This window comes from Marinobacter maritimus, from assembly GCF_007671675.1.
GTDB lineage: Bacteria > Pseudomonadota > Gammaproteobacteria > Pseudomonadales > Oleiphilaceae > Marinobacter > Marinobacter maritimus.
The window spans coordinates 57,464-113,222 of the sequence record NZ_VCGW01000003.1; the positions used below are offsets into that span (position 1 = coordinate 57,464).

General features: G+C 55.9%; 56 protein-coding genes (2 of these 56 cut by a window edge). 27 read left to right on the plus strand and 29 right to left on the minus strand.

What is annotated here, in order from left to right:
- Positions 1 to 660 carry the 3' portion of a TRAP transporter large permease gene (locus tag FFI90_RS12450; RefSeq protein WP_144778401.1) on the plus strand. It extends 660 nt beyond the left edge of the window, so 660 of the gene's 1,320 nt are visible here — the last part of the coding sequence; its start codon lies off the left edge, out of view; it ends in the stop codon at positions 658 to 660.
- Positions 661 to 741: 81 nt separating this feature from the next.
- Here the strand turns inward: FFI90_RS12450 and csiR are convergent, their stop codons facing one another.
- From csiR to FFI90_RS12485, 7 genes are all read right to left on the minus strand, one after another.
- Positions 742 to 1,452 carry a DNA-binding transcriptional regulator CsiR gene (gene csiR, locus FFI90_RS12455; protein ID WP_222120521.1) on the minus strand — a complete coding sequence of 237 codons (711 nt, stop codon included), beginning with the start codon at positions 1,450 to 1,452 and terminating at the stop codon, positions 742 to 744.
- Positions 1,453 to 1,617: 165 nt separating this feature from the next.
- Complete coding sequence (locus tag FFI90_RS12460) at positions 1,618 to 2,427, minus strand: ABC transporter permease subunit (protein WP_144778403.1); 810 nt, start codon at positions 2,425 to 2,427, stop codon at positions 1,618 to 1,620.
- Positions 2,424 to 3,356 carry an ABC transporter permease subunit gene (locus tag FFI90_RS12465; protein WP_144778404.1) on the minus strand — a complete coding sequence of 311 codons (933 nt, stop codon included), beginning with the start codon at positions 3,354 to 3,356 and terminating at the stop codon, positions 2,424 to 2,426. The genes FFI90_RS12460 and FFI90_RS12465 overlap by 4 nt, the downstream gene beginning before the upstream one ends.
- Entirely contained in the window at positions 3,353 to 4,492 is a 1,140-nt protein-coding gene (locus FFI90_RS12470; RefSeq protein WP_144778405.1) for an ABC transporter ATP-binding protein, read from the minus strand. The genes FFI90_RS12465 and FFI90_RS12470 overlap by 4 nt, the downstream gene beginning before the upstream one ends.
- Positions 4,493 to 4,569: 77 nt before the next feature.
- Entirely contained in the window at positions 4,570 to 5,652 is a 1,083-nt protein-coding gene (locus FFI90_RS12475) for a polyamine ABC transporter substrate-binding protein (RefSeq protein WP_144778406.1), read from the minus strand.
- Positions 5,653 to 5,683: 31 nt separating this feature from the next.
- The gene (locus FFI90_RS12480) at positions 5,684 to 6,994 is read right to left on the minus strand and encodes an NAD(P)/FAD-dependent oxidoreductase (protein ID WP_144778972.1); all 1,311 of its coding nucleotides are present in this window, start codon (positions 6,992 to 6,994) and stop codon (positions 5,684 to 5,686) included.
- A gap of 2 nt (positions 6,995 to 6,996) precedes the next feature.
- Positions 6,997 to 8,346 (minus strand): glutamine synthetase family protein, encoded by a 1,350-nt coding sequence (locus FFI90_RS12485; RefSeq protein ID WP_144778407.1) that lies wholly within the window; start codon positions 8,344 to 8,346, stop codon positions 6,997 to 6,999.
- 91 nt (positions 8,347 to 8,437) lie between these two features.
- On the opposite strand from FFI90_RS12485, the gene FFI90_RS12490 reads away from it, so the two are divergent.
- Positions 8,438 to 9,166: a GntR family transcriptional regulator gene (locus FFI90_RS12490; RefSeq protein WP_246123562.1), complete on the plus strand. Its 729-nt coding sequence runs from the start codon at positions 8,438 to 8,440 to the stop codon at positions 9,164 to 9,166.
- Positions 9,167 to 9,172: 6 nt separating this feature from the next.
- On the opposite strand, the gene FFI90_RS12495 is transcribed toward FFI90_RS12490, so the two are convergent.
- Complete coding sequence (locus tag FFI90_RS12495) at positions 9,173 to 10,246, minus strand: substrate-binding domain-containing protein (RefSeq protein ID WP_144778408.1); 1,074 nt, start codon at positions 10,244 to 10,246, stop codon at positions 9,173 to 9,175.
- A gap of 94 nt (positions 10,247 to 10,340) precedes the next feature.
- Between FFI90_RS12495 and FFI90_RS12500 the strand changes: the two genes are divergently transcribed.
- The 6 genes from FFI90_RS12500 (at position 10,341) to FFI90_RS12525 (ending at position 17,871) form a co-directional block, all read left to right on the plus strand.
- Complete coding sequence (locus tag FFI90_RS12500; RefSeq protein ID WP_144778409.1) at positions 10,341 to 10,865, plus strand: formate dehydrogenase subunit gamma; 525 nt, start codon at positions 10,341 to 10,343, stop codon at positions 10,863 to 10,865.
- Positions 10,866 to 10,882: 17 nt separating this feature from the next.
- Positions 10,883 to 12,442, plus strand: a complete 1,560-nt coding sequence (locus FFI90_RS12505) for a formate dehydrogenase beta subunit (RefSeq protein WP_144778410.1) — start codon at positions 10,883 to 10,885, stop codon at positions 12,440 to 12,442.
- Between the two features lies 1 nt (position 12,443).
- Entirely contained in the window at positions 12,444 to 15,365 is a 2,922-nt protein-coding gene (gene fdhF, locus FFI90_RS12510) for a formate dehydrogenase subunit alpha (RefSeq protein ID WP_144778411.1), read from the plus strand.
- Positions 15,346 to 16,218: a formate dehydrogenase accessory sulfurtransferase FdhD gene (gene fdhD, locus FFI90_RS12515; protein ID WP_144778412.1), complete on the plus strand. Its 873-nt coding sequence runs from the start codon at positions 15,346 to 15,348 to the stop codon at positions 16,216 to 16,218. The genes fdhF and fdhD overlap by 20 nt, the downstream gene beginning before the upstream one ends.
- Positions 16,215 to 16,433: a formate dehydrogenase subunit delta gene (locus tag FFI90_RS12520; protein ID WP_144778413.1), complete on the plus strand. Its 219-nt coding sequence runs from the start codon at positions 16,215 to 16,217 to the stop codon at positions 16,431 to 16,433. Before fdhD ends, FFI90_RS12520 begins: the two co-directional genes overlap by 4 nt.
- A 106-nt stretch (positions 16,434 to 16,539) precedes the next feature.
- Complete coding sequence (locus FFI90_RS12525) at positions 16,540 to 17,871, plus strand: cyclic di-GMP phosphodiesterase (protein ID WP_342779381.1); 1,332 nt, start codon at positions 16,540 to 16,542, stop codon at positions 17,869 to 17,871.
- Positions 17,872 to 18,161: 290 nt separating this feature from the next.
- On the opposite strand, the gene FFI90_RS12530 is transcribed toward FFI90_RS12525, so the two are convergent.
- Together FFI90_RS12530 and FFI90_RS12535 are read right to left on the minus strand one after the other, a co-directional pair.
- Complete coding sequence (locus FFI90_RS12530; RefSeq protein WP_144778414.1) at positions 18,162 to 18,926, minus strand: HNH endonuclease; 765 nt, start codon at positions 18,924 to 18,926, stop codon at positions 18,162 to 18,164.
- A gap of 36 nt (positions 18,927 to 18,962) precedes the next feature.
- Positions 18,963 to 20,273 (minus strand): NAD(P)/FAD-dependent oxidoreductase, encoded by a 1,311-nt coding sequence (locus FFI90_RS12535; RefSeq protein WP_144778415.1) that lies wholly within the window; start codon positions 20,271 to 20,273, stop codon positions 18,963 to 18,965.
- A 188-nt stretch (positions 20,274 to 20,461) separates the two neighbouring features.
- On the opposite strand from FFI90_RS12535, the gene FFI90_RS12540 reads away from it, so the two are divergent.
- Positions 20,462 to 21,022, plus strand: a complete 561-nt coding sequence (locus FFI90_RS12540; RefSeq protein ID WP_144778416.1) for an LOG family protein — start codon at positions 20,462 to 20,464, stop codon at positions 21,020 to 21,022.
- Positions 21,023 to 21,188: 166 nt separating this feature from the next.
- On the opposite strand, the gene FFI90_RS12545 is transcribed toward FFI90_RS12540, so the two are convergent.
- The 4 genes from FFI90_RS12545 to FFI90_RS12560 all read right to left on the minus strand — a co-directional run bounded on the left by FFI90_RS12545 (position 21,189) and on the right by FFI90_RS12560 (position 24,905).
- The gene (locus FFI90_RS12545) at positions 21,189 to 21,797 is read right to left on the minus strand and encodes a DUF2931 family protein (RefSeq protein WP_144778417.1); all 609 of its coding nucleotides are present in this window, start codon (positions 21,795 to 21,797) and stop codon (positions 21,189 to 21,191) included.
- Positions 21,794 to 23,656, minus strand: coding sequence for a phospholipase effector Tle1 domain-containing protein (locus FFI90_RS12550; RefSeq protein ID WP_144778418.1), 1,863 nt, complete (start codon positions 23,654 to 23,656; stop codon positions 21,794 to 21,796). Before FFI90_RS12550 ends, FFI90_RS12545 begins: the two co-directional genes overlap by 4 nt.
- 148 nt (positions 23,657 to 23,804) lie before the next feature.
- Positions 23,805 to 24,545, minus strand: coding sequence for a spermidine synthase (locus tag FFI90_RS12555; protein ID WP_144778419.1), 741 nt, complete (start codon positions 24,543 to 24,545; stop codon positions 23,805 to 23,807).
- Positions 24,546 to 24,572: 27 nt separating this feature from the next.
- Entirely contained in the window at positions 24,573 to 24,905 is a 333-nt protein-coding gene (locus FFI90_RS12560; RefSeq protein ID WP_144778420.1) for an ankyrin repeat domain-containing protein, read from the minus strand.
- 152 nt (positions 24,906 to 25,057) lie between these two features.
- On the opposite strand from FFI90_RS12560, the gene FFI90_RS12565 reads away from it, so the two are divergent.
- The 3 genes from FFI90_RS12565 to FFI90_RS12575 all read left to right on the plus strand — a co-directional run bounded on the left by FFI90_RS12565 (position 25,058) and on the right by FFI90_RS12575 (position 27,328).
- A complete protein-coding gene (locus tag FFI90_RS12565; protein WP_144778421.1) occupies positions 25,058 to 25,681 on the plus strand; it encodes a YbhB/YbcL family Raf kinase inhibitor-like protein in 624 nt (207 codons plus the stop codon).
- A gap of 17 nt (positions 25,682 to 25,698) precedes the next feature.
- Complete coding sequence (locus FFI90_RS12570) at positions 25,699 to 26,394, plus strand: TVP38/TMEM64 family protein (RefSeq protein WP_144778422.1); 696 nt, start codon at positions 25,699 to 25,701, stop codon at positions 26,392 to 26,394.
- Between the two features lie 88 nt (positions 26,395 to 26,482).
- A complete protein-coding gene (locus FFI90_RS12575; protein WP_144778423.1) occupies positions 26,483 to 27,328 on the plus strand; it encodes a DUF547 domain-containing protein in 846 nt (281 codons plus the stop codon).
- Between the two features lie 68 nt (positions 27,329 to 27,396).
- Here the strand turns inward: FFI90_RS12575 and FFI90_RS20140 are convergent, their stop codons facing one another.
- Positions 27,397 to 27,555, minus strand: coding sequence for a hypothetical protein (locus FFI90_RS20140; RefSeq protein ID WP_186317982.1), 159 nt, complete (start codon positions 27,553 to 27,555; stop codon positions 27,397 to 27,399).
- Positions 27,556 to 27,786: 231 nt separating this feature from the next.
- Here FFI90_RS20140 and FFI90_RS12580 point away from each other — a divergent pair, with 231 nt between their 5' ends.
- Genes FFI90_RS12580 through FFI90_RS12590 form a run of 3 tightly spaced genes read left to right on the plus strand, consistent with a single transcriptional unit; the run spans position 27,787 to position 30,191 of the window.
- Positions 27,787 to 28,743: a sulfurtransferase gene (locus FFI90_RS12580; protein WP_144778424.1), complete on the plus strand. Its 957-nt coding sequence runs from the start codon at positions 27,787 to 27,789 to the stop codon at positions 28,741 to 28,743.
- 24 nt (positions 28,744 to 28,767) lie between these two features.
- Positions 28,768 to 29,982 carry a YeeE/YedE family protein gene (locus FFI90_RS12585; protein ID WP_144778425.1) on the plus strand — a complete coding sequence of 405 codons (1,215 nt, stop codon included), beginning with the start codon at positions 28,768 to 28,770 and terminating at the stop codon, positions 29,980 to 29,982.
- 14 nt (positions 29,983 to 29,996) lie between these two features.
- Complete coding sequence (locus tag FFI90_RS12590) at positions 29,997 to 30,191, plus strand: hypothetical protein (RefSeq protein WP_144778426.1); 195 nt, start codon at positions 29,997 to 29,999, stop codon at positions 30,189 to 30,191.
- A gap of 30 nt (positions 30,192 to 30,221) precedes the next feature.
- Here FFI90_RS12590 and FFI90_RS12595 read toward each other — a convergent pair whose 3' ends face one another.
- The 8 genes from FFI90_RS12595 to FFI90_RS12630 form a co-directional block, all read right to left on the minus strand.
- On the minus strand, positions 30,222 to 30,968 hold the full coding sequence (locus FFI90_RS12595; protein WP_144778427.1) for an amino acid ABC transporter ATP-binding protein: 747 nt from the start codon (positions 30,966 to 30,968) through the stop codon (positions 30,222 to 30,224).
- Positions 30,965 to 31,639 (minus strand): amino acid ABC transporter permease, encoded by a 675-nt coding sequence (locus FFI90_RS12600; RefSeq protein ID WP_144778428.1) that lies wholly within the window; start codon positions 31,637 to 31,639, stop codon positions 30,965 to 30,967. The genes FFI90_RS12595 and FFI90_RS12600 overlap by 4 nt, the downstream gene beginning before the upstream one ends.
- 25 nt (positions 31,640 to 31,664) lie before the next feature.
- A complete protein-coding gene (locus tag FFI90_RS12605; protein WP_144778429.1) occupies positions 31,665 to 32,420 on the minus strand; it encodes an amino acid ABC transporter substrate-binding protein in 756 nt (251 codons plus the stop codon).
- 68 nt (positions 32,421 to 32,488) lie between these two features.
- Positions 32,489 to 33,664, minus strand: a complete 1,176-nt coding sequence (locus FFI90_RS12610; protein WP_144778430.1) for an ADP-ribosylglycohydrolase family protein — start codon at positions 33,662 to 33,664, stop codon at positions 32,489 to 32,491.
- A 22-nt stretch (positions 33,665 to 33,686) separates the two neighbouring features.
- Positions 33,687 to 34,169, minus strand: coding sequence for a YHS domain-containing (seleno)protein (locus tag FFI90_RS12615; RefSeq protein ID WP_144778431.1), 483 nt, complete (start codon positions 34,167 to 34,169; stop codon positions 33,687 to 33,689).
- A 187-nt stretch (positions 34,170 to 34,356) separates the two neighbouring features.
- Complete coding sequence (locus tag FFI90_RS12620; RefSeq protein ID WP_144778432.1) at positions 34,357 to 35,079, minus strand: protein kinase family protein; 723 nt, start codon at positions 35,077 to 35,079, stop codon at positions 34,357 to 34,359.
- A gap of 12 nt (positions 35,080 to 35,091) precedes the next feature.
- Positions 35,092 to 36,678: an FMN-binding glutamate synthase family protein gene (locus FFI90_RS12625; protein ID WP_144778433.1), complete on the minus strand. Its 1,587-nt coding sequence runs from the start codon at positions 36,676 to 36,678 to the stop codon at positions 35,092 to 35,094.
- Between the two features lie 78 nt (positions 36,679 to 36,756).
- Complete coding sequence (locus tag FFI90_RS12630; RefSeq protein WP_186318002.1) at positions 36,757 to 36,909, minus strand: hypothetical protein; 153 nt, start codon at positions 36,907 to 36,909, stop codon at positions 36,757 to 36,759.
- A gap of 219 nt (positions 36,910 to 37,128) precedes the next feature.
- On the opposite strand from FFI90_RS12630, the gene FFI90_RS12635 reads away from it, so the two are divergent.
- A complete protein-coding gene (locus tag FFI90_RS12635) occupies positions 37,129 to 38,181 on the plus strand; it encodes a lipid A deacylase LpxR family protein (RefSeq protein WP_144778435.1) in 1,053 nt (350 codons plus the stop codon).
- On the opposite strand, the gene FFI90_RS12640 is transcribed toward FFI90_RS12635, so the two are convergent.
- The gene (locus FFI90_RS12640) at positions 38,159 to 39,592 is read right to left on the minus strand and encodes a patatin-like phospholipase family protein (RefSeq protein ID WP_144778436.1); all 1,434 of its coding nucleotides are present in this window, start codon (positions 39,590 to 39,592) and stop codon (positions 38,159 to 38,161) included. The two genes, FFI90_RS12635 and FFI90_RS12640, sit on opposite strands and share 23 nt — an antisense overlap.
- Before the next feature lie 261 nt (positions 39,593 to 39,853).
- On the opposite strand from FFI90_RS12640, the gene FFI90_RS12645 reads away from it, so the two are divergent.
- Complete coding sequence (locus FFI90_RS12645) at positions 39,854 to 40,789, plus strand: YeeE/YedE thiosulfate transporter family protein (protein ID WP_144778437.1); 936 nt, start codon at positions 39,854 to 39,856, stop codon at positions 40,787 to 40,789.
- A 162-nt stretch (positions 40,790 to 40,951) separates the two neighbouring features.
- On the opposite strand, the gene FFI90_RS12650 is transcribed toward FFI90_RS12645, so the two are convergent.
- Positions 40,952 to 42,313: a DsbA family protein gene (locus FFI90_RS12650; protein ID WP_144778438.1), complete on the minus strand. Its 1,362-nt coding sequence runs from the start codon at positions 42,311 to 42,313 to the stop codon at positions 40,952 to 40,954.
- A 155-nt stretch (positions 42,314 to 42,468) separates the two neighbouring features.
- Here FFI90_RS12650 and FFI90_RS12655 point away from each other — a divergent pair, with 155 nt between their 5' ends.
- The 4 genes from FFI90_RS12655 (at position 42,469) to FFI90_RS12670 (ending at position 46,643) form a co-directional block, all read left to right on the plus strand.
- Positions 42,469 to 44,844, plus strand: a complete 2,376-nt coding sequence (locus tag FFI90_RS12655) for an amylase (protein WP_144778439.1) — start codon at positions 42,469 to 42,471, stop codon at positions 44,842 to 44,844.
- 81 nt (positions 44,845 to 44,925) lie between these two features.
- Complete coding sequence (locus FFI90_RS20145; protein ID WP_186317983.1) at positions 44,926 to 45,273, plus strand: hypothetical protein; 348 nt, start codon at positions 44,926 to 44,928, stop codon at positions 45,271 to 45,273.
- Between the two features lie 88 nt (positions 45,274 to 45,361).
- Positions 45,362 to 45,925, plus strand: a complete 564-nt coding sequence (locus FFI90_RS12665) for a DinB family protein (RefSeq protein ID WP_144778440.1) — start codon at positions 45,362 to 45,364, stop codon at positions 45,923 to 45,925.
- 49 nt (positions 45,926 to 45,974) lie between these two features.
- Positions 45,975 to 46,643 (plus strand): c-type cytochrome, encoded by a 669-nt coding sequence (locus FFI90_RS12670; RefSeq protein ID WP_144778441.1) that lies wholly within the window; start codon positions 45,975 to 45,977, stop codon positions 46,641 to 46,643.
- Between the two features lie 89 nt (positions 46,644 to 46,732).
- Here FFI90_RS12670 and FFI90_RS12675 read toward each other — a convergent pair whose 3' ends face one another.
- Both FFI90_RS12675 and FFI90_RS12680 read right to left on the minus strand, forming a co-directional pair.
- Positions 46,733 to 47,488: a YiiX/YebB-like N1pC/P60 family cysteine hydrolase gene (locus tag FFI90_RS12675; RefSeq protein WP_144778442.1), complete on the minus strand. Its 756-nt coding sequence runs from the start codon at positions 47,486 to 47,488 to the stop codon at positions 46,733 to 46,735.
- Positions 47,489 to 47,574: 86 nt separating this feature from the next.
- A complete protein-coding gene (locus FFI90_RS12680) occupies positions 47,575 to 47,985 on the minus strand; it encodes a hypothetical protein (protein ID WP_144778443.1) in 411 nt (136 codons plus the stop codon).
- Between the two features lie 100 nt (positions 47,986 to 48,085).
- On the opposite strand from FFI90_RS12680, the gene nrtS reads away from it, so the two are divergent.
- The gene (nrtS, locus tag FFI90_RS12685) at positions 48,086 to 48,448 is read left to right on the plus strand and encodes a nitrate/nitrite transporter NrtS (protein ID WP_246123564.1); all 363 of its coding nucleotides are present in this window, start codon (positions 48,086 to 48,088) and stop codon (positions 48,446 to 48,448) included.
- A gap of 53 nt (positions 48,449 to 48,501) precedes the next feature.
- Here the strand turns inward: nrtS and FFI90_RS12690 are convergent, their stop codons facing one another.
- The gene (locus FFI90_RS12690; protein ID WP_144778444.1) at positions 48,502 to 48,762 is read right to left on the minus strand and encodes a zf-HC2 domain-containing protein; all 261 of its coding nucleotides are present in this window, start codon (positions 48,760 to 48,762) and stop codon (positions 48,502 to 48,504) included.
- Positions 48,756 to 49,376 carry an RNA polymerase sigma factor gene (locus tag FFI90_RS12695; RefSeq protein ID WP_144778445.1) on the minus strand — a complete coding sequence of 207 codons (621 nt, stop codon included), beginning with the start codon at positions 49,374 to 49,376 and terminating at the stop codon, positions 48,756 to 48,758. Before FFI90_RS12695 ends, FFI90_RS12690 begins: the two co-directional genes overlap by 7 nt.
- Positions 49,377 to 49,564: 188 nt before the next feature.
- Here FFI90_RS12695 and FFI90_RS12700 point away from each other — a divergent pair, with 188 nt between their 5' ends.
- The 5 genes from FFI90_RS12700 to ectA all read left to right on the plus strand — a co-directional run.
- On the plus strand, positions 49,565 to 51,760 hold the full coding sequence (locus FFI90_RS12700) for an FAD-dependent oxidoreductase (RefSeq protein WP_144778446.1): 2,196 nt from the start codon (positions 49,565 to 49,567) through the stop codon (positions 51,758 to 51,760).
- Between the two features lie 80 nt (positions 51,761 to 51,840).
- Positions 51,841 to 52,812, plus strand: coding sequence for a radical SAM protein (locus FFI90_RS12705; RefSeq protein ID WP_144778447.1), 972 nt, complete (start codon positions 51,841 to 51,843; stop codon positions 52,810 to 52,812).
- Positions 52,813 to 53,006: 194 nt separating this feature from the next.
- Positions 53,007 to 54,413, plus strand: coding sequence for a sodium:solute symporter family transporter (locus FFI90_RS12710; RefSeq protein ID WP_144778448.1), 1,407 nt, complete (start codon positions 53,007 to 53,009; stop codon positions 54,411 to 54,413).
- On the plus strand, positions 54,410 to 55,363 hold the full coding sequence (locus FFI90_RS12715; protein ID WP_144778449.1) for a hypothetical protein: 954 nt from the start codon (positions 54,410 to 54,412) through the stop codon (positions 55,361 to 55,363). Before FFI90_RS12710 ends, FFI90_RS12715 begins: the two co-directional genes overlap by 4 nt.
- Positions 55,364 to 55,512: 149 nt before the next feature.
- On the plus strand, positions 55,513 to 55,759 hold the start of the coding sequence (gene ectA / locus FFI90_RS12720) for a diaminobutyrate acetyltransferase (protein ID WP_144778450.1). The gene runs 269 nt beyond the window's last position; the window shows 247 of its 516 coding nt (coding positions 1–247); its start codon is at positions 55,513 to 55,515; its stop codon lies off the right edge, out of view.

The following is a 55,759-nucleotide window of genomic DNA, read 5'->3' on the forward strand; positions in this document are numbered from 1 at the left end:
GAGAAACTGAAGTCGCTACGCCACCTCATCTCTCCGGGTATTCTTGTTACGACTGTGCTGGGCTGCATTATTGGTGGTGTAACGTCTCCGTCGGAGGCCTCAGCCGTAGGCGCGGCGGGCGCACTAATCATCGCCGCGATGCACGGGCGGTTGAACTGGAACCTGCTGCGTTACGTGATGCTATCCACGACAAAAATAACGGGCATGCTTTTGTGGATTGCTATCGCGGCGGTCTTTTTCAGCCGTATCTATATGGGGTTGGGTGCTGATGAGATTATCACTGATTCAATCGATGCTTTCTCGCTGTCACCCTATGTCGTCATCCTGATCATGCTCTTCAGTTTTTTCGCCTTGGGAATGTTTCTGGATGATTTTGCCATATTGTTCATTACCATCCCGATTTACGTGCCGATTGTGCGCGACATGGGCTTTGACACTACCTGGTTTGCGGTATTGTTTATCCTTAGCATGCAATCAGCGTATTTGACGCCGCCCTTCGGATACAACCTCTTCTACATGCGCTCGGTGGCCCCAAAGTCCATCACCATTGTGGACATTTATCACTCGGCTCTGCCCTACGTTGGCTTGCAGCTTTTGGGTCTTGCTCTGGTTGTCGCTTTTCCGATGATTGCTCTGTGGCTACCCGGCCTGTTGTTCTAACAGCCGGTTAGTCGGTCCCCCGGAAAGCGATAGCTGTATAGAGGGCCGCCAAAGTCCCTTCATACGTTCAGTGGGGCGCCTTCAAGCAGTCCCTTGTTGCTGCATTATTGCTGTGATAATCGGCACAGGCGTCATCAGGTGTTCGCGCATCATTTTTTCGGCTTCTTTTTTGCGGCGGGCAAGTGTGATCTCTACGAGAGCATCGTGCTCTTTGCGCTTTTGGTCCAAGGCCTCCCTGGAAAAAACGGTGGCCTTAAGCCAGACATGACGATATCGCTGGACCTTGTCAAAGAGACCATCGCGTACTTTCATTAGCTGGGGAGAGCTGCAACCGCTCACAAGAGCTGTATGGAAACTGCTATGGCGGGCATCCCATACTTCCAGCAGTGAGTCGGGCGTATTGGCTTCACTTACTTTAGCGAGTTGATAATTTTTGCCCAATATACCCGCTTCCCAATTGTCATCGCCCCGTTCAATCGCCAGGCCAAGCATCATGGCCTCCAGCTCGGCACGTGCGTCATACAGATCGTGCAGTTCAGCGAGCGACATAGGAGAAACGCGATAGCCGCGCTGGCTGATTGCCACAACTAGTTGCTCGGCTACCAGTTGCGACAACGCCTCACGCAAAGGCCCAATGCCAAGTTCATAGCGTTCCTTCAAGACGCTCATGCGCAGCTTTTCGTCGGGGCGCAGCTGACCTTTGATAATGTCATTCTTTAGCTGTTTGTACGCGCGGATGCCGAGGTTCTCTTTGATATCCGTCGGCTCTTCGGGGTTTACTGTCAGATTCATGGTCAGAACGTTCGCCAAATTGATGCCAGAGCATAACATAATTCAATAAGGAGCAATGGGGTGGCTGCCTGGCCTGGCGGTCAGGCAGAACATGGCTGTCACCTTGTATTTAGGGTGATTCCAAGGATAAGGGTCAGGATAAATGCCTCTGGTTTGCATTGTGCCTCATTGCTGGGACACCTTGCTGCTGCGGTTCAGCTGCAAGGCCGCGATGATGATCCCAAGCGAGGCAACGCCGATAATGATCGCCGCCAGCGCGTTCACGTCCGGGCTGACCCCCAACCGCACTTTGGAGAAGATCACCATCGGCAGAGTGGACGCACCCGGGCCGGAGACAAAGCTGGCAACCACCAGATCGTCCAGGCTGAGAGTGAAGGCCAGCAACCAGCCCGAAAGCAACGCAGGGGCAATCACCGGCAGCGTTACGTCGAAGAACACCCGCACCGGGCGTGCGCCGAGATCCAGCGCCGCCTCCTCTATCGATAAATCCATGTCCACCAGCCGTGACTGGATGATCACCGCCGCATAGGCCGCGCCAAAGGTCGAGTGCGCGATGATGATCGTCAGGATGCCACGCCCGCCGGGCCAGCCAATAAGGCTCTCCATCGCGACGAACATCAGCAGCAACGACAAGCCAATGATCACTTCGGGCATGACCAGCGGAGCGGTAATCATCATGCTCAGCAGGGTCTTGCTGCGAAAGCGTTGGAACCGGATCAGCACGAACGAGGCCACGGTGCCGATCACAATAGACAGGGTTGCACTGGCCAGGGCGATACGCAGGCTAACCCAGGCAGCATCCAGGATTTGTGGATCGCGGAACAACTCGCCATACCATTTGGTCGAGAATCCGCCCCAGACGGTCACCAACCGGCTTTCATTAAAGCTGAAAATGACCAGTGACAGGATCGGCGCGTAAAGGAACACGAAGCCGACAACGCCAACGATCGCAAGGAACCGGGATTTACGCTTCATTGGGCTTCTCCTTCACCGGCCGACTGCGCCCAGCGCAGCAACATGATGGGGATGACCAGAACAAACAGCATCACGATGGCAACGGCGGAAGCGATGGGCCAATCCCGGTTTGAGAAGAACTCGTTCCAGAGCACCTGGCCGATCATCAGCGTATCCGGCCCGCCCAGCAGCGCCGGAATGACAAATTCGCCGACGGCGGGAATGAACACCAACATGCAGCCCGCGATAATCCCGCTCAATGACAGCGGCATGGTCACGGTAAAGAACGTGGTGACCGGGCGCGCGCCCAGATCGGCAGACGCCTCAAGGTAAGCCTCGTCCAGTTTCACCAAATTGGCATAAAGCGGCAGGATCATGAACGGCAGATAGGTATAAACAATGCCGACATAGACCGCGAAATCCGTCTGTAGCATCACTAACGGCTCGTCGATAATGCCAATACCCATCAGAAAGTTGTTGATAACGCCATTGCTCTTGAGAAACCCGATCCACGCATAAACCCGCAGCAGAAACGACGTCCAGAACGGCAGCACTACCAGCATCAGCAACAGGTTGCGCCGATCCGGCTCCGAGCGCGCAATCAGGTAGGCCATCGGGTACCCGATCACCAGGGCGATGAGTGTCGAGATGCCGGCAATCTTGACTGAGCCCAGGTAGGCCGCGACGTAGAGAGGGTCTTCCAGGAGGAATAGATAGTTACCGAAATTCAGGTTGATCCTGAAAAAACCATCGACCCATTCGACGATTGGCAAATAGGGCGGCCGGGCAATAGCGGCCACAGAAAACGAGATTTTTGCGACCACCAGGAAGGGGATCAGAAAAAAAATCAGCAACCAGACGGTCGGAATGGCGATGACCAGGGTGCGCCCCTTGAGCCCCATCCGGCCCAGGATCGCTCCGATCCGGGATCCCAGCGGCAGGTTGCTCATGACGTCACCACAACCCCGGCGCTGCCGTCCCAGCCCAGGTTCACACGGTCACCGTAGTTCAGTGTGCTCTCTTCTGAGCGAGTCAGGTTGGTCTGGGTGACGCGCACACGTTTGCCGTTATCCAGCCGTATCTGATACACGGACGCATCGCCCATATAGGCAATCTCATCGACGGTGCCGGTAAGCTTGTTACGCAGACCTCCCAGGTCATCCTTGCTGATCATCACTTTTTCCGGGCGCACTGCAACGGCGACCTTTTGGCCGATAACACCGCTGATGCTGTGGGGCACGTAGATGTCCAGGCCTGCCTCGGGTGATGCGACAATAACGTGACTCTCACCGTCCTCGGCGATCCTGCCCTCGAAGATATTCACAGAACCAATGAAATCGGCCACGAACCGGTTTCGCGGGTACTCATATATCTCGCGCGGAGTGCCAACTTGCACGATCTCACCTGCGGTCATAACACCGATCCGGCTGGACAGCGTCATCGCCTCTTCCTGGTCGTGGGTGACCACTACAAAGGTCACCCCCAGACTTTCCTGAATCTTGATCAGCTCGAACTGGGTCTCTTCGCGCAGCTTCTTGTCGAGCGCGCCCAGAGGTTCGTCGAGTAATAGCAGTTTCGGCTTTTTGACCAGCGAGCGTGCCAGCGCGACCCGTTGGCGTTGGCCGCCGGACAGCTGATGCGGCTTACGCCTGGCGAACCCCTCCATTTGCACCAGCGACAATATATCGGTGACGCGAGTGGCAATCTCTGCCTTGGGCAGACCGTCGCGCTTCAATCCATACGCAATGTTCTTTTCCACTGTCATGTGTGGAAACAACGCGTAGGTTTGAAACATCATGTTGGTGGGTCGGTTATAAGGCGGGATGCCGGCCTGATCCTGGCCGTCGATGATGATCTGGCCGGAGGTGGGGGCCTCAAACCCTGACAGCATCCGCAGCAGTGTCGACTTGCCACAACCTGATCCGCCCAGAAGGCAGAAGATCTCGCCTTTGTAGATATCCAGCGAGACGTCGTAGACCGACGTAAACGCGCCGAACTTTTTGGTCACATTTTTGATTTGTAAAAATGGCACCGCGTTCGGATCGGTCCACGGTCTTGCATCTGACGATGAGATAACTTCGGACATGATTGTTCCCCCTCCCGAAAAAGCCGTCCTGGAAAATGGTTGGCGCTCGGGGTAGGTCCGCGCGCCAACCTGAAGGCTTACTTTCCGGTTTTGATCGTGGTCCAGGTGCGGGTCAGAGTGCGGTCATAGCGCGCTGAGTGCGGCTTGGAAACGAACATCTTGACCTTGACGTCCTGTGGGGGGTAAATGCCGGGGTCATTCGCAACGTCGTCGTCCACGAACTCCGTTGCGGCCGTGTTCGGGTTGCCGAAATACACGTAGTTGGTTATGTCTGCGGCAACTTTTGGTTCGAGGATGTAGTCGATGAACTTTAACGCGTTTTCGGGATTGGGTGCGTCGTCCGGGATCGCCATCATGTCGAACCCGATCAGCGCGCCCTCTTTCGGGATCGTGTAGGCGATGTTGGTGCCTTGTCCGGCTTCGGCGGCACGATCGCGTGCCTGCAGGATGTCACCTGAGTAGCCAATGGTCAGGCAGATGTCGCCATTGGCCAGATCGTTAATGTATTGCGACGAGTGAAAATAACGAATGTAGGGGCGAACGCCCAACATCAACTCGCTGGCTTTCTCCAGGTCGGCCTTATCTTCGGAATGCGGGTCCAGCCCCAGATAATTCAATGCCGACGCCATGACTTCAGACGGTGAATCCATTATCACCACGCCGCAATCGGCCAGTTTGGCTACGGTGTCCGGGTCGAACACCATGCCCCAGCTGCCGATCTTGTCCGCATCGATGCGCTCGGCGATCATGTCAATGTTATAGCCGATCCCCACGGAGAACATCATGTAGGGCACGCCATAGGTGTTGTCCGGATCGTTCACTGCGATGATTTTGAGAATATCGGGATCAAGATTGCCGTAGTTCTTCAGTTTGTCCTTGTCGATTTTGGCATAAAGACCAGCCTGCGCCTGGCGGGCGAGAAATTCGATTGAGGGCACCACCACATCGTAACCGCTGGCACCCGTCAGCATCTTGGCCTCCAGCACTTCGTTGCTGTCGAACACGTCGTAATTGACCGTGATACCGGTTTTCTTTTCGAAATTGGAGATCGTATCGGCGGCCACGTAATCAGACCAGTGATACACGTTCAATTCGCCATCGGCCCATGCTGAGCCTGTGCTTAGCGCCATCGCGCCCAAGATCATTGTTGTTTTTTTCATGGTGTTCTCCAGAGGAATCTTTGTTGTTTTGTCAGACACCCATTTTGTCGCGCAGCCCGTACCACCAGGAACCCATTACCGAATAGGGAACGCGGAACATGCGCCCACCGGGGAATGGATACCAGGGTACCTTGGCAAACACGTCGAACCGGGTCACGTCGCCGTGGATTGCTTCGGCCAGGATGCGCCCGAAGGTGTGCGATCCGGTTACGCCGTGGCCGCTGTAGCCGTGTGCGAAATAGGTGTTGCTGCCAATGCGACCCATCTGTGGAACACGGCTGAACGAAAGGGCGAAATTACCACTCCAGGCGTAGTCGATTTTCACCCCTTTGAGTTGTGGGAACACCTTGTCCATGTTGCGTTGCAGCTTGGATTTGATGTCGCTGGGGTCAGCGCCACCGTAAACAGTGCCGCCGCCAAACAGCATGCGGTTGTCGCCAGACAAACGATAGTAATCAAGGATATAGCGGATATCCTCGACGCAGGCATCCGAGGGGATCAATTCCCGCGCACGCTCTTCGCCCAAAGGTTCGGTTGCCATCACCTGGGTTGATACCGGCATTACCCGAGAGGTGAGCGTAGGCACCACGTGGCCCAAGTAGGCATTGCCGCACAGAACCAGCGTTTTGCAGGTCATCGAGCCGTTGGCCGTTTTGATAACGGGCTGCGCTGCCGCGTGATCCACGTCGATCACCGCCGACATCTCATAGATCGTGCCGCCGTTCTGCTCAAATGCCGCCGCCTCGCCCAGGGCCAGATTCAGCGGGTGCATGTGGCCGCCGGAATGGTCGATCATCCCGCCTTCGTAAAGGTCGGAATTAACGTATTTCCGCAGTTGGTCCTTGTCCAACATCTCCTGGTTCTTCAGGCCATAGCTGGCCCAAAGCTTCATCCGCTCTTCCAGTTCGCCCATGTGGGCGCGGGTCAGGCCCGTAAAGATGTTCTTGTCTTTCAGGTCGCATTGAATGTTGTAGGTGCTGACTCGCTCACGGATGATCTCGCCACCTTCCTGTACCAGGCCTGCGACGAAGGTGGCCGTGTCTTGTCCATAGCGTTTTTTGATGGTTTGCAGGCTGGCGTTCAGGCCGTTGACGATTTGGCCGCCGTTACGCCCGGATGCTCCCCATCCAACCCGCGCGCCCTCAATGATGGCGACCTTGTAGCCTTTTTCCGCAAGATACAGGCCTGTGGAGAGCCCGCTATACCCGGCGCCGACGATGCAGACGTCGATTTGGTGATCACCGATCAGCTCCGGCCGTTCCGGCGCGGGGTTGGCTGAGGCGGCGTAGTAACTTGCGGTATGGCTGCCGTCGCCGGCATAGGTGTGGCTTTGGGAGCTCATCATCACACGACCTCCAGGTAACTGTCATATTCAAAATTGGTCACGTAACGGGCAAACTTCCGTAGTTCCTGCATCTTGCATTCGACCAGCATGGTTTGTAGCCGCTTGGAAAAGATGGCTGGCACATCGGCACCCTTCTGGAAGGCGTCGATGGCGGTTGCCCAGTCCAGCGGCAGGTTGTCCAGCTTCATCGAATACGCGTTCCCGGTTATGGGTGGCGCCGGTTGCAGGTTGTTTTCGATGCCGAGCAACGCACCGCCCAGGATGCTGGTCAACACGAGATAGGGGTTGGCATCGGCGCCGGCTACACGGTGTTCTATACGCCGCGCTTTTGAATCACCGCCGGGAATGCGGATGGCCGCGGTTCGGTTCTCATAGCCCCAGGCCACATTGGTCGGCGCATGGGCGCCGGGCAGAAGACGGCGATAGGAATTTTCGTGTGGTGCAAATGTCAGTGTGTTTTGCTGCATCGTAGCCAGCAATCCGGCCACCGCGTTCAGCATCAGGGGCGTGCCTTCATCGCCGCCATTATCGAAAACGTTTACGCCATTCTCATCGATCAATGAAAAATGCGTGTGAAAGCCGCTGCCTGACAGGTCGCCGTAGGGTTTCGCCATAAAGGTCGCCGCAAGCCCGTGTTTGCGGGCAATGCCGCGCACGAGTCGCTTGAACAACACGGCATCGTCGGCGGCACGCAAAGGATCGGCAACGTGGCGCATGTTGATCTCAAACTGGCCGGCTCCGTTTTCCGAGATCGCAGCGTCTGCGGGAATGCCCTGCAGCTCGCAGGCATCGTAAACATCGTTCAGGAATTCATCAAAATGCTGAAGTTCGTCCAGCGACATTGCCCCGTCTGATTCCAGCCGCTTGCCGGTGACCGGGGAACATGGCGCTTGCGGGTGGTCTTCCGTCGGATCAACCAGATAGAACTCCAGCTCGGTCGCCACTACGGGGGTCAATCCGCGCGCCTTGTATTGCTCGGCGACCCGCGCCAGGGCCCGGCGCGGGTCGCCCGGGAAAGGGGTGCCGTCTTCTTGCCGCATCCAAAGCATCGCCAGGGCGGTCGGGCGGCTCGTCCAGGTAATCGGCATCAATGGGCGGCCGGTAAAATCACATAACCCATCGGAATCGCCAGTCTCGAAAACCAGCTCACTGTTTTCGACATCCTCGCCCCAGATATCCATGCCAACAATCGACAACGGCATCCGCAGCCCGCCGTCTATAACCTTGGCCAACTGATCGACAGGAACGCGCTTACCTCGCATGGTGCCGTTCAGATCACACACACAAGCAAAAATGGAATCAATCTCAGGATGCTGTGCCAGCCAAGCTTCGGCCTTATTATCAGACATGGATCACCTTGCGATACCGTTTATAAAATTGTGATATCATTTTCTGAATATTTATATCATTATCTTAAATGTGTCAATGTATTTTGATAGTATGACCCCCTTCAACAAACCCTGGGGCGGCCTGATGACCAGCAATGGCGAACTGAACATCCCTGATATTCCAGAGATATCCGGGACGACTACACAGGAATACGTTTACGAGCGCCTGAGAAACGCGATTATGCTGGGCGCAATTGAGCCCGGCACGTCGCTGACGATGCGTGGGTTGGCGGATTGCCTGGGGCTCAGCCCAACCCCCGTGCGCGAGGCGGTGCGGCGGCTCAGCTCGGAACATGCGATACAGATCAAGGACAACCGGCGCATGACGGTGCCTTTGATGACGCTCGACCGCTTTGAAGAACTGGTTGCACTCCGCGTCGCGATTGAGGTCCATACAGCCAAGCGCGCGTTGCCTTACATGTCGGATGTCATCATCGAAAAGATGACAGAAATGGATGACAGGATGGACGGGCTCATCTCCGAAAAAGACCTGGATCAGCTGACCTTGTTGAACCAGGATTTTCATCGCACGCTATACACGGTCAACCCGGCCCAAGCCTCAATGCCGATCATTGAAAGCATCTGGCTGCAGCTTGGTCCTTTCCAGCGTCAGGTTCTTACGAGGGTTACGGAATATTACGAAATTGATCGCCACAAAGAGATTCTGGCAGCCCTGACCACCCGCGACGCAATTGCTCTGGAAGACGCTATTACCAACGACATCAGTGACGGTGTCTTGCGGTCCGGCAGAAACCTGCTTGCCGTGACAGAAGCGGCATGAGCTTTTTCACGTTTTTTTAGCCAGGACATCAAATGTGGTGACCTCGCCGGGGCTGTCGGGTTCGTAACCCGGCACGCTGTTGACGCGATCGAGCAATGCTGGTGATTTCATAAGCGCTGTCAGGATCCCAAGTGTTGCAGGCGGCAGGCGATCCTGGCGGTAGATCAGCATGTAGTGCTCGCTGGCCATTTCAATAAAGTTCAGGTTGAACTGCTCGGCAGCAGCCTGCACCCCAAACCCCACTTCTGCCATTCCTGACGCCACGAAAGCTGCAATCGCCGTGTGGGTGAATTCCTGCTGGGAGGTGCGGTTAATGCTGTCCCCGGCTACATTTTGTTGCTTCAACAGAAGATCAAAAAGAACCCGGGTGCCGGAGTGGCGGTCACGGCTGATAAAGCTGAGGCCGGAGGTGCTCAGATCCTGCAACGTGCGGATGTGTTCGTGCTCGCCTCTGCGCATCATCAAACCTTCGCGTCGGGTAACAAAACGGATAAGACGGTGCTCATGGCCGTTCAGGTGCTTTTTGTAGTGGCTGATAATCTGCCGGGCGAGTGACGGGCAGATGGGCAGGTGAAAGCTTGCGATATCGCACTCGCCGCGATTCAGGGCCGAAAGCGCTTCCTCCGGGTTCCGATACTGCAGGTTGATGTTTAACTGCTCCGAGAACTCGGGCAGTAAGGCGACCGCATAGCCGTGGCTTGCGTGCAACCGCAGCTTAGGTTGAGTGCCGGCCAACAAATGCTGTATCTGATCGTTAAGCTCTGCAGCCATACTGTCGATTTGCGGGCCAAGCCGCGCCGTTACCCGGTGCTCTGCCCAAAGCAGTTTCTCACCCAAAGCAGAAAGCTGGCTGCCATGCCCTTTGCGCATGATGACCAGTGGCATCCCCAGGATGTCGGCACCACGGTTAAGCAGGTTCCAGGCGTGCCGGTAGGAAATACCGACCGCGGCCGCGGCAACGGTAAGCTTACCGGTATCGCGAATGCTCGCCAGCAGGCGAAACAGAACGGGTTCGAAGAGTTCGTCGGTGTCGGTGCGGAATACCCAGGCCGGGGATATGGTCAGTTTTTTGTTATGCATTCTTGTTCATATTCCGTACCAGTGCCTGGAATGCTAATTTGGCGTTGTTGAGCGGTTTGTTACTGTAACAAAATAAAAGCAGGTAAGAACAGTTATGCATATGTCAGAAAGAGCTGACCACAAAGCGGTACCCGTTGCCGGCGACTGGAGCCCTGACATGATCCGCCAGGAAGTCGCAGCCCTGCAGCACGAGCCCGGTGCGCTTTTACCCGTTCTGCATGCCATACAGGATCGCATCGGATACGTGCCCGAGGGTGCTGTACCCATTATTGCTGAAATGCTGCAGCAAACCCGCGCCGATATTCACGGGGTTATCAGCTTTTATCATCATTTTCGCACCCGCCCAGCGGGCAGCAACCTGCTGGAAGTGTGCCGTGCAGAAGCCTGCCAGGCCCGTGGCGGACGCGCGCTTGAACGCCATGTTCAGGAGAAGCTGGGCGTGGGCTATCACGAAACCACCGCCGATAACGAATTTACTCTGCAGCCTGTTTATTGCCTGGGTAACTGTGCCTGTGGCCCGTCCATTCGGGTTAACAATGACGTTATTGGCCGAGTGACTCCACAGAAATTCGATCAGCTGGCGGACAAACTGACAACGTCTGTCCTCCAGCTAAAATGAAGGCAGGAGCAAGCCCCATGACAACAACAATGTATGTGCCCTGCGATACCACAGCCCTTTCTCTGGGTGCCGACCGCGTAGCGCAAGAGCTGCAACTTGCGGCCGCCGCACAGAACCTCGATATAAATCTGGTGCGTAATGGCTCACGCGGGTTGTTCTGGCTAGAACCTCTGGTAGAAGTGCAAACGCCTTATGGCCGTGTCGCTTATGGCCCGGTAGAACCAGGCCAGGTGGAAGAACTGGTCGCTGCCGGCTTGTTTGAGGGTCATCCCGGTCACCCCTTGTATCTGGGCGACATAGCGCAACACCCCTACCTGCAGCGCCAGCAACGCCTTACGTTTGCCCGCATTGGCATTACTGACCCGGTGTGCATTGAAGACTACATCGCCCACGGTGGCTTTATCGGCCTGAAAAAAGCTGCAGCGCTCACACCCCAGGGCATTGTGGATGAAGTAAAAGGCTCCGGTCTGCGAGGTCGCGGCGGCGCAGCGTTCCCGGCGGGCATCAAATGGCAGACCGTGCTCGATGAGCCTCACAAACAGCAAAAATACGTGGTGTGTAACGCCGATGAAGGCGATTCCGGCACCTTTGCCGATCGCCTGGTGATGGAATGCGACCCCTATATGCTGATTGAGGGCATGACCATTGCCGGTCTTGCGGTGGGCGCGACTCTTGGCTTCATTTACGTGCGTTCGGAATATCTGCTGTCCAAAAAGATGCTCGATGAGGCTATCCGCAGGGCAGAAGCCCACGGATATTTGGGGGATAACGTTTGTGGCAATGGCCGCGCCTTCCGCCTGGAAGTACGCCTCGGCGCGGGCGCCTATATTTGTGGTGAAGAAACTTCCCTGCTGGAAAGCCTGGAGGGCAAGCGCGGACTGGTGCGTTCAAAGCCGCCGCTGCCCGCCATCAAGGGCTTATTCGGGCAGCCCACGGTGGTCAACAACGTGCTGTCGCTGGCGGCGGTGCCATACATTTTAGCCCACGGTGGCAAAGCCTACGCGGATTATGGCATGGGCCGCTCCCTGGGCACCCTGCCCATTCAGTTGGCGGGCAACATCAAACAGGGCGGGCTGATTGAGCTGGCCTTCGGCGTGACCCTGCGCAAGGTGCTGGAGGACTTTGGTGACGGCACCTTTACCGGTCGGCCGATGAAAGCCGTGCAGGTGGGCGGCCCGCTGATGGCCTATATTCCGGAAAGCCAGTGGGACACTCCGATGGATTATGAGGCTTTCGCCAAGCTCGGCGCGGGCATTGGCCACGGCGGTGTGGTGGTGTTTGATGACACCGTGGATATGGGCGAACAGGCCCGTTTCGCCATGGAGTTCTGCGCCGTTGAATCCTGTGGTAAGTGCACCCCGTGCCGGATTGGCTCGGTGCGTGGCGTGGAGGTGATTGACCGCATCCGTGCCGGTGAGAACCGCGATAGCAATCTGGAGTTGCTGGAAGACCTGTGTGAAACCATGGTGGACGGTTCCCTGTGCGCCATGGGCGGCATGACGCCCTTTCCGGTGCAAAGCGTAATGAAATATTTCCCTGAAGACCTGATGGCCAGCCCGCGCCCGCTGGAGGCTTGATATGCTGCACTATTATGATCCAAGCACCGAAAGCTATAAGCCCGGGAACATCGGCCTGAACCCTGATTCCGATTTAGGGACTCCTGCCAGTCTTTCGGCAGAACGGGTATCCATATCGGTCGATGGCCGTGACATCACTGTACCCGAAGGCACCTCTGTACTACGTGCCGCTGCGCTGGCGGGCATCAACATCCCCAAGCTGTGCGCCTCCGACAATCTGGAAGCTTTCGGCTCCTGCCGCCTGTGTGCGGTGGAGATCGAAGGCCGCCGTGGCTATCCGGCTTCCTGCACCACGCCTGTGGCAGAGGGTATGGCGGTTACCACCCAGACTGGCAAGCTCGCCAAGCTGCGCCGCAACATCATGGAGCTGTACATCTCCGATCACCCGCTGGATTGCCTCACCTGCCCGGCCAATGGCAACTGCGAACTGCAGGATGTGGCCGGCGTGGTGGGCTTGCGTGAAGTACGTTACGGGTTTGACGGCGAGAACCATCTGGACGCCGAAACAGACAATTCCAACCCCTATTTCAGCTTTGATCCCAGCAAATGCATCGTGTGTTCGCGCTGCGTGCGAGCCTGCGACGAGGTGCAGGGCACCTTTGCGCTGACCATCGAAGGCCGCGGGTTCGATTCCAAGGTGGCGGCCAGCCAGAACGACCCGTTCATGGATTCCGAGTGCGTATCCTGCGGCGCCTGTGTGCAGGCGTGCCCCACCTCCACACTGATGGAAAAGAGCGTAATTGATGCAGGCCAACCAGAGCACAGCATAGTAACCACCTGCGCCTATTGCGGCGTGGGCTGCTCGTTCAAAGCCGAAATGAAAGGCGACCAGGTGGTCCGCATGGTGCCTTACAAAGGCGGCGAGGCCAATCACGGCCATTCATGCGTGAAAGGCCGGTTTGCCTTTGGTTATGCCACCCACGAGGACCGGATCAAAGAACCGATGATTCGCGAGTCCATCAACGATCCGTGGCAAGTGGTGTCCTGGGACGAGGCGCTGGCGTTTGCCGCCAAAAAACTCAAAGGCATTCAGGCCGAGTATGGCCGTGAAAGCATTGGTGGTATTACCTCCTCACGCTGCACCAACGAAGAAACCTATCTGGTGCAGAAGCTGGTGCGAGCGGCCTTCGGTAACAACAACACTGACACCTGTGCTCGAGTATGCCATTCCCCCACCGGCTACGGTTTAAAAACCACCCTGGGCGAATCAGCCGGTACTCAGACCTTTGATTCGGTGATGAAAGCCGACACCATCATGGTGATCGGAGCCAACCCAACCGATGCGCATCCGGTGTTCGGCTCACTGATGCGTAAACGCTTGCGCCAGGGCGCCAAACTGATCGTGATTGATCCGCGCCGTATAGATGTGATTCACACGCCCCATGCGGCTGAAGGCCTGCACCTGCCACTGCGCCCCGGCACCAACGTGGCCATAGTGAACGCACTGGCCCATGTGATTGTGACCGAAGGGCTGGAAGATCAGGATTTCATCAAGAACCGCTGCGACACCGAGGCCTACAACGCCTGGCGTATGTTTATTTCCGAGGCGCGCAATTCCCCCGAAGCCATGGAAGCGGTAACCGGTGTAGCGGCAGATAAGGTACGTGAAGCCGCCCGCATTTATGCACAGGCAGGTAACGGAGCCATTTACTATGGCTTGGGTGTAACCGAACACAGCCAGGGCTCTACCATGGTGATGGGCATTGCCAACCTGGCTTTGGCCACTGGCAACATCGGCAAAGAAGGTGGTGGTGTAAACCCGCTGCGTGGTCAGAATAACGTGCAGGGCTCCTGCGATATGGGCTCCTTCCCCCATGAGTTGCCCGGTTACCAGCACGTGAATGACCCGACGGTGCGTGAGCGTTTCCAGGCTGTCTGGGGCGTACCCATCGACGAGGAGCCAGGCCTGCGCATTCCCAATATGTTTGACGCCGCCATCGCAGGAAGCTTCAAGGCGCTCTACGTGCAGGGAGAGGATATCGCCCAGTCAGACCCCAACACCCAGCACGTGGAATCGGCTCTCAAAGCCCTGGATTGCCTGATAGTGCAGGACATCTTCCTCAACGAAACCGCCAAATTCGCCCACGTGCTGCTGCCGGGCTCCACCTTCCTGGAAAAGAACGGCACCTTTACCAACGCCGAGCGCCGCATCAACCGCGTGCGCAAGGTGATGGAGCCCATTGCCGGTATGGAAGACTGGGAAGTCACCATGGCGCTGTCCAACGCTCTGGGTTACCCGATGGACTACAACCATCCTTCTGAAATCATGGATGAAATTGCCTCGTTAACGCCCACATTCACCGGCGTAAATTACGACAAGCTGGAGCAGCTGGGCAGTATCCAGTGGCCTTGTAACGATGAGCACCCGGAGGGCACGCCGACCATGCACACGGTGGACTTCCCCATCGGCAAGGGCAGGTTTGCGGTTACCGAATACCTGGCCAGCGAGGAGCGCGCCAGCCGGCGTTTCCCGCTGCTGCTGACCACCGGGCGAATCTTGTCCCAGTACAACGTTGGCGCCCAGACCCGCCGCACCAGCAACAGCGATTGGCATGAAGAAGACGTGCTGGAACTGCACCCCAGCGATGCAGAACTGCGCGGAGTAAAAGACGGTGACTGGCTGGGCATCAGCAGCCGCGTAGGCCATACCGTGCTGCGGGCAAAACTGAGCACCCGTATGTTGCCGGGTGTGGTTTACACCACCTTTCACCACCCGGGCAGCGGAGCAAACGTGGTCACCACCGATAATTCCGACTGGGCCACCAACTGCCCGGAATACAAGGTAACGGCCGTTCAGGTAGAAAAAGTGTCCCAGCCCTCGGATTGGCAGCGTAACTTTGTGGATTTCGACAAGCGCCAGCAGGCCTTGCTGAAGCCCTCCATGGAATGCGGGGAAGACAGCCATGCAAACGCACTCAAGTAATCAGGAACCGGCTGCCGTGGCAGACATACCCGCAAGCACTTCACCGCCTATGAGTGAGGCCCGAGTGAGCGTGCGTGGCGGTATCGAAGGCGCACGCACTCACGACCTGGTTGCGGAAGAAATTCCGGTCGCCATGATCTACAACGGGGTGTCTCATGCGGTGATGATGGCTTCGCCCTGCGATCTTGAAGATTTTGCCCTGGGATTCTGCCTGAGCGAAGGCATTCTGCAGCGGCCGGACCAACTGTTCAGCATCGAGATAAAGCCAGGCGAAAACGGCATAGAAGTGGACATGCACATTTCCGGTGATTGCTATGCCCGCCTGCGGGAGCAGCGCCGCAATATGGCTGGCCGAACCGGTTGCGGGCTTTGCGGCACAGAATCTCTGGCCCATGTAGTACGAACCCTTGAGAGGATGGCTCCGCAGCCCCTTCCCGGCGATGAAGCCGTTCAAGAAGCGCTGCAAAACCTGAAAAACCACCAGCCCTTGCAACTGCAAACCGGCGCCACCCACGGTGCCGCCTGGTGCGACACCCAAGGCCGGATTGTTTTGGCCCGGGAAGACGTAGGAAGGCATAACGCGCTGGACAAATTGATCGGTGCCCGCCTGCGCGAATACGGCGATCAAGCCTTTGGCGAAGGTTTCGCACTGATCTCCAGTCGCGCCAGTTTCGAAATGGTGCAAAAGAGCGCCAGTGTCGGCATATCAACTCTGGTGGCGGTATCCGCCCCCACCGCACTGGCCATCCGCGAGGCCCAAAAAAGCGGCATGAACCTCATCGGCTTCGCCCGTCCTGGCCGACACGTAATCTATACCCGTGGCGAAGAAGCGGCTCAGGAGAGAAAGTCGTGAGCGACCAGCAGTTGAACAACCTGATCAAAATGCTCGACCAGATTATCGCCAACAACCTGCACCATGGTGACAACGATAAGGTAACCGACGTGGCTGCCGACCACCTGCATAAGTTCTGGGCCCGCAGTATGAAGCAACAAATCATCGCCTACGCCATCGAAAACCCGGCAGAGCTGTCTGCATTAGCCCGATCGACTATTGCCAAGCTGGAGTAAACACCGTTCCAAATAAGGTTTAACTGTGTTTTACAATTAATGTTTTGATACTGCGCTACAGTTGCATGATGTTTATATTGACAGCCTTCAGTGCTGGGCCAAAGCCATGCAAGGTATGTACGTTGAGCTTGTTGAAACCCGGATAGATACTGCTGATCTGGAAATCGGCATGCATATCATCCGGTTGGATAGACCTTGGGAAGAAACAGACTTTCTCATGCAGGGCTTTATTATCAGAGACCTGAACGAAGTCCACGCGTTGCGTCTTCAATGTGATTTTGTGGTTATACAAGGCGTAGCCGAGAAAAAGCGGGAACCCAGAGAGAAAGTTTCCAGCAGGGGTCGTCTGGCAGGTTTTTTCAAGCCCAAACAGAAGTCTACGCAGCCGCAGAAACCCGGCTCCGCCCGGACAATTCCCCGAAAGCGTGTTTCCTACATAAACCAGGTGAGCATGAGTCGGGAATTGCAAACGGCGACCATGCGGTTTGAAGACGCTCAGAGCACGGCCAAATCCATCATGTCCGGTTTGCGCATCAGCCGCACGCTGGATATAAACAACGCCCGAAGGGTTGTGAATAGTTGCGTAGAGAGTGTGCTGCGCAACGAAAATGCTTTGATGCTGCTCACCAAGATCAAGAACCAGGATGAGTATACCGCTGAACATTGCATCAACGTTTCCATTCTGGCCGCAGCGTTTGGAAAATCTCTGGGCATGATAAAGGGCGAAATTCAGAACCTGGCGCTGTGCGGCCTGCTGCACGATGTTGGCAAAACCAGAATTCCGAATGAGGTTCTGAATAAGCCAACCAGCCTGACCGGCGACGAGTTTGCGTTAATGCGAAACCATACGGTTCATGGCCGTACCATTCTTATGAGCACTGGTGCCTCACTGCAAAGCGCTGTGGACGTGGCCTTCTCGCATCACGAGCGAATAGACGGCAAAGGCTATCCAAGAGGACTACCGGCGGAAAACATACCCTACTTTGCAAAGATCATCGCGCTGGTGGATACCTACGATGCGATTACCAGCACGCGTGTTTATCAAAAAGCCCTCGCGTCCATGCATGCTCTGGAGATCATCCACAATAATCGCGGAACCCAGTTTGATACTGAGCTGGCTGACGCGTTTATTCAGATGGTGGGCATTTATCCACCCGGATCCATCGCCGAAATGGTGAACGGAGAAGTGGGGATCGTGGTCGAAAGCCATGCGCTGCACAAACTCAAGCCGAAGGTCTTAATGGTTCGGGATGCGGATAAAACACCAGTAGCCTCTTTCAAGGTATTGGATTTACAAGCGGCTCCAAAAGACGATAACGGGGTGGTCTACCAAATCGCCAAAGAGGTGCCAGACGGGACTTACGGTATTTTACTGCAGGACTTCGTGAAGGAAGGTTTGATCGTAACAGCGCCTTTGTCTTCGTTTGATACAGAATAGAGCACAAGTGGGAGTATCTGCGGGCAGGCGATAAGTTGCCCGAAGGTTGACCTGGCTGTGGTTCCGACCGGGACTCCCGTGAGTTTCTGGCCCGCGGTTATCGCGTTACTGCCTTTGATGCCTCTGATAAGCTGGCCGGCCTTGCACCCAGGGCCATAAGCCACCCCGTTTCCGTTCGCACATTTGATCAGGTAAGTGAATATCAAGCCTACGGGGCTTTCGCAAAGTCTAGAGAGGCCTCACCTTTGAAACTTTATTTACCTACCTAATCTCACAGTCTCCCAACCTCCTCACTGTATGAAAAGACATTCACGATGCCAGCGCATAAACTCTGGCGATGGCGAGAACTTATCCGGCAATTCAATTGTGGTTCCGGTTCGTTCCAGAAACGTCTCGCGTATGTGATTGTTGCTTTTCTGTTTTTCTAATTCCGATGAAACCATCAACCTATAGTCATCGGCGAATGTGATTAAGCCGATATCAAAAGCTCGATCATAAAAGGTGCTGAGACACAGCCCGTTACGAGGGTTTAGGCGATTATGCTCGTCTTCGGCCCAGGGTTTGATGTGGCTGGCTACCAGAAAGCGTGAGTCAGCAATGCCGGTGACGCAGCACTGATAGTGATACGCGGAAAGAACAGCTTTGCGAAATAGGTTTTGGCTTTTGCGACGTTGGATAACTGCGGAGGTGGTTCCACCATGATAGTTATCTAATTCGATAGTGTCTGGACCATCAGGCCCGACCGAATCTAAGCTCTCCAGAGCCATGGCAATCTCAGCCATGATTTTGGTGGGATTTAGGCTAAATTCCTGCCACATCTCTCGATCGGCCCGCGAGGCCCCAGCCAACCCTTTGCGTCCAGAGTTGGTGATAACCGGATCTAGGCTGGCGAGATTGCTCAATTTCATAGCAATGGAGCTGGGTGACCGTTCTAGCTTGAGTGCGACCTCAATAATACGAGGGTGGTGCTGATGAAACTTGCCGAAGGGCAGTTCGCAATAAAGCCCCAAGGCAATTAGTAGATCAAACTCCGACCATTTCTTTCTTGTTGTCATGCCGCTGCCTTCACAAGAGGGCTAGAATTTAGCCCATCAATGCAACTTCATCCGCGGCTGCATCGCCCGACTGATCTTATCCATAAACCAGATCACGCCAGTGCGCAGAAAGCCGTGCAGCGCTACCTGGTGCATGCGGTACAGCGACACATAAAACAACCGTGCCACTTTGCCTTCAATGTACATGCTGCGGCCCGAAAGGTTGCCCATCAGGTTGCCTACGGTGGTGTAGTGGCTGAAGTTGATCAGCGAGCCGTAGTCGTTGTAAACGAAGGGTACGGCATCTTTGCCTTCCAGTCGGTTGCACAGGGTTTTAAATAAGGCGTCGGCTTGCTGGTGTGCGGCCTGGGCGCGAGGTGCTACCGGCCGGTCGGTACCTGGTTGTGGGCAGGCGGCGCAGTCGCCGAAGGCGAAAATGTCAGAATCCCTGGTGGTTTGCAGGGTCTGTTGCACAATCAACTGGTTGCTGCGGTTGGATTCCAGGCCGTCGAGGTCGGCGAGAAATGCGGGTGCCTTAATACCGGCGGCCCAGATGGTCATTTCCGAGGGCAATTCGGTGCCATCTTTAAGTACAACCAGGCCGGGGCGAATTTCGCTTACAGGTTGCCCGTTAAGGACTTTCACATGCTGATGCCCGAGTTCCTTGGTGGCTGCGGCTGAGAGTCGGGCCGGGAGCGCCGGTAGAATGCGGTCGGCGGCTTCAATCACGGTGATGGATACATCGGACGCTTTGAGGTGGTTCATGCCGTACACCGGCAGTTCCCGCGAGGCTAATCGTAGCTCTGCAGCCAGCTCAACACCGGTGGCACCGGCGCCTATAATGCTGATGTTCAACATATGATCGCCGCCTTGCCGAGCCTCGTGGTTTTTGCGCAGAAAGGCGTTAAGCATCAGGTTGTGGAAGCGCCGGGCCTGTTTCAGGCTGTCGAGGAACAAGCAGTGTTCCTGTGCGCCGGGGGTACCGAAATCATTTGCGGTACTGCCTACGGCTATAACCAGTGTGTCGTAATTCAGGTGGCGCTCGGGAACCACTTCTTTGCCTTCTTCATCGAGGAAGGGCGCGATGATCAGTTTTTTGGTTTCACGATTCAGGCCGCTCATGCGCCCTAGTTGGAATTCATAGTGGTGCGTGCGGGCGTGGGCCCGGTAGTTTACCTCATTGGAATTGGCGTCCAGCGAGCCGGATGCAACCTCGTGCAGGAGAGGCTTCCACACGTGAGTCAGGCCTGCGTCAACGAGGGTGATGCGAGCTTTGCCTTTTTTGCCGAGCTTCTTGCCCAGGCTGGTAACAAGTTCGAGGCCTCCGGCGCCACCACCGACGACGACAATATGATGAAGATTTTCCATAGCAATCCAACCTGTAAGTAAAGAGAGCCAAACGCTCTTTCTGAAAAACGCTTGGCTGTCGTCACTGGAGCCTGGTTACAAGGTAGGATACTAATGCTGCCAGAATAATACTAACGTGCTCCGGGCAGCCGGCACAATTGGTCGTAAGACCTATTGGCTGTTAAACACACAGCAAGAGACAGGACAGTATGAAAGTAGCAGTTTACTGTGGTTCCCGTTCAGGTAACGAGCCGCTATACGCTGAGAAGGCTAGAGAGTTGGGTGAGTTCTTCGGTCATAACGGTATAGACCTGGTGTTTGGCGGGGGGCATGTCGGCCTGATGGGTATTATTGCTGACGCGGTTCTGGCTAGCGGCGGCAAGGTTTATGGCGTTATCCCGGAACATTTGTTGAATCGGGAACTGGCACACTCGGATCTTACCGAGCTTTTTGTTGTGAATAATATGCATGAACGCAAGGCGAAGATGGCGGAGTTGGCCGATGGCTTTGTTGCCCTGCCGGGCGGTATTGGCACGCTGGAGGAAATCTTTGAGGCCTGGACTTGGGCGCAGCTCGGTTTTCACCAGAAGCCGTGCGCCTTCTATAACGTGAAGGGTTTTTACGACTCGTTGTTGGAGATGATCAAAACCATGGTGGCCTCTGGTTTTGTTAAACAGCAATACCTCGACATGATCGTGCTGGCGGATACCCCGACAGAGCTGGTTGATGGCTTCAAGGCCTACGTGCCGCCTCGGGAAAAGTGGACCTGAGCAAGCGTGAGCGCCTGACTGAATTCAAAGCCGGCTGACTTTGCCCATCAGTCGGCCCAGGTACAGTTGACTTTGGGGGCGTTGGGGTGCGGCCAGTCGCAACCACCTCGACGGTGATATCCACGCGCACCGCCAGATAGCTTCTGCGTATCCTTGGCAAATATTTTTACCAGCGGTCAAGCTGAAGACCGTGTTGTTTGAGGTAATCACCCTCACGTTCCATGTAAGCCTCCAGGGCACCCTCGTACCTGACATCATCGTCAAAAGGTACTGCTTTATAGCGCCCCACTTCGATTGCGGTCTCGGCCCAGTTCATAATCCACATGATAACCGTACCACCGGGGGCGAGCCCTAAAACCAACGTATCGCGTGGCATGTTGATGATTTTTCCATTTCTTTGAACCGGTGCGGGTTGCTCCATGCGCTCACGCAAGGCTTCCGGATCGGGGATGTGGATAAGCCGGGTATAGGACTGCTGTTCGGCGAAGGAAAACCATGTCACGTGGATGTAGTCGGGCATGGGGTCCAAATCTGAATTCCCATTCCCCGGCGCTTTCCAGCAACAGCCAGTGATGCCAATCGGGTGCCACCAGGCTCGCTCTCCTGTCGCTTCGAACTGCACTGGCTTGACCCACGCATCGTAATGTCGGGGCACACTGACACGAAGTCGGTACTTCACTGGATGATCCCATTCAGGCGTACCCGCGATGGAGCAGCCACTTAACAGGAAGTTCGTGCAGAGCACCGTCACAAGCACTACAAGTCTTCTGATCATTTGAGTCCCTTATTCGGATATACGCCCCGCACGCCACCGGGTGCAGGTTTGAATGGAAAGAGTGGTCCGGCAATCTGGTAATGGGCTGAGTGGTGAATGTAACGTTGGCGAAGCAGAGCTTCCTCCGCAGCAGACAGTCGCAGCGGCTGGCCTTCGTTGATGTGATGGGTGATCCGAGTGGCGATGGGTTGCAGTTCATCAGGTAACGAAAATCCGGTATCTGTTGGTTTCACAGCATTTAGTGGTACTCCCGCATCTTTCGCCAGCCGGTACATTTGTCTCAGGGCCACGCGGGAATACTCAGCCTGTACTCGCCGATCCAACCAGAGCCGGAATTGCAGTTCAACTTCGCCTTCTTTTAACCGCCGGCGGTAAGCTTCTTCAACCGTTAGCGTGCCATCCGGATTGTAAGGACCCAGCCAGCCTTCACCGGCTATTCGCTTATGGTCCATCAGGATTCTTGTGTATTCGTAACTGTCTCTGGGGTGATAGCCGCGGAATCTGCGGGGCAGGGCTACCTGAATGTGTTCGTGGAAGTCGTCAGGGTAGCCACCACCTATGTCGGAATGGGCACCGGGCAACACCCACTCGTTAAAATGATCCGGCAGGCGACCATCCGACCCTCGCAGGCTGTTGAGGGAGAAGTTGTGACGCCATTCGTCCCGGGCCGTCAGGTGCACGGCTCTCTGAACCGCGTCGGCGGCAATGTCCACGCGCACCCCGCCATTGTTGGTATTGTGAGCTGAAAAGTCGGCACCCAGTATATCGACAACGGCTGCCACGGTATCAAACAGCCCCAGAAAACGAATGGTGACGGTTTTCGGCCAGGTAATGCCTAGTTTCTGAAAAGATTGCCCCAATGCACTGCTGGCACCATCCCCCACCTCATTCACGAAATGTCGGGCGGTAGCCGCGCCCCGGCTGAAGCCGAAGACATCCAGAATCAGCTCGTCGATTGGGCTACTTGCATCACGGGAAATGTATGCTCCCAGTTCATCACAAGCCAATGCCATTTTGGCGAGAATCCCCCGCTCACCCGTACCGGTTCCCATGGCCCAGGCATCATCCTCCTTGCCGGATTTGGTGCCAACGCCCGAGACATATACAGGATATCGGTGATTTTCGATGGTTAGCGTGTTAGTGGAAAAGGGCAAATAAAGATCACGAAGCTTTGCCACATTGGTCTCAGCATTAAGGTAGCTCCCCTCCATCAGTTGCGAAATTTCAGCACTGCAGGCTTCCTCACTGATGGCGCCTGCCGCCTGAGCGGTCAGGCATTCATCCACCTTTCGCTCAAAGGTACCGGTGTTATCGCTGTTGTTGCCGGTGCCGTCAAAGAAAACCCCAGCCTCAACGGTCACTTTGGGGCTGAGGTCAGACTGGCCTGCTGCATAGCGTTTCGAGGCTTCAATGTCTTCGGGGGTCGCGCCTTCCAGGCCTTCGTCTACCAGTGCGCCTTTGGCTTTGGCCCACTCAACAAAGCCGAAAGGGTCTTTGTCCAGCGCCTGCGTAGCCTCCGGGGTCAGTTGGCCCTGGCTGTTCAGGGCACCCGCCTTGGCGAAATCCACCACCGGTGCTGTGAGGGTGGCTACGCCTAATATGACCCGGGGTTTGCCGGTGATGATCTGGCCACCGTGGGAGGTAGGGCTGCCCATGTGGGCCATAGGGCGACCGTCCAACAAGGCCAGTGGATACCCCTGAACGATTGCGGCACCGCAACCGCAGGCATCGCCCACTCGGGCGATGGGTACACCATCCACATTGGCGGTCGCACCGTTCGCAATAATGGGGCTGCTGCCATGGCCGCGGATTGGGCAAACGTGGGTGTCGCCAACGCAGGCGACCATGAGGTTACTCATGGGGCACTCCTTCCTTGGATGATGACCGGTTTTAATCCGAAAACCGGCTTGTCTTAAGACAACAGAAGCGTATCCATTTTTTTGTCAAAATACCATGATCAGCCTGAGTACAATTTTTAGCGATGGACGCGTAAATGACTGGGTGAACTCAAAGCCGGCTGACTCTGTTCATCAGGCGGCTCCAGTCAATCGGCAGCCGCTTTTCCAGGCTGGCCAGCGCGGGGTCTTTCGGGTGGATGGCCTCGAAGGGCTGTTTGCTGGCGTACACAATGGTGTTGTTGGTTTTACTTTTGAATACCAGCAGCACGGCAAAGTGCTTTCTCAATTGGCGGAAGTAAGGCCCTTCCGGGTCCGGCGTGCGGTGGTAGTTCAACACCAGCCAGCCATCGGGGCTCAGTGCCCGGCTGCAGCCTTCTACAAACTGCCGCTGGGCCTGTGCGGGGCTCATGCGGTCCGAGCTGTACAGATCGGCCAGGATCATATCGGTACTGGCATCCGGCATATCGCTCAGGGCGTTGCGGGCATCTGCAATGGTCACCTCCAGGCGCTTGCTGTCCGGTAACCCGAAGTATTCCCGGGCTACGTCCAGCACCGCCTGCCTCAGTTCAACTGCGTGTACGCGGCATTCCGGGTAAAGGTGATGAAACGCGCTGGCCATCACGCCACCGCCCAGCCCCAGAATGGTCACGTGCCGGGGGTTGCTAAAGGCGGCGGGCAGCAGCATTGCCCGGCTGTATTCGTGCACGGGAACATGCGGATATCGCCTGTCGATCTTGCTTTGTTCGAACACTGAGTTGAAGGTCAGCACCCGGTGTTTGCGGTAGTCGATCACCAGAATGCTGCCGAGTTTGTCCCGGCTGTGGTGAATAATCTCGCCTTGGTTGAACATGCGGTGCTCTTTGAAAAAGCCCGGGGGCTAGCGTTCCAGGTGTTTGATTGTGGCCTGATTGCCATTGGCGCGGGCAAGATTCAGCGCCGTATTGCCATCTGCGTCCTGCAGCGCCGGGTTGGCGCCTTTTTCCAACAAAAGTTGCACGGCATCGGCATGGCCGTTGCGGGCGGCAAGCATCAGCAGGCTTTCGCCGTTGCTGGTGCGTATATCCACAGGAACGCCGGCGTTCAGCAGGGGACGAAGCATATCGGTACCACCGTTGCGTGCCAGCTCAAAAATCCCCTGGGCAAATGCGATGGCGTCTTCATCCAGCTGGGTCTCTGGTTGTTGCGGCTGGCCGGGCTTATGCTCGTTCATCGGGTCTCCGTTTAGTTTACTATTCAAAGGTCGGTTGAACATACGTACCATACCGGTGATACAACCTTTTATCACAGAATGAGTTGGTCTCAGACACAATCGCTGGAATAGACCCCTGCTATTCACAGCAATAACCGAAAGGAGAAAACACCATGAAACTGAACGTTGAGGGTATTGAAGAGGGCAAACCGGTCCCGGATATATTCGCGTTCGGCGTGTTCCACCCGGAAGATCGCATGAGCTTTGGCCCAAACCGAAACCCTGAAATGTCCTGGGAAGGTGCACCGGAAGGCACAAAAAGTTTCGTGATTATGATGTTTGATCCGGATGTGCCCAGTGTGGCGGATGATGCAAACCAGGAAGGCAAAACAGTTTCGAAGGATATTCCACGGGTGGATTTCTTCCACTGGCTGCTTGTGGATATCCCGGCCCGTGTCAGCAGAGTTCCGGAGGGTGAAGACAGCGACGGCGTTACGCCCAAAGGTAAAGACGGCGGCCCCGGCCCGTTTGGCATACGTGGGGTAAACAACTTCACCCAGTTTCTGGCTGGCAATCCCGATATGGCGGGCACTTACAACGGCTACGACGGCCCCTGCCCGCCCTGGAACGATGAGTTGCTGCACCACTACCACTACGAAGTGCATGCGCTGGATGTGGAATCTTTGGGCCTTTCCGGAGAGTTTGACGGCGAGGCGGTGCGTAACGCCATGGCGGGCCACGTGTTGGCCAGTGCCCGGGTGACCGGAACCTATACGCTGAACCCGGATCTGCGCTAACGTGATTGAATAGCCGGATGAACAGCCGCTCGCAGTGGGTCTTCCGCCTCTCGTTTCTGGCCATTGTGGCGCTGGTAATGATCGCGATCTGGCTTGTGCTTCGCCAACTTGGCATGCCAGTCAGTTTCGCGCCAGTGGCATTGTCGGATTGGCTTGTTCATCAGGGGGAGTTCGGGCCGCTGCTTCTGATGCTGTTGATGGTCCTCGCGGTAGTTGTCGGGCCTATTCCAACACTGCCCATCAGCGCGGCAGTAGGCTTGATGTACGGTATGTATACCGGAACGGCTATTGCGGTGGCTGGTGCCTTGGCGGGGTCACTTATAGCGTTTTATCTGGCGCGGATTCTCGGGCGTGATGCCGTTCAGAAAAAACTGGAGCACAATCCGCTGTTCTCGGCCCAGGGGTCACAACGTTTCCTGTTTGTCGCAGTGCTGCTGACCCGGCTGATCCCTCTGTTTTCCTTTGCCCTGGTCAGCTATGCAGCCGGAGTCACAGCAATACACCTCTGGCGTTACGCGCTTGCGACTACTGTGGGCATGCTTCCAATGACCTTCGTTTTCGCCGGGCTTGGCCAGAGCTTTGAGTTCAATCCGGTGCTGACGGTGATAGCCGCCGTTATTGTCCTGGCGTTTATGAGTACTCTGCCGATTTATCTTGGCAGACATCCGAATTCCAGGCTGGCCCGTTGGCTGCATCTGAACGGCGATGTTTGAGCTTATGCGCTTTCGGTGTAACAGTAAGCGAAGTCCGTTGTCTGTAACCGCACCCTCTCACTAGATATCCTATGCAATTGGAGTGATTATGCTTGGTTACCGACGCCTGTCCTGTGTTCTGGCTCTTCTCGTTATGCCTGCCCTTGCTTGGGCAGATATTAATGCCGGGTTTTACAAAAGCTACCAGCGCCTTCTGACCGATTACGTGGTTGAGCAGGCGATGCCTGGCGACGGCCTGGTTTCGGCCTTCGATTATCGGTCTGCTCTGGCCGACAATGGCCTGCAAAAGTCCCTGATGGACCAACAAGCCAAACTGCAGGGGTTTGATCCCGACGCCCTGAACGGGCGCGAGGAATCCGTTGCCTTCTGGATTAATGCCTACAATTTTTTCATGGTTGCCCAGATACTCACTGAGCGACCGGATGGTGAACTGGTTTCGTCTGTCTGGGATTATGGTGGCCGGGTGAATCCGTTTGTTGATAGCGTGTTTGAACGAAAGAGCTTTGTTATCGGAGGGCGAGCTTACAGTCTTAATGAGATTGAAAAGGAAATCCTGTTGGGCGACGACTATGCCGACAAGGGCTGGAAGGATGCCCGAGTACATTTTGCGGTGAACTGTGCTTCTGTTGGCTGCCCACCACTTCGAGACACCCTTTATACCGCTGAGAACCTGGAAGACATGCTCACCGAAAATACCCGCCGGGCGTTCAGCACTGAGCGTCACCTCCGGGTTCAGGGGGAGGCGCTCTATGTCACCGAATTATTTAAATGGTACGAAGAGGACTTCATGGAGGCTTCCGGTTCTGAAATAGCATTCATTCAAGAATGGGCCGATCCGGTAGTGGCGAATCGAGTGACAGGCACAGAAATCATAAAATTCATCGACTACGACTGGACTTTGAACAGCCCGGCCAATTTTTCCGAGTTGCGTTAACCCCGTTCTCGGAAAACGGGCACAAAAAGGCCACTAATCCGGAGATTAGCGGCCTTTTCCGTTCCTGATCACTTGGCAGCGACTTTCACATCTACAATCTTGTCAGTGGTTGTTGTCGGAAAGCTCTTTGCTTCGTTGTATCTGTCCGCTTGACCGTTCATGGCCAGCGCAGTGGACGCAGAGAACGACAGGGCAATAGCGGCGAGGATCAGTGTCAGCTTTCTCATGGTTTGGTACCTCGTTCGTGATGATGCACGGGGTCTATCCGATGCTCGGTCAGGCCGCGCTTACGAGATATAGACAGCTGACGGGTCCCTTATGTTACAGATTGCCGTGAAGAAACATGAGAAATCGGGGATTTTATTATAATCAAACGTCATATAGGTAAGGCTATTCATTACCGCGCATAGAATTCATAATGATCGCTCAAAAACTGATAGTAATAGAGGAGAAGCGCCATGAGCCGTCTATTGGCCGTTGTTCTACTGGTTGCCAGCTCGCTTGCGTGGGCGGATGGCGATAAAACACCGCCTTTGGTGGATGCCAGCTGGCTTGAAGCGCACCTCGAGCGAGATAACCTGGTGGTGTTGGATGTTCGCTCCGGTATCGACAACGGTGGCGATCGCAGCAGTTTTCAGAACGCCCATATCCCCGGGGCTGTTTACAGCAGCTACACCGGTGATGGCTGGCGCGAGAGTCGGGACGGCGTCAGGGGCCTGTTGCCGCCTGTCGCAAGCATGGAGCGCCTGATTGGTAGCCTGGGAATCAGCAACGACGATACCGTGGTGGTTGTACCTGCCGGCACGGGCGCAACCGATTTCGGAAGTGCCGCCCGTGTGTACTGGACCTTCAGAGTGCTGGGCCACAACGAGGTGACCATTCTCAACGGTGGATTTGCGGGCTGGAAGGCTGCTGGTTACCAGGTGGACAGCGGTGAGGGGAATCAGCGGGATGTAGTGCAGTTTGAAGGTACCCTGCAGCCGGAATTGCTTGCAACTCTGGAGGAGGTTCAGGAAGCGAGAGATAGCCAGGCACAACTGGTGGATGCGCGCCCGAGCGACTATTTCAGAGGCGAAAACCAATCTCCGGACGCCAAAGCCCCTGGCACAATTCCCGGTTCCCGCAGTTTGCCCCACGCAGGCTTTCTTGGTGAACAAAACGCAGTCTGGTACCTGAACGAAGAAAGTATTACCGCGCAGGTGAATCAGGCCGAGCTGAATCCCGGAACCCGCACCATCGCTTTTTGCAATACCGGCCACTGGGCGGCCACAGACTGGTTCGTGTTGAGTGAGCTGGCAGGGTTCAAGGAAGTGGCGCTCTACGATGGCTCCATGGCGGAGTGGTCTCAGGACAGCAGCCGCCCGATGCAGGTAGCGAAGAAAGGGCTTGGCAAGCTTCTCGACCTGTTTAATTAACCTGTTTAACCGAGTGGACTCGTAATGACAGATTCTGCAATTCTTCAGCCCGGGCTTCAGCAGCCCGGCTGGCAGATGGATCGATTTATTGTAGCAACCGCGCTGGCAGGCTTTGCCTTGCTGGGTGGGCTGATCTGGCTGGAAACAGCGCCCTTCATGGTGGCGCTGTTTGTAATTGGTACTGTGTTGGGCATGGCCCTGTATCACGGGGCCTTCGGCTTTACCGCAGGTTGGCGCAATCTGGTGGTTAAAAAGCGGGGCGCCGGTATGCGTGCCCAACTGATGCTGTTTGGTGTCTCCTCCGTGATTATGGTGCCCATGCTCTACAGCGGGCAGGCCGGGCTTGTGGGTGCTGTTGCACCGGTGGGCACGTCTCTTGTTGTAGGCTCCTTCATTTTCGGGCTTGGCATGCAGCTTGGCGGGGGGTGTGGGTCTGGCACTTTGTTTACCGTAGGCGCCGGCAACATCCGCATGGTGGTTACGCTGGTGTTTTTTATAGCTGGCACTGTGCTTGGCTCTATCCATCTGCCCTGGTGGCTTGATCAGCCGGGCTTTGACCCGGTGCCACTGGTCAATACTTTTGGGGTCAGTGGTGCAATTGTTGTTCAGCTTGTGGGGCTGGGCCTGATTGCTCGTTGGGTTAACCGGATTGAGCGCAAGGCCCATGGCAATCTTGAGCGGGATGAGCTGCTCTGGAAAGGCCAGGCGCATGGCGTCTTCAGAACCCTGCTTAGTGGCCGCTGGCCGTTTACCTGGGCGATTCTGATCCTGGCTGCGGGTAATGCGCTGACCCTGGCGATCAGCGGTGCCCCCTGGAGCATTACCTTTGCTTTTAACGTGTGGGGCGCCAAAGCCCTGGAAGTGGTGGGTGTGAATATGTCCCAGTTCGAATTCTGGACCTGGGAATACCCTGCTATGGCTTTGAAGGATTCGGTGCTCACCAACGCTCCCTCGGTAATGAACTTCGGGCTGTTGCTTGGCGCCATGTTGGCGGCGGGCCTGGCCAACCGTTTTAATGAGGCGAGCCGTAACCGGCCGGAAGGCCGACAGTTTTTGGCCTCCGTGGTAGGTGGTTTGCTGCTGGGTTACGGTGCCCGTTTGGGCTTTGGCTGCAACATCGGGGCGCTGTTTTCGGGCATTGCCTCAGCCAGCCTGCACGCCTGGATCTGGTTTGCCTGTGCCTTCGCCGGGTCTCTACTGGGAATTCGTCTGCGGCCCTGGTTCCGGCTGCCGAACTGATGCGGGAGAAGAACATGGAACGAGCTTATAGCCCCGCCCGCATTCTGGTAATGCTCGGGATTATTCTGGTGCTGATTATGGCTGACCACCTGAACAGCCCCACCTTTGCGTTCAATTCCGGGCAGGGCAACGTCGAAACAGCATTGAGCCAGCGTGATGAAACGGCCTGCGCGCCTTGTGGAGCCCCCTGCCCCTCAACACGAAACTGATCCGCTACTGACAAACCGGCCGGTGTTCTTTTACACGGGATTGGTGGCAAGGATTTTCTTCAGAAAATCCTTGGTTCGGGGATCCTTCGGATTATGGAAAATCTCGCTGGGTGGGCCTTGTTCCACAATGTGTCCACCGTCAATAAAGATAACGCGGTCGGCCACGTCCCGTGCAAAAGACATTTCGTGGGTGACGACCATCATGGTCTGGCGCTCTGACGCCAGCTGTTTCATAAGCCCCAACACCTCTTCTACCCACTCGGGATCCAGTGAGGAGGTGGGCTCATCAAACAGGATAACCTCGGCACCGGCGGCCATGGCGCGGCCAATGCCAACCCGCTGCTGCTGGCCACCAGACATGGAGGCGGGGTAGGCATCAGCTTTGTCTGCCAGGCCGATCTGCTCAAGGATCTCGCGAGCCCTTTGGTACGCTTTTTCTTTAGGCCATTTATCCACCACCAGCAGACGCTCGGCAATGTTCTGCAGCGCGGTTTTGTTGGCAAACAACGCGTAGTTCTGGAACACAAAAGCGGTTTGCCGTCGCATGGCGAGGATATCCGCCCGGCTGGCCCGATTCACATCCACCGTGAGATCACCCACGGTCATGGTTCCTGAAGTAGGTTGTTCCAGGAAATTGATGCAGCGCAACAGGGTGGATTTGCCGGTTCCCGAAGGGCCGATGATCACCACAATTTCGCCCTTCTCAATGGTCAGATCGATCCCGTCGAGAACCACGGTCTTGCCGAAATGTTTGCTCAGTGACGCCAGTTTGATCATCGGTTATAGGCCTTGTTCAGGCGGATTTCCAGATAATTCTGAAGCTTGGAAAGTAGTTCAACCACGATCCAGTACATGATGGCGGCAACAATGAAAGCCTCGAAGTACAGAAAGCTGCCGGCCGCCTCTTTCTGGGTGGCCCCCATCAGTTCGGTGACGCCCAGAGTGAAGGCGAGAGAGGTTGCCTTGATCATGTCGATGAAGTAGTTCATCAGAGTGGGCAAAGCCACTCGGGTAGCCTGGGGCAGGACAATCCGCCGCATCAACTGGCCATTGGTCATACCGATAGACAGGGCGGCTTCGGTCTGGCTGCGGTCAACACCCACGATGGCGGCGCGAATGGATTCGGCCATGTAGGCGGAAAAATGCATGGTCAGGCCCATGACCGTCGCGGTGACGCCATCTATCACCGTTAGTGCACTGAACAGTTGGGGCAGCCCGTAATAGAACAGGAACAATTGCACCAGCAGTGGCGTGCCCCTGAAGAAAGAAATGAACACGATGGTCAGTTGGTTGAGCACCGGAATGCGCAGCACCCGGACAACGGCAAACAAGCAGGCGAGGATCAGTGCAAGCACCATTCCGATGCCCGCCAGTTGCAGGGTGAGAGGCAGGTACCTGAGCAGAACAGGTACCAGGCCAAGCATGTACTCGACGTTCAACACGTCCATAGGGAATCAGGCCTCGGTGTGCCCTTCAGGGCTGGGTGATGTCCGTGCCGAACCACTTCTCGGAAATGGACGCCAGGGTGCCGTTGTCACGCAGGGTCGTCAGGGCCTTGTTAACCTCATCGCGCAGGGCTCGCCCGGCTTCGGTGTCGTGGAACGGATAGGCATTGGTGATCTGTGAGAAAGTGTGGCCTGCCAGTTCAAGGGGCAACGGCTTCTCCTTGATGATCTGGCTGGCACTGACCCGGTCCATCACGAACGCATCCACGCGGCCCAGGGCGGTGTCCCGTTCCAGATTACTCTCATAGGTTTTAATCGTGATCTGGTCCGCATAAGGCAAGTCCTTCAGAAGTGCCTCGAAATTGGAGCCCAGGTTCACAGCAACGGTTTTGCCCTTCAAGTCTTCCACACCCCTAACTTCGGTATTGCCTTTTTTGGTCACAACTTGAGCACCGTCGTAAACGTAAGGGTCGCTGAAAACATACGCCTTCTTCCGCTCGTCGGTGATGGTGATCTGGTTGGCAACGGTGTCGATGCGTCCGGATTGCAGCATGCCGAACAGGCCGGAGAAATTGGCGGTTTCGTATTGGATATCACGCCCCATCTCCTTGCCCACAGCGTTCATGACATCGACTTCGAAACCTTTGAGCTCATCCTGCTCGACAAAGGTAAACGGGAAATACTGGCCGGACATCCCGACCCTCAAGGGCTCATCCTGTGCAAACAAAGGTGCGCTCGCGAACAGGGAAATTACCAACAATGTATTGATCAATAGTGTTTTCATAAAGCCTCCTTTCGATGTGCATCGTACCTGAAGCATAGTCGGGGGTGAAAATTGGGCAATTACGCCCTTCATTTGTTTTCAACAAGTGATTCGACATCGGCGATGATTGCAGGGGCATCCGTAAGCCGTGCCAGCCAGCTCAGAGGAATGCCGTGCTCACCGCCGACACCGTAAAGCGCTGCCAGGGCCGGCCCAATGATCCAGGCCCGTCCACAAGAATCACCCCCGCATTGAATATTGGCGCGCACGGCTTCTGTATAGCTGCGGGCATGGCTCAGAATATGAAAGATCACTGGCATGGCCTCATACAGATAACAGGTGCGCCCATAGGCGTCGCCCGCGCCGGGAGCGTCCAGAACAGAGCCGGTCCGGGCTTTGTTGAGGTTCTCCGGGGCGGGTGCTTCAGCAGTACCTGCGTCCAGAGCCACTGACATGGGGTTGCCCCGAAAAAGATGATCCAGAAGTCGCGCTGCGCATTTTGCCCAGGCCACGGCTTCGTCATTGTGATTGGTCACCCGAACCGCAGCTTCGACGACCTTCAGCAGGTTGTCGTTGCCGTAATAACTTGCCACCAGTGGTGGTAGTTTGGAGATTGCCGGCAGTTGCATGTCGTCGGCGCCACTTTCCGGCAGCAGGTGATGGTCGATGGTCTCGGCCAGGTGAACGCCTGCATCCTGTATCTCCGGTTCCTGATAGGTAAGGCTTATGGCTTTGCGGACCGGATCTGCCAGTTGCTCGCCACTCAGGCGTCGGGTGTAGGGTAAAACCTTCTGAACCAGCACCCGCTTTTGTTTTTCCGTCAGTTTGACCGCGGTGGCTGACAGGGCCTGCTCAATGGCTTTCTGTTCGATGGTGTTCAGGTTGTCCAGTGTGCCTCGGGTGGGGTTGTCGATATAACCTTGCCAGCGGCCACCGGGCCCGAAGAACGCCCGAAAGCGCCGCTGGTAATCGCGGATATCCAGGGTGCCGTTATGAGCCAGCAGGCTGTCGGTCAGCACTCCTGTGGCTGCACCATAGTGGCTGATATCACCAGCCTGTTTGCCTTCATGAGCAAAGTAACCGAATCCGCCTTTGAAATAGTCGGCCTTCGGTGGTAGAAATTCCGGCGATGCGCCGCCAACTTCATGGATGCGCTGGCTGTCGTACAGCCAGTGCAAACCGAGACTGGCCGCATCTGCAACCCACCCACCGGCAAGGGCGGCGATCATCGTGGCTTTTCTGTCGCTGGACACGGTGCAGGTCATTGGGAATCCTTATTCGTCATGGTCAGAATTTGAGATCGAGAAAGTTGCCCTTGGCTCTTCGGAGCAGTTCTTTTTCGGTTATCCGGGAGCTGGAGATGCTTTCCTCCCACTGTCTACGCCCGTCTCGCTCTGTGGATCGGTGGAACAACAGCAGTTGGCCATCAACGATCTTGAAGTTCGTCGGGTCAATGGTCTCCAGGCGCCCCTGTGCCAGATTATAGGGGCAGCTTCGTGGAAAGGACGGTGCATAGGCTGCCGGGTTTGCCTCGAAGGCCTCCTTCTGGGCGGCACCGGTGAACCAGTACACGTTCCCTTGATAGGTACTCTGATGGTCTCTGGAGCCCTTCTCGGGACGGCCCTGTTCATAGTAGGAGACGGGACTGTATCCTTCCAGGGCAAGTTGCGCGCGGGTCGCTTCGTTATCAGCGGCATAGGCCGACAGGGCTGGCATAAGGGCCAGTATCGTGAAGATGGTTGCGGCTACTCTGAGATCGTGGTTTATCATACGACTTCTCCAGTGATGGGTACCCGGAAGGGACAGCTTGGCTGGGCACGCATGCATTACACTCAACGTAGACGACTGTCGCGGCGTGTTGTTACAAAATTAGTAGTTGGGCGTCTCCCGTTTTCCGCTTGTTCAAAGAGGAGCTACGAGAGGGATCTTTCGGATTCCGGGAGATCTTGCCTGATCGCTACCAAATCGCCAGCCCGATGGCTGCCGCGATGGATATCGCAACACTGATGGCAACCCAGGCCCGACGGACTCGCCCACATTCGCCCTGCAATCCTCGTGATTCAAGGCAGCGCCGGGTTTCCCTGTAAAGCCTGGTCGGTGTCGCGAGATGTCTGTGATAGTGCCGGTTGAGGTAGTCAGCCAGCACAGGTGGCATGGTCTCCGGTGAATATCTGTGCCAGAGTTTCACCAGGCCGATCCGGTCACGCTTCTCAAGCGCGCGCCTTAGCCAGCCGGGGAATTGGCGGGTGGATGTGCAGGAGGCGAAGTCGATAATGGCGGGGCTGGCATCGTCACGAACCAGAATGTTGCCACGGTTGCCCAGATCCAGATGCACAAAGCCATGGCGGTGTATGTTTGCCGTCAGTTCCCACAGGTCTTTAAAAAACGCTCGGGGCAGCGGCGTGTTGCCGTCGAACTGGCGCAGGGGGAGCCCTTCAATGTAGTGGTAACTGATGATGTGGGGGTTCTCGAGTTTTACCTGCTGGGGGATGCCTTTCATTGCCGCGAGACTGCGGAGTGCGTGATACTCCCTCTTGGGAAGTAGTCGACCATAGATCAGCGCGCCGGGAAAACCACATTTGCTATAATCCTTGACCACTCTTGCGCCTGCAGGATGGATTTCCTTCTCTACAAGGGCCTGGCCCCACCTGTGCTTGTAAAGACGCTCTCTTGTCGCCACAGCTCTGCCCTCCTAACGCCAGTTGCCCGCTGTTGCCTGATGCCAGTCAGTGGCCCAGGAATCCGGGGCGCAGTCCGTATGCAAAAGACACCCATCCTCAATACAGGGATACAGCTGGGCATAGGTCATAATGCTGCCTTGATTGACCCGCCGATTAATATCCGCGGGCTCCAGATCTTCCAGTCGGTCCTTGCCCAGGATGCTGAGCAGTTCTGCCAGGGTTTCCATGGAGGAGTGATGGTAGTTGGCCACCCGTACACCCTTGTCGGTCACATTCAGCTGTTTGTAGCGCGCAGGGTTCTGGGTGGTGATGCCGGTGGGGCAGTTGTTGGTGTTGCAACTGCGGGACTGGATGCAGCCCAGTGCCAGCATCATGCCGCGGGCTGAGTTCACGGTGTCGGCCCCCAGAGCCATCAGCCGCAGCATGTGAAACGCCGAGAAAGCCTTGCCAGAGGCGACAATTCTGATCTTGCTGCGCACACCGATAGCTCGTAGAGCATTGTGCACAAAGTGCAGGCCATCCCGCAGCGGCATGCCCACAGAGTTGGTCAGTTCTATCGGCGCGGCCCCTGTGCCCCCCTCGCCGCCGTCCACGGTAATGAAATCCGGTCGCAGACCGGTTTCCAGCATGGCTTTACAGATACCCAGGAATTCCCGTTTGTTGCCGGGGCATAGCTTGAAGCCCACCGGTTTACCGCCCGAGAGGTTGCGCAGCTGCGCAACGAACTGGAGCAGTTCAATGGGATTGGAGAAGGCAGAGTGCCCGGGTGGCGACAATACGTCCTCCCCCATAGGCACCATACGGATACGGGCAATTTCTTCGGTAAGCTTGGCGGCGGGCAGCACACCGCCATGCCCGGGCTTGGCTCCTTGGGACAGTTTGATCTCGATCATTTTGACCGCATCCAGCCCAGCCTGCTTTGCGAACCGGTCCGGATCAAATACGCCTTCTGGCGTGCGGCAACCAAAATAACCGGTTCCGATTTGCCAGATCAGGTCACCGCCGTATTCAAGGTGCCAGTCGCTGATCCCGCCTTCGCCGGTGTTGTGGGCGAAGTTTCCGAGTTTGGCGCCGCGGTTGAGTGCCATCACCGCATTGCGGCTGAGAGCGCCGTAACTCATGGCAGAGATGTTCAAGGGTGAGGCTTCATAAGGCCTGGTGCACTCCGCACCGCCAAAGGTAACCCGCAAACTGGTTGGAAGGCACGCCTTGGGAGCCAGGGAATGGTTTACCCATTCATAACCGTCGCGGTAGACATCGAAGATGGTGCCAAAGGCGCGGGTATCGTTATCCTTTTTTGCGCGTTGATAAATCAGGCTGCGGAACTCCCGGTTGACCGGAGCGCCATCCAGGTCGGATTCCACAAAGTACTGCTGCAGCTCCCTCCGAACCGATTCGAACAGGTAGCGGAAGTGCCCAATAACCGGATAGATCCTGAGGAGTGTGTGTTTGTTCTGGGTAAGATCATGAATACCAAGAATAAAAACGGGCCCTATGATCAACCAAGCCCAGTTAGCACCCGGCCAGGCGATGCCGGCAAAAACCAAGCTGGCGCTAAGCGCCAGACCCGCGACTATGAAAGCTTGTCGAAAGACCATTAAGAATCCTGCTCTACAGCGTTGACAGAACCTCAGGAGCCCTGAGGTTCGTCCGGGTTTTGAGGCAAGGCTAACCGCTTAGCGATGCGACACCTGGCTTCCACCCTCTTGGATATCGAAGCTGGAGGGATTATTTCCGCGTTCGATATCTTCTGCGCTTATTCCTTCTGCGTGTGCGACCGCCCCCAAGGTAAAGGCGAAAAGGGCGGTTATCAGTGTTAGAGTTTTCATGATGCTGTTCTCCATCTTTGGTAAGGAGGCCACGCTCGTGCTGCTGAAGGTTCAGTCAACGTCCTGAGGTGTGGCTTTCACGCTATGGACACACGAGCGGTCAAAGGATTACAGATTTTCTGCATGCTGAGGTTTCTGGAGCGTCTGATTTTCGATGTAACAATCAGAGACGTTTGGTGGTCCTTTGAAAGAACGATTTAAAGGGTGAGGAAAAGCACCATGGCAAAAGCACAGCTCTTTAAAGGCGTGAAACGTTGTTCCAGACTACTCCCCTCGGGGCTGATGATTTGCGCTGCACTACTGGCGGAAAACGCCAAAGCTGATAAAACAATCAGGCTTGAACTTTCCAACGACGTTATCCTGAGTTCCGACAATCAGTTCACCAATGGCACATCGGTCATCATCTCGTCTGAACCTGTCAGCTCGCTGGATAGAACCGGGGGTACGCCAGCGTTTGGAAAGGCTCTGTTGGCCAGAGCCATTCCTGATAAGCCAGGGCTGAATTATCGTGAAAGTTGGGTGTTGGGTCAGAATATGCAGACCCCGGCGGACATTGAACACCCGGCGCTCATTGAAAATGATGTTCCTTACGTCGGGTTTCTGGGCTGGGGTAACAGCTTCTACGGCTTCGATGACACGTATTTCTTTGGTGCCCAGTGGCTGTTTGGCTGGGTCGGCGAACCGGCTTTGGCCGAGCAGTCCCAGAAGGCGGTGCATAAAGCGATCGGCGGTGACGATCCTGAAGGCTGGAACAACCAGCTCGATTTCGAGCCCATACTGAATGGGTATCTGAGTGCCAAGCGTCGCCTGTACCGCAATGCCTGGTTTGATGTTGCCCTGTCGGGAGATTTTGCAGTGGGTAACTTTTTTACCTTTGCGCAGCCAGGTCTGGAGTTCCGGTTTGGGAATCGTCCGCAGGGATTCCACTTTATTCCGGACCCGATAGGCCGCGGAATGGATTACGACGCGAACATTTTGCCCACTGGCGGCAGCTGGTTGTATGCCTCGGTCACGTTGAGGGCAACCTATTTTGCCTGGGCACTGCCGCGCGAGGGTAACCTTTTGGTAGACAATGAATGGACAGACAGGAATAGGGTCAGCATCAAGCGCAGCGTTGGTCAAACTATCCTGGGTTTGCACTGGATAGGGCCGCGTTTTGGCGCTCACTTGAGCCTCTGGCTGTCCACGGATACGGTCGACGACCGAAACTTGCCAGCAAGCGAAGACCCGAGAAACAGCTTTGGCTCTTTTATGGCGGAGTATCGGTTTTAGTACCGCCCGATGTGCCGGGCAGCGTTTTCGTGTCAATGAGAAACTGTTGAAACGGCTCTGATTGGCGCAGAAGCTCCCCGCCAAGTTCAATCAGGGCGTCGACGTCATCTGCAGTTAGTGCTGCCGTGGGAAGTGCATTGTAGTGGGCCCGCCTGGCAGGATCTCCCACCTGATTGAATGTCAGGGTTGAAAAGTAGACGTTAACAAGTGGCTTGCCGGATGGGCGGGTGAGGTTGAGGCTCTCGCCCCATGCCAGGAATTCCCGGCGCGCCTGGGAAATGTTTTCCGTGGTTAGTGTATTGAACGCCGCATCAAAGGAGGCCGCAAGGGTTTCGATTGTTCCCGGTTCCGCGCCGGATGCCGCCCAGGGGTAGGATGAATAAACCTGGGCATTGACCAGAACGACGAGGACTTTCTCAACGCTCTCGAGGGCGCGGCGGTTAAAAGCACCGGTCATTTGTTGGACGTCGCCACGATGGGCAACCGGGCTCATCATGGATCCTCGTACTCCTATGTTGTCCGTAATGCCCCCGTCGGCCAGGCTCAGATACGGCATCTGCGCCGGATCAAGGTAGCGTGACAGCCCTTGGGCGACGGCAAATTTCCTTGATAGCAGGTTGCGGTTATTCAGTGCCTCGGTAACCCATAATTTGTTCCTTGTTTCACAACCAGGGTAGTTACGGAGCCTCATGGACGCGAACGCGGGTGGTACGGTCGAAGAGGCCATAACGGCGTTGGCAACGGGATAGTTACTCAAGTCAGAGCAGAGAAAATCAAACTGTTGCTGTATGAAGGAGAACGTCAGCGCATTGTTCAAATCTGTGGCATTGATAATCACAAATGGAAGCGGCCCAACCGACAGATCGGCAAAGGTTTTGTCATCAAAAACCTGTTTGCCCAGAAACTCTGCCATCAGATCCGAGCGGTTGAAATCAGAAGAAATCAGCTGGGCCATGTTGTACGGGTTCGCCAGCATCCAGCCATAAGTACGCGGCCAGTTACGGCGTAGAAAACGTTCCTCGAAATCTTCAAACAGTCGATCGCCGAAAAGGCCGTAGTAAGCTGCAGTATAACTACCGCCCGAAACGGCGGAAATCACATCAACCTGGTCAAGTAATCGCGTGGGCTGGTTGTCAATCACCAGTTGCTCATTTCGAAGTGCATTCAGAACACCATAGGAAAGCGCTGCGGCCCGGGTTCCGCCTCCGGAAAAGGCAAGTACAACAAACAACCGTTCGTCGTTGGCGGGCAGTCGCGACTGGAAGTCATAGTGGTCAGCAACGGACGTGCCGCCCAGCTCGGTATTGAGTGTGCCCGTCGAGCAGCCACCCAGCAGTAGCATGAGTATCACCAGAATACCGAGGGGCGGTAATGGGATAGGACAGCGATTCTCACGAAAGAAAAACGTCATTTCATGGCCTGTGCTGTAACAATTGGCACTGCTTGGTAGTCCATTAAAAGTAGACCATCTTAACGGGCAAGGAAAAACACTATGACGAGATCCAAAGTCGAGTCTGCAAACTCCCAAGGCCAGAATCTTGCCGGCTTACTGGAGTTGCCGGGCTATTTTCCATTCGCCGGTTAATCAGGTTGTGGATATGCTCGTGACCTGGCCCAGCCGGTATCTCTAACGTTACGGAGTTAATCTGGCATTCGGGGGTACAGGGCTCTCATGATTTCAATCGCAATCACATTGACCATTGCGGCGGTGATTGGCTATACCGCTCAGGTAACCGGCCTCTGTATGGTCCGGGGTGTCAGTGACTGGACACGGGGCCGGCGGTTGCGCTTGACGGCCATTCTTATGGCCGGATTCTGGATCTACCTGTTTACCCCGCTAATCGCGTATTACAACCATTCCTTTCTGGCGGTCTACGCCTTTCACTGGTCTATTCCCCTGGGTGGCTTCATGTTCGGGATTGGGGCTGCAATTAACGGCGCCTGCTCCATTTCCACGGCCACGCGCCTTGCCAGCGGGGATCTGCGCATGGTGTTGACCATGCTGGGCTGGTTGGTCGGGTGGGTATTGCTGATCATCGCCGGTGTGGAGCCAGCCCTGCGCAGTACGCCATATCAGGCCGGGCTTTTGCCCTGGTTAGCCATGAGCGCCCTGATGCTGGTTTCAATACTGGTTTACTGGAGGTTCCATGATCGCTGGCGCCTGTGGAGCGGTATTATGTTGGTCGGTATTTTTGCCGGGGCGCTGTTCCTGTACGAGCCGGCCTGGTCGCCCAGTGATTTTGTCCGGGACTCAGGGCTGAATCTGATGGCTGGTACTTTGCCATTCCCGTCGCTATCCAGGGTGTTGATTCTGCTTGCCATGTTGCTGGGCATGACAGCCGGGGCCTGGCGTTTCCGGCGTTTCCGCTGGGTGTTGCCCGCCATCGGCGAAACGGGCAAACACCTTGGCAGCGGTCTTCTGATGGGGGTCGGTTCGGCCCTTGCGCTTGGGGGGAACGATTTCCAGTTGTTGCTGGCTTTGCCCGCATTATCCCCGGCCAGCCTCTCCGCCCTTGCAGGCATGCTGGCAGGGATCTGGTCCGGACAGCGCTTGACCGCACACCGAAGGCGCGGCCATTCCACCCCCGGGGGCGATGCCCGATCTTAACGTTATCGCCATGTTGGCCAGTCAGATGGGTGGCCAACATGGGAATGATGGCGGCGGTCGCGGGAGGGTAAAAAACCGGGACTGATTCTGTAACAATTTACAGGTTCGCCTGTCAGTAGGTCATGAGATACAGAACGACTTACCTTAATTGCCGCGCTGGCCCTATGTAACCTTTGCGTTGTTGGTCGGGTCGCAAACCCCTTGGGTGGAGCTGGTCTCCACCCTTTTTTTGATTGCCTCCTCGATTATCCAGAGCCTGTCCTGACCCCAACAGCTGAAGGTTCCATAGCGGAAACTCGGAACGCCCCAAAGCCCGCAGTCATACATTGCCTTACGGTTTACTTCCGCCCATTCACGCCAACTCTGATCATTTAACAGAGTCTCTGCCTTCTGCCATTCCAATCCAGCGCGCTCTACGATGACTTTCAGGCCCGCATCGGTTTCCGAGCGGATACCTTCGGCATTGACGGCTCGGGCGTAGCTAACCATGTATTCGATTTCAAGGCCCTGGGAGCGGGCGTATTCAAACAGGGCATAGCACCTTTCCACGCCAGGCCCGAGAGGGTCAGCGACAAAGCCATAAGGAATGCCCAGCTTGTCGGCTTCCCTTTTTGTGTCGTGGAAGATGTACCACTTCTTGGCATCGGGTACCGATTGCCCGCGCATCACCATGGGGAGCACCGGCCTCAGTTGCAGAGGTATATTCCATGCCTTCGCCAGCAGGATTGCCCGTTCCAGGCCGAGGTAGGAGTAAGGGCTGCGAATGGAAAAGAACACATCCAGAGGTGTCTCGGCGGCCGGATGGCCATCGGGTAATCTGGTGGCGGTATTTGTTAAATCAGCCCAAGTGCGCGTAAAGGTTATCGCCCTTGAGGCGTCCCGATTCAGCCCCTGATCCGTGAAGCTTCGCTCAAGATGGTCCAGCCGGTCTACGCCCCAGATCCACTCACCAAGGTACCAAATCATGCTGCCCTGATAATGGCCGAGCCGCCGGAGCATTTTTTCATTCTCGAGCAGGGTTTGATTATGAAGATCTGTAGGTTCCGGACCTGGCTCGCTTTGGGAATCGGAACTCCAGAGATCCGTCAATATGCGGGCAGCGGTATTGAGTCCGTCGTTGGCTTGTTCGGCCTGAAGCAGACGGGCGGTGGCGGCCTTGAGTTCGGTTTCCGAGAGTGGCGTTGGCCGGTCAGGCGGCGTGAGGTTATACAGTTTGGCGATCAGGGTGGCGTCCTGTTGAGCCCACGGGCCCCAAAGCGCCGGCTCGGGGAACATTTCTTCATCCAGTTGCCAAACGGTATGGAGCCGGATGCGCACCCCAAAGTGCTCCTGCAATTGGACAAGTGCCTGCAACAAGGGTAGCCCGAAAGGGTCTCGAGGATTCACGAACACCCGAACAAGGTCGCTCTCGCCCCGCAGCCTTGCCCGAGCTTTGTGCATGGATCGTTGCAGAGCATGTCGGTACGGACTGGAAAATGCGCGGGCGAACCAGGGCATAAGATCCGCTTTGACCGGGCGACGCATAGGAGGAGTCTCTTTATTTGTTATTGATTGATCAGAAAGTTCCTTACGTACTGTAACAGTTGCACTTCTCATGTGTCTCTACCCGTGAAACGCGAATAATCAATGCCTTGGAAGGTACCGAGGCAGTGAGTAACCGGAACGGAGAGCGCGACAAGATGACTCGGCACTATTGGATGGGTGGCAACAGGTCCTACGAGGAAGACCGCTTTTTTGACGAATCCCTCGACAAATCCCTGTGGCAACAGGCAGAGACCTCCGAGCAATGGCATGCCTGCTGGTATACCGGCATGCCAGATCCGGAGTTTTTCAGCCAGGTTGGGCCGGAACGAAAAATTAATCATATTCCCGGCAACAATGCCCTCACGGTGAAAAGCCGCCTGTACCGCAGCCTCATGGACCTGCGGGAACGCGTGGAACGGCAGGAGAAAGGCGGCGGACACCTGACCGATCGCCTGGCTTTCGTGCCTGGGGTTTTCTCCATGCCCGAGGATTATCACGACTTCCAGCAGGCGGCACTTGGCAACCCGGGCAAACGCTGGATTCTCAAGCCCAAGAATGCCGCCCGCGGAAAAGGTGTCCAATTGGTGGGTGACCCGGCGGACGTGCCCATGGAGTCCTCCTGGATGGTTCAGGAGTACCTTGAAAACCCCCATACCATGCATGGTCGAAAATACGTGCTGCGCCTGTATGTGCTGGTGTCTTCTGTTTCGCCCTTCAGGGTTTACCTTTACCGCCAGGGGTTTGCCAAGCTGGCGTCAGCGCCTTACGACGAAGAAAACGCAAATAATCCGTACAGTTACCTGACCAATCCTGATGTCAACGCTCTGAACCTTGAGGCCGAGGTGCCGGTGGAATTCGTGGATTTCGAGCGCTACCGGGCCTGGTTGCGGGAGCAGGGCCATGACGACGAGGCGCTGTTCGCCAAAATTGAGGATATGGTTGCCCTGACCTGCCTGGCAGCCCTGGAGCCCATGCGTGAGCGCTCACGAGTCATTGGCGCCGACACCCGGGGCTGTTATGAACTTATGGGCATTGACTGCCTCGTCGACGACAACCTTAAGCCCTGGATCCTGGAGTGTAACCTCAGCCCGTCTCTGGGAGTCTGCGCCGGCCCTGAGAGTGGCGGCGACATTGAGGAAGGCATCAAAGGCGCGCTGATAGGGGATATGGTTGAAATGCTTGGCCTTAACCGGCCTGCTGGTGCCGATTCTGCCGGTTCCATGGCGGAGCGACTGGTTCGGGAAACCCAGGCCGAAATAGCCAACAGTGGTGGCTTCAAAAACCTGATACCGGGGTCGGATCCCACGGTATACCTGCCGTTTATGGCCCTGCCTCGGCTGGCGGACTGGGTGGTTGCCCAAGCGCTCTCCGACCGTCCGGTGAAACAGCCCCGTCTTGAACGGTGGATGTCCGAGGAGACCTTCAGTGAAGACCAGGTCTATGTCTACGACACCCGGCTGGGCCACCTGAGTAGCCTGAACGAGACCGCCTCACTGATCTGGTTGATGGCCACAGAAGGTGCCGGGCCGGATGACATTGCGTCGACGCTGGTAGATTCCGCTTTCAAAAGTATGCCTGTGGCCCCGGACGCCTGGGCTATCCGCAACGATGTATGGAATACGCTGGCTGACTGGGTTAACAACCGTTTTCTGGTGCAATCTGAGAATCACCCGGCTGAACCGGTTGCGCTGGAATCTGTCCAGCCGCCATTCCCGGAGACGTCCGCCATGATGTCGATGGTGCTGGCCTGCGGTCGCTTCCGGGCCCGGTTCTTCACCGACAGTGCAGCGTTGGTCAATCGGATTGAAAATCTGTTGCAGCCGATGGCGGTTTCCGACGAGGCGGGAAAAGACTCGCTGCCCCGGCTCGAAATTGTCCGGGATACGCCGGGCTTCACGTTGATTCTCGATGGTCAGGTGCTCCACCCACGGTTGCCGCTTTCGGCTGTCGCGCCCGCGCTTGCACACTGCCTGGCAACGCACGCCGCCAAACATGCTGACATCGCTATAGACGCCGGCCTGGTTGCCGGCCCCGATCAGGCTGGCCCGATGTATATGGTCAGCCATAGTGAGCCAACCCTGCGTGACGCGCTCACCCTTGCTCTGTCTACCCACTGGCGTGCTGATTATGGTCGCGGGGCACTTCTGAAAGCCTCCGGAGACGATCACATTGAAGGGCTGGGTTTGCCCCTGCAGGCCCCCGACCAAGAGGGAATGCTCCTACCGGCAATGGCGGGTATGACGGGCAACTCCGCCCAGGTACTTGCGGTGCTTGTTCCCACGAAAGAGCCACTCGAGGACGAAAGCGGTGTACAGGCCATGACCGTAAATGAGGCACTCAGACACCTCATTGCCAACTGCTGTTCCGAAGACGGGCGGCCACTGGATACCGGTGGCTTCACCAGACTTGCAGGTTGGCTGGAAGGCTGCGAACGCTATCTGGTTGATATGAATAATCCGGAGGCCGCTGCTGCGGCACTGTCCGGGCGGTGTTCTATGAGAGCACCGCAAAAGGCATCCGGGAGCCGTTGAGTACAAATATTCTTCGATTCCGGGTATTGGGAGGCCAGGCATACAACCTGGCAATAACGTGAAAAGCAAAGGGGACGCATCATGTCCAGAGAAACGCAGAAACAGAGATTGCTCGGCAAGCTTGCCCGGGGCATGGCCTACACGGGCCCCGTGTTTGCAGTCGTTATAGGCGCCTCGGCGTTCAACGTCTCAGCCGCCGATGTTACAGCGGAGCCAGGCTACCTGATGCTTGCCGCAGGAGAGGCGGAAGCCGAGGGTGAAGCCAAGAAGAAGGGCTATGGAGAAGGTGAAGCCGAAGGCAAAGGTGAAGCCAAAGGAGAAGGTGAAGGAGAAGCTGAAGGCAAAACCAAGAAGAAAGGCCATGACAAGGATGACGCCAAGGGAGAGGGCGAAGGGGAAGGCGAGGCCGAGGGAAAAGCCAAAGGCTGAGATGTTGATCGATGTGGGCATGAGTAACGCTTGTGTCCACTCGGTCGCTTTCAGTGCTTAAAAGAACAACAGGAAACGGATGAATACCATGACACAGCCAGTTTCAGATAAGCGTCGGGACGTGAGCGACATTGTGGAAGAAAATGCCCATGCCATCGGGCAACTCGTCGACCTGTTGCAAGCGTTGCCCGGGAACCTGTACCGGCAAAGCTTTGGTCACAGGAAACAGCATGTGATTGGCAAGCACGTTCGTCACATCATCGATCACTACAGCGCCCTGTTGTCGGCCACTGATTGCCCCGGGGCATTGCTTGATTATGAAAACCGGAACCGTGATCTGTCACTGGAAACAGACCGACGGACCGGAGGGCGTCGTCTGTCAGTCATCTTGCGGGAATTGCGCAACCGGTTTGGAACAGAGCATTGCAATGAACTTGCGATGCTGCACAACAGTGATGGCCAGCGGCAAGTGGTATCCACCAGTGTCGATCGTGAACTGGTTTTTCTCGCTAGCCACACCATTCATCACATGGCCATTATTGGAATGCTTGCTGAGCAGGCAGGTGTAGAAGTTAGTGCTGAATTCGGAGTCCATCCGTCGACCTTGCGCTACCTGGAAAGCCAGGTGTCGGGCATGGCCAGAAGTGCCTGAGACCTTGTGTACCCTGAATAAGGGAAAAATACGACTGGAGGTTGTTGATATGTCCACAAATAAAAACCGAAAAGAACTCTTACGCAAACTGTCCCGAAATCTCATGGTGACTCTTCCCATGATGACGGTGGTGACTGTAGCGGGTTTCAGCACGGGTTCCGGCTCTTTTCTGGAGCTGATTCCATCCGCCGAAGCGGCGCAGGGTGAGGCTGAAGGTGAAGCAAAAGGTGAAGCAGAGGGAGAAGCCAAAGCTGAGGCAGAAGGCTCCGCCAGAGGAGAAGGCGAAGCAGAGGGCCGCGCCGAAGGTGAGGCCGAGGGCGAAGCAGAAGGCGAGGCCAAGGGAGAAGGTGTATCGGCCAGTCTCAAGAAAGCGGTTCGTCGGCCTGAAGGTTACACACCCTACCAGGGCAATGTGGCCGAACTGAGAGCCAAGGGTGAGAAGCTGTTCAACGACACCAGCCTGTCCTCCAACGGCCTTGCGTGTGCCACTTGCCATACAAATGGCATGCTCTACAACCCTACCTTCAAAAAAGAGTACCCGCATTTCGTGGCTATGGGCCAGCGTGACTTTGGCATGGACATGGTGCACCTGGATGAAATGGTTCAGATTTGCATGGTGGCGCCGATGGCAGCGGAGCCTCTGGAATGGGGGTCCGAGGAGTTGGCGGCACTGACCGAGTACACACGAATGGAGCAAAAGAAGTTCATCGACAAGTAATTACGTTGGTTTGCATTAGTGAGGTTGTTGTCGACCTTGGGTGGGGCCAGAACCCCCACCCTTTTTTATTGACCCGCAACCGGGGCAGGTTAAAGATTTGCCCAGTTGATGGCTCTGAAATCGAAGCTGTTTTCCAGTGTTGGTTTGATAATCCGGAAATACGGAGATGCATCAAAATCTCGCGGCGTGAACAAGGATGTTTGCCGGATACGGTAATGCTCGCGAATACAGCCCCTGCAGCTCGGGTCGTCTGAAGGTATCGTGTCGATGGTCGGAAGTATCGGATAGCGCAGGCGCTGAAAACCCTCGGCAATAAACGTGGAACAGATCGCTCGTGTGGGATCGCCGCTTCCAAGCGACAGTAATTTGTGCCGGTGCCGGGCAGGCACCGGCGGTGTCTGGATAAGATAGCGCGCCAGATCAAACACATTCTTCATGTCGTACTGGTTCCCCAGCCGGCTCAGTGCGTAATCGGTGAGCATACGCATGTTATCGTCATCCAGCCCTACAGGGCGGCAGATACGGGTATGGCTATTTCGATAATAGGAGAGCGGCAAGGGGCGAATACCGAACTCCAGATCCGCCTCGATCAGCGTGTGAGGCTCGCCATCACACGATGTTCCCAAACCTGAATTCGGCCCGAGGTAAAGCGCCGCATGAGACCAGGTTGACTGGGTCAGGTACTTTATCGCGACGCTGACGCGTGTATTACCTTCTACAAGCAGGACGTCTCCGGGCCTGAGTGCCTTTTCCAGCGCTTCATAGGTTGAAGTCGGCACGGAATGCTGCGCTACCTGTTTGGAAAGATAGGCAGCCAGGCGCCTCGACAGCCAGTTCAGAAACATGCAGTACCCCGGTCGTAAATCTGTTTATATTGATAACACAGACAGACAATCGGGGCACCTGTTACACAAGCCGCCAATGCATGGTGCTAGGCAAGGGCGGGAGACGGCTGCCGTGAAAGCGTAAGGGTATCGTAGTCCCGCAGCAGGAATAAGGCGGCACAGGCGGCCAGCATTGGCCAGGCAGCAAAAAATACGAGGTTGTCGAAAGGTTGGAGGTATTTGCTGAATGACGCGAGGGTGGAAACCCCGTGGAACACCAGAATGGCGCCGTAGGTCCAGGTTTTAAAGAGCCCTGCGACGAAGGCGAGAATCAGTGCCAGTTGGGCGACACCAATTGCATAAAAAGCGCTTTCTCCAAGACTTCCTAGCCCATAGAACGCGGTAAAGACTTTGGCCGCGTGTTCGGGTTGCACCAGTTTGTCCAGGGTCCAGAACAGAAATACAATAAAAACGCCGAGTCTGAGCAACAGCAGGGCAAGGGGTAACTGTTTGGGCATTCCTTTCTCCTTTGTGGTTTTTGAACGATCGCTCCAATGACAGGGATGGTCGTACAGAGTTCCACCCAAGAGATCAATTTTGTAACAGCCAGACACGGCTATGTCTGGCAGAACGCCAAATATTGTTGAGGTGTTGATGTCTTTTATCGGGATTTTGCGTAAGCAAGCTCGCCATTGCAGCGAAGCCGGTGTACTTGCCATAAGCGATGGCACGCCCCGGCGTGCCGCAAAGTTGGCGGCGGTGGTAGGTACCCTGCTGGTGGTGATTAATCAGTGGGAAGCGGTCACCGGAGCGGGTTCAATGGACTGGCTGAAGGTTGCGCTAACCTATTGCGTGCCCTACCTCGTCTCGACCTATACCAGTGTAAGCAAGGACATGCACTTACTACGGGAAGCCGAAATGGCAAGACAGAGTGTGCACGAAGAAGCTCAAAAGACCCAGGTTCGGCAAGGCACGTTGTAAAAAATTCGCTGAACGGGTGCCTGACAACCCCGTGAGCGCCAGGTTTTATTCTGTTATTCGCGAACGCCGCCCTCGGATTTCCTGGCTCCGAGGGCTTCGGCCACCCGTTCATCGATTTTGCGAATCAGCTCCTCATTTTCCTGTCCGGATGAATGCACCTTTAAAAGATCGGTACTCGCGCGCAGATTGCCGATAAAAGTCCGGCAATGTCTGCACATCATCAAATGCATTTTCACGGACAGGTTCTGTCGACCGGTCAGCTCGTCATCGATGTAGTCACTGGCAATTTCGGCCAGATCCTTGCACATTAGCATTCGCCCGTCTCCTGGAAGGTTTCCACCATGAGAAAGATTTTTTGCCTCCCACGGTGTAGAAGTACACGGAGGTTAGAGGCGCTCACATCAAGAATGTTACACACATCTTCAGATTTGTGCTGGTGAGCTTCATAAAGCATCAGGGCAGAACGCTGGGTTTCCGGCAAGTTGGAAAGGTGTTTATCCAGGCAATCGCTGAGGGCATCGTTTTCCATCAGCGTATCTGCAGATTCGTGAAATTGCAGCTTGGGCGGCACACCCCAGCGGCCGTTGGAATTGAAGCGGCTGGCCAATTCCGGATCCAGGGTCTCGGAAAAATCGGTTGCCACCTCCCGGTTACTGGTGCGGAGCCTGTTTTTGCAGCGGTTGGCGACGATGCGATGCAGCCAGGTTTTCAGGCCGGATCTGCCCTCAAACTTGTGGATGGCATCAATGACTGTCACCCAACAGTCCTGAACAATTTCTTCCGCGCTGGACGGGTCCAGATAGAAGCGCGCAACGGCCAGCATGCCCGGCGAATACTCCCGCACCGCAGTCTTGTAGGCGGTCGCGTCGCCTTGCCTCAGGTTGTCGATCAATGACGCTTCAATTTCCGGATGAACCGATGTGCTCATGGGTTTCCGTTCCTGGTAAGTCTGAGTTGGCTTGTCGTCTCTATATAGTGTTTCAGAACCGTAAAAAGTTCCGACATTCTTTAGTGATTGCTCAAAAACTTTAGTTCATGGAAGATGTAACATCCAGTCGGTGATCGTGTCTTAGCGATAACAACGTATTGGTTTATACACTTTTAATAGGCATGAATATGAATCGCAGCAAGCTTCTCCTTATTATTTTTATCGTCGCGATTGTGGGTATTTTCCTCGGTTTCGACGGGCATAAACTTCTCACACTGGAAAATCTGCAGGGACATCAAGGCGCTCTGGCGGAATGGATAGATCAGAACCTTCTGCTGGCGGTTACTGGTTATGCTGCGATTTATGTGGTTGTAACCGCCTTGTCTTTACCAGGTGCGACGATCATGACTCTGGCTGGCGGCGCCTTTTTCGGCAACCTCTATGGTCTGGCTGCGGTTTCCATTGCTTCAACCTTGGGTGCGTCCCTGGCATTTCTGGTCGCCCGGTTCCTGATGCGTGACACGCTGCGCAAGCGATACGCTGAAACCGTGGCGAAGATGGACCGGGGGATTTCAAAGGATGGCGCTTTTTATCTGGCCACCCTGCGATTGGTGCCGGTTTTTCCCTTTTTCCTGATCAACCTAGCCATGGGCCTCACCGCCATGAAGCTGCGCACCTATGCGCTTGTAAGTTGGGTCGCCATGCTGCCGGGCACGTTTGTCTACGTGAACGCCGGCACCCAGCTGGGGCAAATCGAGTCTACCGCTGACATCGTCTCGGCTGATTTGCTGCTTTCCTTCGCGTTGCTGGGTCTTTTCCCGCTTATTGCCAAGTTTGTCGTCGGTTTCATCCGTCGTCGTAAAGTCTATGCGGGCTGGCAGAAACCTGAGCACTTTGACTACAACCTGCTGGTGATTGGTGGCGGCTCTGCCGGCCTTGTTTCCGCTTACATTGCTGCCGCGGTGAAGGCCAAGGTGGCGCTGATTGAAAAGCATAAGATGGGCGGCGACTGCCTGAATACCGGCTGCGTGCCCTCGAAAGCTCTGATTCGCAGTGCCAAGGCAGCCGATACGCTGCGCCATGCCAACCGCTATGGGCTGGAATCGGTGCCGGTGAAAGGCTCCTTCAAGAACATCATGAACCGGGTGAAAGAAGTGATTGCCAAGGTAGAGCCCCATGATTCCCCGGAGCGTTTCCGCAAACTGGGTGTGGACTGCATCTCTGGCGAGGCGAGCTTCGTATCTCCCTGGGAACTGGAGGTACGGCACAACGATGGTCACACCGAACGCCTGACGGCGCGAAGCATTATTGTTGCCACGGGTGGCAAGCCGGCTGTTCCGCCCATTCCTGGTTTGGAAGACATGCAGCCCCTAACCTCCGAGAACCTGTGGGAGCTGCAGGAGCAACCGGAGCGTTTGTTGGTGCTCGGCGGTGGCCCCATCGGCTCTGAGCTGGCACACGCCTTCGCCCGGTTGGGTAGCAAGGTGATTCAGGTCGAGCGTGACGACCGTCTGTTGGCAAAAGAAGACGAAGATGTTGCCGCATTGATTCTGGAGCAGTTTGAGGCTGACGGTATCGACGTACGGCTGCGACATTCTGCGGCTGAGTTTTGCATTGAGGACGGTGAAAAAGTTGCTTACTGCGATCACGGCGGTGAGCGGGTGCGCATTCCCTTCGATCAGGTTCTGGTGGCTGTTGGCCGTGCGGCAAACACCACGGGCTTGAACCTGGAGCGTATCGGCGTGGACACCCAGCCCAATGGCACTATTCCGGTTGAAGACGATATGAGTGTTCGTTACCCCAACGTGTTTGCGTGCGGTGATGTGGCCGGCCCCTATCAGTTTACCCATGCCGCTGCGCATCAGGCCTGGTATGCGGCTGTGAACGGTCTGTTTGGTCAGTTCAAGCGCTTCCGGGTGGATTACCGGGTAATGCCCTGGGTAACGTTCACCTCGCCGGAGGTGGCGCGGGTCGGGCTCAGTGAAGCAGAGGCCCGGGAACAGGGCGTCGCTTATGAAGTCACCCGGTATGGCCTGGACGATCTGGACCGAGCCATCGCCGAGAGTGAGGATTATGGCTTTATAAAAGTCCTCACGCCGCCGGGCAAGGACAAGATTCTTGGTGCGGTTGTTGTCGGCTCGCACGCGGGTGAAATCCTCGCGGAATTCACGCTCGCAATGAAGCATGGCTTGGGCTTGAACAAGATTCTGGGCACCATTCACCCATACCCGACCTGGAACGAGTCGGCTAAGTACGCGGCTGGTGAGTGGAAGCGAGCCCATGCGCCTGAAGGCATTCTGAAATTGTTGGAGAAGCTGCATGGCTGGCGCCGGGGTAAAGGCCAAACTCGCCAACAGAAACGTAAAGAAATAACTGCGGGCTGAAAAAAGTTGGGCGATGGCGGAAACAAAACCGCATCGCCCGTGTCCGAGCACCCTTATTCTTGAACCATCGAGGAGCAACTATGCCCCTGATCGAAACCCGACCGGCCCGCAGCAAACGTATTCCGGCTGTGGAAGTGCTGGAGTCCAGAGCCTTCGACAGCTGGACTCATACCCGTAATGGCGATCCCCGGGGTTACATTGACGCAAACAAGCTGAAAGAGCTGTGGATCCACACAGGCACTGCCTGCAATTTGGCCTGTCCTTTCTGCCTGGAAGGCAGCCATCCCGGAGATGGGCGTATTCCCGGCATGAAGTTGAGCGATGTGAAGCCGTTTATTCACGAAGCCATGGATATGGGTGTGGAGCAGTTTTCTTTCACCGGCGGCGAGCCGTTCGTGATTCGCGATTTTGTGAACATTCTGGATTACGCCAGCAAGTATCGCCCCTGCTTTGTGCTGACCAACGCCACCGAGCCGTTGCTCAAACGTCGGCATCAGGTGTTGCCGTTGCTGGATAACCCCTATCCGATTCACTTCCGCGTTAGCCTGGATTTCCCTGACCGCGCCCGCCATGACAAGGATCGCGGTGAGGGAAGCTTTGACCAGGCGCTGGAGGGCATTCACTGGCTGGTTGAACAGGGCTTCAAGGTGTCTATTGCACGCCAGACGGATGTCGATGAGGTGGCTTCGGAGGTTGAGTCTGCTTTTCGTGGGATATTTCGTGAATGGCAGATTCCGGAAAACCTGGCGTTTACGGCCTTCCCGGATTTGGGCACCCCGGGTTCGGAGGACGGCAGTCCGGAGATTACCGAGAACTGTATGGAGAAGTATCCGAGCATCGATAGTCGTGCGCATTTTATGTGTGCCTATACGCGGATGCTGGTGAAGAAGGGCGATTCGGTGCGGGTTTATGCTTGCACGCTGGTGGATGATGATCCTCAGTATGATTTGGGTGGGTCGCTGGCCCAGAGCATGGATGAGCGCATTATGTTGCGGCATCACCGGTGTTTTTCCTGTTACCGGTATGGGGCTAGTTGTTCGGCGCCTGGTTAGTTTTTTTAAGGCTGGTTGTTGGGAGTTGGCGGCATGGGGGATGTGTATTTATTTTCTTGGAAAAACAACTCGCTGCGCTCAGACATTTTTTCCGGCGAAACTAAATACACATCCCCCATGCCGCGGCTTGCTCAGTGCGGGCCTCCTGTGCTGAACATCGAAAAACCCCTGGATAAAACGAGGAAACATACAAGGTGAACATTACAGAAGCCTCCCTGTTTTGGGGGTTCCTGCTGGTTTATGGCGTGGTTATGTACGTGCTGTCGCCGAAAAGCAGGAATGCGAACTCTTTTTACAAAGGCGCGGATGATCAGGGTAATCCGGTTAGTCAGTGGTCGCTGACGGCGAGTATTTTTATCAGCTGGATTTTTGCCAAGTCAGTGACCAATGCGGCGAATCTGGGGGCGGATTACGGGGTGGTCGGGGGGCTGGCTTATGCCAGTTACTGGCTTTCGATTCCGATGGCCGGGTACATCATTTACCTGATTCGTACGCAGACCGGCGCGCGCAGTTTGCAGGATTTTCTTACCTCGCGGTTTGGGCGTCTGGCCGGGCTGGCGTTTGCGGCGGCTATTCTGATCCGGCTTTATAACGAGGTTTGGAGCAACACGGCGGTTGTGGGCGGTTACTTCGGGTTGCCCGGGGAGTGGGAGTATTATGTTGCCGCTATGGTGTTCACGGCGTTTACGCTGGCCTACAGCCTGAAGGGCGGGCTGCGCTCTTCGATTTTTACCGATGTGATTCAGACTTTTGTATTCGTGTTTTTCCTGGGTGCAGTGTTGTTCATGATTATCCCTTCCAACGATTCCGCCGTTTTGCTGAGTGAGGGCGAATTCCGGTTAAACGCAGGGTTTGATTTGTTGCTGGTGGCTCTGTTGCAGATGTTCAGCTACCCGTTTCACGACCCGGTGCTGACGGACCGTGGGTTTGTGAACAAGGAAAAAACCATGCTCAAGAGCTTTGTGGTTGCGGGCTTGTTGGGCTTTGTCGCAGTGTTTTTGTTCAGCCTGGTGGGCGTTCACGCACGCCTTAATGGTATCGACGTCATGGGCAATGCGCCGGTGGCGGTGGGGCAATCATTGGGGCTGGCGGCTTTGTTTTTCATGAGTGTGGTGATGATGACGTCTGCGGGCTCTACTCTGGATTCAACCTTTACCTCGTTGGCGAAATCTCTGGCGGTGGATCTGCCGCGGCTGGTGCAAGGTGCTAAAGACCGACTGCCGAGCATGCGTGTGGGTGCTGTGGTGATGATCGTGTTTGCGGTAATTGGCAATCTACCGATGTTCGCTGGCACGGATATTCTTAAGGCCACCACTGTTTCCGGCACGATGGTGATGGGGTTGGCGCCAGTGTTTCTGTTCTATGGGTTCACCCGCTGGTCACCGTGGAGTTTTCATCTCAGCTTCTGGACGGGGCTTGGGCTTGGCGTTCTTTTGGCGGCGGGGCTTATTCCGGCGAGCTGGGCGATCGGGGATGGCAAGTACGCCACGCTGTTGGGCGTTAACGCCTACGGGTTCCTGATCTGCACCGCTGGTTTCTTCCTGCCGCTGGCTGTTCGCCTGCTGGCCGGGAAAACTCTGGCGGCGGGAGAGGCGCGATGACGGAAGGCCGCAGCTGTCCTTTGGCTTATCGCTATCAACCCGCTTCTTTGTGCGCGGAGCCCGTGCCGGTTACTGAAGAGGTTCTGTATGTCATTGGCGGGCTGTACGGCAACCCGTTTGCGCTTGATGAAATCGAGAACATGGCGCTTGCGGAAGAGCGGCAAGGGCGCAGCGTAAAGTTAGTGTTCAACGGTGATTTCAACTGGTTTAACGCCAGTGATGAGCTGTTCCGCGATATCAACAGCCGGGTACTGAGCCACACGGCCAGTCTGGGCAATGTGGACTATGAACTGGCGACGCCGAGTAGCGGTGCCGGGTGCGGCTGCGCCTACCCCGAGTTTGTGGATCAGGCTGTGGTGGAGCGCTCGAATCAGATCATGGCGCGGCTACAGACACTTGCCGAAGCGCATCCGGATATTCAGAAGCGGCTGGCCGCTCTTCCAAGATATCACTGCCTGTTGTTTGGAGGCCTAAAGATTCTGGTGTTGCATGGTGATCCGGAATCTCTGGCGGGTTGGGGCCTGGCTCACGAGTCCTTCTCTGCGGGTAACGAGCAAAATCTGGGCCAGTGGTTCCGGGCCTCCGGGGCCGATGTGATAGCGTCTACCCACACTTGCCTGCCCGTGCTCTGGTCGGGCGACGTGGAAAGTCGGTCTTGCATCGTCGCCAATAATGGCTCATCCGGTATGGGTAACCTTAGTGCGGATGCCCGAGGGCTGGTCACTCGCATAAGCCGCACGGCTTCAGCGCTTGAGCCGGTGGCCGGGCTGATTGCCGAAAGTGGGCTTCGGGTAGATCTGATACCTGTAAACTATAACGTCAGTGCATGGTTGGAGCAGTTTGATCGCCTCTGGCCTGCGGACTCACCGGCAGCCAACTCGTACCGTGAGCGCCTCCTGAAAGGCACGTCTCTCACTCCTGGCGACCTCGTTTTCCCTTCGATTATTTAATCTTTTCTGCGCTGACGAATACGTTAAACCGGTCTATTCTTGAGGTAACAGGCTAGTCTTCCCAAGGCAGTGCTTGGCGGCCCGACTTGAATTATATTTTGTGGTCTATATAATTTACCTCTAACTTTCTAAGGTGAACTACCTACGTTATGACTTCAGAAGGATCGAATACCACCGCCATCACCCTGCGTACACCCGCCAAGGATGATGGCTTCAGGCTCCACCAGTTGGTAGCGGAATGCCCTCCTCTGGATGCCAACTCTATATACTGCAACCTTTTGCAGTGCAGCCATTTCGCCGACACCGGCGTTGCTGCAGAGAAGGACGGCGATCTCGTCGGCTTTATCTCCGGATACATCCCTCCCCAAAAGTCCGAAACTGTATTTGTCTGGCAGG

Excerpts from the sequence above, each read along its gene's own strand:
- csiR (WP_222120521.1), bottom strand. The coding sequence starts at position 1,452 with ATGAATCTGACAGTAAACCCCGAAGAGCCGACGGATATCAAAGAGAAC.
- FFI90_RS12460 (WP_144778403.1), bottom strand. The coding sequence starts at position 2,427 with ATGAAGCGTAAATCCCGGTTCCTTGCGATCGTTGGCGTTGTCGGCTTC.
- FFI90_RS12465 (WP_144778404.1), bottom strand. The coding sequence starts at position 3,356 with ATGAGCAACCTGCCGCTGGGATCCCGGATCGGAGCGATCCTGGGCCGG.
- FFI90_RS12470 (WP_144778405.1), bottom strand. The coding sequence starts at position 4,492 with ATGTCCGAAGTTATCTCATCGTCAGATGCAAGACCGTGGACCGATCCG.
- FFI90_RS12475 (WP_144778406.1), bottom strand. The coding sequence starts at position 5,652 with ATGAAAAAAACAACAATGATCTTGGGCGCGATGGCGCTAAGCACAGGC.
- FFI90_RS12480 (WP_144778972.1), bottom strand. The coding sequence starts at position 6,994 with ATGAGCTCCCAAAGCCACACCTATGCCGGCGACGGCAGCCATACCGCA.
- FFI90_RS12485 (WP_144778407.1), bottom strand. The coding sequence starts at position 8,346 with ATGTCTGATAATAAGGCCGAAGCTTGGCTGGCACAGCATCCTGAGATT.
- FFI90_RS12490 (WP_246123562.1), top strand. The coding sequence starts at position 8,438 with ATGACCCCCTTCAACAAACCCTGGGGCGGCCTGATGACCAGCAATGGC.
- FFI90_RS12495 (WP_144778408.1), bottom strand. The coding sequence starts at position 10,246 with ATGCATAACAAAAAACTGACCATATCCCCGGCCTGGGTATTCCGCACC.
- FFI90_RS12500 (WP_144778409.1), top strand. The coding sequence starts at position 10,341 with ATGCATATGTCAGAAAGAGCTGACCACAAAGCGGTACCCGTTGCCGGC.
- FFI90_RS12505 (WP_144778410.1), top strand. The coding sequence starts at position 10,883 with ATGACAACAACAATGTATGTGCCCTGCGATACCACAGCCCTTTCTCTG.
- fdhF (WP_144778411.1), top strand. The coding sequence starts at position 12,444 with ATGCTGCACTATTATGATCCAAGCACCGAAAGCTATAAGCCCGGGAAC.
- fdhD (WP_144778412.1), top strand. The coding sequence starts at position 15,346 with ATGCAAACGCACTCAAGTAATCAGGAACCGGCTGCCGTGGCAGACATA.
- FFI90_RS12525 (WP_342779381.1), top strand. The coding sequence starts at position 16,540 with ATGCAAGGTATGTACGTTGAGCTTGTTGAAACCCGGATAGATACTGCT.
- FFI90_RS12530 (WP_144778414.1), bottom strand. The coding sequence starts at position 18,926 with ATGACAACAAGAAAGAAATGGTCGGAGTTTGATCTACTAATTGCCTTG.
- FFI90_RS12535 (WP_144778415.1), bottom strand. The coding sequence starts at position 20,273 with ATGGAAAATCTTCATCATATTGTCGTCGTCGGTGGTGGCGCCGGAGGC.
- FFI90_RS12540 (WP_144778416.1), top strand. The coding sequence starts at position 20,462 with ATGAAAGTAGCAGTTTACTGTGGTTCCCGTTCAGGTAACGAGCCGCTA.
- FFI90_RS12545 (WP_144778417.1), bottom strand. The coding sequence starts at position 21,797 with ATGATCAGAAGACTTGTAGTGCTTGTGACGGTGCTCTGCACGAACTTC.
- FFI90_RS12550 (WP_144778418.1), bottom strand. The coding sequence starts at position 23,656 with ATGAGTAACCTCATGGTCGCCTGCGTTGGCGACACCCACGTTTGCCCA.
- FFI90_RS12555 (WP_144778419.1), bottom strand. The coding sequence starts at position 24,545 with ATGTTCAACCAAGGCGAGATTATTCACCACAGCCGGGACAAACTCGGC.
- FFI90_RS12560 (WP_144778420.1), bottom strand. The coding sequence starts at position 24,905 with ATGAACGAGCATAAGCCCGGCCAGCCGCAACAACCAGAGACCCAGCTG.
- FFI90_RS12565 (WP_144778421.1), top strand. The coding sequence starts at position 25,058 with ATGAAACTGAACGTTGAGGGTATTGAAGAGGGCAAACCGGTCCCGGAT.
- FFI90_RS12570 (WP_144778422.1), top strand. The coding sequence starts at position 25,699 with ATGAACAGCCGCTCGCAGTGGGTCTTCCGCCTCTCGTTTCTGGCCATT.
- FFI90_RS12575 (WP_144778423.1), top strand. The coding sequence starts at position 26,483 with ATGCTTGGTTACCGACGCCTGTCCTGTGTTCTGGCTCTTCTCGTTATG.
- FFI90_RS20140 (WP_186317982.1), bottom strand. The coding sequence starts at position 27,555 with ATGAGAAAGCTGACACTGATCCTCGCCGCTATTGCCCTGTCGTTCTCT.
- FFI90_RS12580 (WP_144778424.1), top strand. The coding sequence starts at position 27,787 with ATGAGCCGTCTATTGGCCGTTGTTCTACTGGTTGCCAGCTCGCTTGCG.
- FFI90_RS12585 (WP_144778425.1), top strand. The coding sequence starts at position 28,768 with ATGACAGATTCTGCAATTCTTCAGCCCGGGCTTCAGCAGCCCGGCTGG.
- FFI90_RS12590 (WP_144778426.1), top strand. The coding sequence starts at position 29,997 with ATGGAACGAGCTTATAGCCCCGCCCGCATTCTGGTAATGCTCGGGATT.
- FFI90_RS12595 (WP_144778427.1), bottom strand. The coding sequence starts at position 30,968 with ATGATCAAACTGGCGTCACTGAGCAAACATTTCGGCAAGACCGTGGTT.
- FFI90_RS12600 (WP_144778428.1), bottom strand. The coding sequence starts at position 31,639 with ATGGACGTGTTGAACGTCGAGTACATGCTTGGCCTGGTACCTGTTCTG.
- FFI90_RS12605 (WP_144778429.1), bottom strand. The coding sequence starts at position 32,420 with ATGAAAACACTATTGATCAATACATTGTTGGTAATTTCCCTGTTCGCG.
- FFI90_RS12610 (WP_144778430.1), bottom strand. The coding sequence starts at position 33,664 with ATGACCTGCACCGTGTCCAGCGACAGAAAAGCCACGATGATCGCCGCC.
- FFI90_RS12615 (WP_144778431.1), bottom strand. The coding sequence starts at position 34,169 with ATGATAAACCACGATCTCAGAGTAGCCGCAACCATCTTCACGATACTG.
- FFI90_RS12625 (WP_144778433.1), bottom strand. The coding sequence starts at position 36,678 with ATGGTCTTTCGACAAGCTTTCATAGTCGCGGGTCTGGCGCTTAGCGCC.
- FFI90_RS12630 (WP_186318002.1), bottom strand. The coding sequence starts at position 36,909 with ATGAAAACTCTAACACTGATAACCGCCCTTTTCGCCTTTACCTTGGGG.
- FFI90_RS12635 (WP_144778435.1), top strand. The coding sequence starts at position 37,129 with ATGGCAAAAGCACAGCTCTTTAAAGGCGTGAAACGTTGTTCCAGACTA.
- FFI90_RS12640 (WP_144778436.1), bottom strand. The coding sequence starts at position 39,592 with ATGACGTTTTTCTTTCGTGAGAATCGCTGTCCTATCCCATTACCGCCC.
- FFI90_RS12645 (WP_144778437.1), top strand. The coding sequence starts at position 39,854 with ATGATTTCAATCGCAATCACATTGACCATTGCGGCGGTGATTGGCTAT.
- FFI90_RS12650 (WP_144778438.1), bottom strand. The coding sequence starts at position 42,313 with ATGCGTCGCCCGGTCAAAGCGGATCTTATGCCCTGGTTCGCCCGCGCA.
- FFI90_RS12655 (WP_144778439.1), top strand. The coding sequence starts at position 42,469 with ATGACTCGGCACTATTGGATGGGTGGCAACAGGTCCTACGAGGAAGAC.
- FFI90_RS20145 (WP_186317983.1), top strand. The coding sequence starts at position 44,926 with ATGTCCAGAGAAACGCAGAAACAGAGATTGCTCGGCAAGCTTGCCCGG.
- FFI90_RS12665 (WP_144778440.1), top strand. The coding sequence starts at position 45,362 with ATGACACAGCCAGTTTCAGATAAGCGTCGGGACGTGAGCGACATTGTG.
- FFI90_RS12670 (WP_144778441.1), top strand. The coding sequence starts at position 45,975 with ATGTCCACAAATAAAAACCGAAAAGAACTCTTACGCAAACTGTCCCGA.
- FFI90_RS12675 (WP_144778442.1), bottom strand. The coding sequence starts at position 47,488 with ATGTTTCTGAACTGGCTGTCGAGGCGCCTGGCTGCCTATCTTTCCAAA.
- FFI90_RS12680 (WP_144778443.1), bottom strand. The coding sequence starts at position 47,985 with ATGCCCAAACAGTTACCCCTTGCCCTGCTGTTGCTCAGACTCGGCGTT.
- nrtS (WP_246123564.1), top strand. The coding sequence starts at position 48,086 with ATGTCTGGCAGAACGCCAAATATTGTTGAGGTGTTGATGTCTTTTATC.
- FFI90_RS12690 (WP_144778444.1), bottom strand. The coding sequence starts at position 48,762 with ATGCTAATGTGCAAGGATCTGGCCGAAATTGCCAGTGACTACATCGAT.
- FFI90_RS12695 (WP_144778445.1), bottom strand. The coding sequence starts at position 49,376 with ATGAGCACATCGGTTCATCCGGAAATTGAAGCGTCATTGATCGACAAC.
- FFI90_RS12700 (WP_144778446.1), top strand. The coding sequence starts at position 49,565 with ATGAATCGCAGCAAGCTTCTCCTTATTATTTTTATCGTCGCGATTGTG.
- FFI90_RS12705 (WP_144778447.1), top strand. The coding sequence starts at position 51,841 with ATGCCCCTGATCGAAACCCGACCGGCCCGCAGCAAACGTATTCCGGCT.
- FFI90_RS12715 (WP_144778449.1), top strand. The coding sequence starts at position 54,410 with ATGACGGAAGGCCGCAGCTGTCCTTTGGCTTATCGCTATCAACCCGCT.